The 57,671-nt window shown below is 47.5% G+C and carries 48 protein-coding genes (2 of these 48 only partly in view); 28 read left to right on the top strand and 20 right to left on the bottom strand.

Going from position 1 to position 57,671, the window contains the following annotated elements; translation table 11 throughout:
- The 9 genes from VBY75_RS10690 to VBY75_RS10650 form a co-directional block, all read left to right on the top strand.
- Positions 1–273, top strand: the 3' portion of a protein-coding gene (locus tag VBY75_RS10690; protein WP_199494312.1) for a cytochrome c. The gene continues 195 nt to the left of window position 1, outside the view; the window shows 273 of its 468 coding nt (coding positions 196–468); its start codon lies beyond the left edge, outside the window; it ends in the stop codon at positions 271–273.
- 44 nt (positions 274–317) lie between these two features.
- A complete protein-coding gene (locus VBY75_RS10685; protein WP_416512441.1) occupies positions 318–1,847 on the top strand; it encodes a S10 family peptidase in 1,530 nt (509 codons plus the stop codon).
- A 224-nt stretch (positions 1,848–2,071) separates the two neighbouring features.
- Positions 2,072–2,524 (top strand): hypothetical protein, encoded by a 453-nt coding sequence (locus VBY75_RS10680; protein ID WP_278358428.1) that lies wholly within the window; start codon positions 2,072–2,074, stop codon positions 2,522–2,524.
- An 18-nt stretch (positions 2,525–2,542) separates the two neighbouring features.
- The gene (locus tag VBY75_RS10675; RefSeq protein WP_416512438.1) at positions 2,543–3,826 is read left to right on the top strand and encodes a hypothetical protein; all 1,284 of its coding nucleotides are present in this window, start codon (positions 2,543–2,545) and stop codon (positions 3,824–3,826) included.
- A gap of 21 nt (positions 3,827–3,847) precedes the next feature.
- Positions 3,848–5,275 carry a tetratricopeptide repeat protein gene (locus tag VBY75_RS10670; RefSeq protein ID WP_416512436.1) on the top strand — a complete coding sequence of 476 codons (1,428 nt, stop codon included), beginning with the start codon at positions 3,848–3,850 and terminating at the stop codon, positions 5,273–5,275.
- Positions 5,276–5,316: 41 nt separating this feature from the next.
- The gene (locus VBY75_RS10665) at positions 5,317–7,299 is read left to right on the top strand and encodes an SUMF1/EgtB/PvdO family nonheme iron enzyme (RefSeq protein WP_416512434.1); all 1,983 of its coding nucleotides are present in this window, start codon (positions 5,317–5,319) and stop codon (positions 7,297–7,299) included.
- A 137-nt stretch (positions 7,300–7,436) separates the two neighbouring features.
- Positions 7,437–8,207: a MotA/TolQ/ExbB proton channel family protein gene (locus VBY75_RS10660; RefSeq protein ID WP_054489528.1), complete on the top strand. Its 771-nt coding sequence runs from the start codon at positions 7,437–7,439 to the stop codon at positions 8,205–8,207.
- A gap of 13 nt (positions 8,208–8,220) precedes the next feature.
- Entirely contained in the window at positions 8,221–9,279 is a 1,059-nt protein-coding gene (locus tag VBY75_RS10655) for a VWA domain-containing protein (protein ID WP_273022915.1), read from the top strand.
- On the top strand, positions 9,279–10,229 hold the full coding sequence (locus VBY75_RS10650) for a VWA domain-containing protein (protein ID WP_278354419.1): 951 nt from the start codon (positions 9,279–9,281) through the stop codon (positions 10,227–10,229). The genes VBY75_RS10655 and VBY75_RS10650 overlap by 1 nt, the downstream gene beginning before the upstream one ends.
- An 8-nt stretch (positions 10,230–10,237) precedes the next feature.
- Here the strand turns inward: VBY75_RS10650 and VBY75_RS10645 are convergent, their stop codons facing one another.
- From VBY75_RS10645 to VBY75_RS10630, 4 genes are all read right to left on the bottom strand, one after another.
- Positions 10,238–11,236, bottom strand: coding sequence for a diguanylate cyclase (locus VBY75_RS10645; protein ID WP_416512430.1), 999 nt, complete (start codon positions 11,234–11,236; stop codon positions 10,238–10,240).
- Positions 11,218–11,919 carry a PAS domain-containing protein gene (locus VBY75_RS10640; protein ID WP_416512428.1) on the bottom strand — a complete coding sequence of 234 codons (702 nt, stop codon included), beginning with the start codon at positions 11,917–11,919 and terminating at the stop codon, positions 11,218–11,220. Before VBY75_RS10640 ends, VBY75_RS10645 begins: the two co-directional genes overlap by 19 nt.
- A 103-nt stretch (positions 11,920–12,022) precedes the next feature.
- Positions 12,023–14,197 (bottom strand): OsmC domain/YcaO domain-containing protein, encoded by a 2,175-nt coding sequence (locus tag VBY75_RS10635; protein ID WP_416512426.1) that lies wholly within the window; start codon positions 14,195–14,197, stop codon positions 12,023–12,025.
- A 72-nt stretch (positions 14,198–14,269) separates the two neighbouring features.
- A complete protein-coding gene (locus VBY75_RS10630) occupies positions 14,270–14,809 on the bottom strand; it encodes a DUF3750 domain-containing protein (RefSeq protein WP_199494321.1) in 540 nt (179 codons plus the stop codon).
- 161 nt (positions 14,810–14,970) lie between these two features.
- Between VBY75_RS10630 and VBY75_RS10625 the strand changes: the two genes are divergently transcribed.
- Positions 14,971–16,380 carry a YdgA family protein gene (locus tag VBY75_RS10625; RefSeq protein WP_416512423.1) on the top strand — a complete coding sequence of 470 codons (1,410 nt, stop codon included), beginning with the start codon at positions 14,971–14,973 and terminating at the stop codon, positions 16,378–16,380.
- Positions 16,381–16,437: 57 nt separating this feature from the next.
- Here the strand turns inward: VBY75_RS10625 and kynU are convergent, their stop codons facing one another.
- From kynU to VBY75_RS10605, 4 genes are read right to left on the bottom strand one after another with little or no spacing between them, the layout of a single operon-like run.
- A complete protein-coding gene (gene kynU, locus VBY75_RS10620) occupies positions 16,438–17,685 on the bottom strand; it encodes a kynureninase (RefSeq protein WP_416512421.1) in 1,248 nt (415 codons plus the stop codon).
- Positions 17,682–18,581, bottom strand: a complete 900-nt coding sequence (locus VBY75_RS10615) for an alpha/beta hydrolase (protein WP_416512419.1) — start codon at positions 18,579–18,581, stop codon at positions 17,682–17,684. The genes kynU and VBY75_RS10615 overlap by 4 nt, the downstream gene beginning before the upstream one ends.
- A 43-nt stretch (positions 18,582–18,624) precedes the next feature.
- Positions 18,625–19,893, bottom strand: coding sequence for a mechanosensitive ion channel family protein (locus tag VBY75_RS10610; RefSeq protein WP_278356728.1), 1,269 nt, complete (start codon positions 19,891–19,893; stop codon positions 18,625–18,627).
- The gene (locus VBY75_RS10605; protein ID WP_199494324.1) at positions 19,890–20,378 is read right to left on the bottom strand and encodes a DUF962 domain-containing protein; all 489 of its coding nucleotides are present in this window, start codon (positions 20,376–20,378) and stop codon (positions 19,890–19,892) included. The genes VBY75_RS10610 and VBY75_RS10605 overlap by 4 nt, the downstream gene beginning before the upstream one ends.
- A 166-nt stretch (positions 20,379–20,544) precedes the next feature.
- Between VBY75_RS10605 and VBY75_RS10600 the strand changes: the two genes are divergently transcribed.
- The 3 genes from VBY75_RS10600 to VBY75_RS10590 all read left to right on the top strand — a co-directional run bounded on the left by VBY75_RS10600 (position 20,545) and on the right by VBY75_RS10590 (position 24,742).
- Positions 20,545–22,458: a hypothetical protein gene (locus VBY75_RS10600; RefSeq protein WP_054489501.1), complete on the top strand. Its 1,914-nt coding sequence runs from the start codon at positions 20,545–20,547 to the stop codon at positions 22,456–22,458.
- A gap of 145 nt (positions 22,459–22,603) precedes the next feature.
- Positions 22,604–24,157, top strand: coding sequence for a methyl-accepting chemotaxis protein (locus VBY75_RS10595; RefSeq protein ID WP_199494336.1), 1,554 nt, complete (start codon positions 22,604–22,606; stop codon positions 24,155–24,157).
- 24 nt (positions 24,158–24,181) lie between these two features.
- The gene (locus tag VBY75_RS10590; RefSeq protein WP_054489497.1) at positions 24,182–24,742 is read left to right on the top strand and encodes a gamma-glutamylcyclotransferase; all 561 of its coding nucleotides are present in this window, start codon (positions 24,182–24,184) and stop codon (positions 24,740–24,742) included.
- Between the two features lies 1 nt (position 24,743).
- Here the strand turns inward: VBY75_RS10590 and VBY75_RS10585 are convergent, their stop codons facing one another.
- Both VBY75_RS10585 and VBY75_RS10580 read right to left on the bottom strand, forming a co-directional pair.
- Complete coding sequence (locus tag VBY75_RS10585) at positions 24,744–26,999, bottom strand: EAL domain-containing protein (RefSeq protein ID WP_416512414.1); 2,256 nt, start codon at positions 26,997–26,999, stop codon at positions 24,744–24,746.
- Positions 26,999–28,690 carry an EAL domain-containing protein gene (locus tag VBY75_RS10580; RefSeq protein ID WP_416512412.1) on the bottom strand — a complete coding sequence of 564 codons (1,692 nt, stop codon included), beginning with the start codon at positions 28,688–28,690 and terminating at the stop codon, positions 26,999–27,001. Before VBY75_RS10580 ends, VBY75_RS10585 begins: the two co-directional genes overlap by 1 nt.
- Positions 28,691–28,801: 111 nt before the next feature.
- Here VBY75_RS10580 and VBY75_RS10575 point away from each other — a divergent pair, with 111 nt between their 5' ends.
- Positions 28,802–29,848: an AI-2E family transporter gene (locus VBY75_RS10575; RefSeq protein WP_199494339.1), complete on the top strand. Its 1,047-nt coding sequence runs from the start codon at positions 28,802–28,804 to the stop codon at positions 29,846–29,848.
- Here the strand turns inward: VBY75_RS10575 and cfa are convergent.
- The 3 genes from cfa to VBY75_RS10560 form a co-directional block, all read right to left on the bottom strand.
- Positions 29,845–30,960 (bottom strand): cyclopropane fatty acyl phospholipid synthase, encoded by a 1,116-nt coding sequence (gene cfa / locus VBY75_RS10570; protein ID WP_222235773.1) that lies wholly within the window; start codon positions 30,958–30,960, stop codon positions 29,845–29,847. The two genes, VBY75_RS10575 and cfa, sit on opposite strands and share 4 nt — an antisense overlap.
- An 80-nt stretch (positions 30,961–31,040) precedes the next feature.
- The gene (locus VBY75_RS10565; protein WP_199494341.1) at positions 31,041–32,213 is read right to left on the bottom strand and encodes an ammonium transporter; all 1,173 of its coding nucleotides are present in this window, start codon (positions 32,211–32,213) and stop codon (positions 31,041–31,043) included.
- Positions 32,214–32,223: 10 nt separating this feature from the next.
- Complete coding sequence (locus VBY75_RS10560) at positions 32,224–32,562, bottom strand: P-II family nitrogen regulator (RefSeq protein ID WP_054489485.1); 339 nt, start codon at positions 32,560–32,562, stop codon at positions 32,224–32,226.
- A 219-nt stretch (positions 32,563–32,781) separates the two neighbouring features.
- Here VBY75_RS10560 and VBY75_RS10555 point away from each other — a divergent pair, with 219 nt between their 5' ends.
- Entirely contained in the window at positions 32,782–33,834 is a 1,053-nt protein-coding gene (locus VBY75_RS10555) for a cysteine synthase A (protein ID WP_416512409.1), read from the top strand.
- Entirely contained in the window at positions 33,827–34,846 is a 1,020-nt protein-coding gene (gene glpQ, locus VBY75_RS10550; protein WP_416512407.1) for a glycerophosphodiester phosphodiesterase, read from the top strand. Before VBY75_RS10555 ends, glpQ begins: the two co-directional genes overlap by 8 nt.
- On the opposite strand, the gene VBY75_RS10545 is transcribed toward glpQ, so the two are convergent.
- Together VBY75_RS10545 and VBY75_RS10540 are read right to left on the bottom strand one after the other, a co-directional pair.
- Entirely contained in the window at positions 34,821–35,288 is a 468-nt protein-coding gene (locus tag VBY75_RS10545; protein WP_416512405.1) for a GNAT family N-acetyltransferase, read from the bottom strand. The genes glpQ and VBY75_RS10545 overlap by 26 nt on opposite strands.
- Positions 35,278–36,738: a RimK family protein gene (locus VBY75_RS10540; RefSeq protein WP_222235770.1), complete on the bottom strand. Its 1,461-nt coding sequence runs from the start codon at positions 36,736–36,738 to the stop codon at positions 35,278–35,280. The genes VBY75_RS10545 and VBY75_RS10540 overlap by 11 nt, the downstream gene beginning before the upstream one ends.
- 143 nt (positions 36,739–36,881) lie before the next feature.
- Between VBY75_RS10540 and VBY75_RS10535 the strand changes: the two genes are divergently transcribed.
- Together VBY75_RS10535 and VBY75_RS10530 are read left to right on the top strand one after the other, a co-directional pair.
- Positions 36,882–37,388 (top strand): DUF2062 domain-containing protein, encoded by a 507-nt coding sequence (locus VBY75_RS10535; protein WP_199494344.1) that lies wholly within the window; start codon positions 36,882–36,884, stop codon positions 37,386–37,388.
- A gap of 2 nt (positions 37,389–37,390) precedes the next feature.
- Positions 37,391–39,142: a TIGR03545 family protein gene (locus VBY75_RS10530; protein ID WP_054489475.1), complete on the top strand. Its 1,752-nt coding sequence runs from the start codon at positions 37,391–37,393 to the stop codon at positions 39,140–39,142.
- Positions 39,143–39,153: 11 nt separating this feature from the next.
- On the opposite strand, the gene VBY75_RS10525 is transcribed toward VBY75_RS10530, so the two are convergent.
- The 3 genes from VBY75_RS10525 to VBY75_RS10515 are packed head-to-tail and all read right to left on the bottom strand — an operon-like array spanning position 39,154 to position 43,273.
- Positions 39,154–40,332, bottom strand: coding sequence for an E22 family MetX-like putative esterase (locus VBY75_RS10525; protein WP_416512402.1), 1,179 nt, complete (start codon positions 40,330–40,332; stop codon positions 39,154–39,156).
- Complete coding sequence (locus tag VBY75_RS10520; protein ID WP_416512400.1) at positions 40,329–41,945, bottom strand: long-chain fatty acid--CoA ligase; 1,617 nt, start codon at positions 41,943–41,945, stop codon at positions 40,329–40,331. Before VBY75_RS10520 ends, VBY75_RS10525 begins: the two co-directional genes overlap by 4 nt.
- 35 nt (positions 41,946–41,980) lie before the next feature.
- The gene (locus VBY75_RS10515) at positions 41,981–43,273 is read right to left on the bottom strand and encodes a GntP family permease (RefSeq protein WP_054489469.1); all 1,293 of its coding nucleotides are present in this window, start codon (positions 43,271–43,273) and stop codon (positions 41,981–41,983) included.
- 216 nt (positions 43,274–43,489) lie between these two features.
- Here VBY75_RS10515 and VBY75_RS10510 point away from each other — a divergent pair, with 216 nt between their 5' ends.
- Together VBY75_RS10510 and VBY75_RS10505 are read left to right on the top strand one after the other, a co-directional pair.
- Positions 43,490–45,700 (top strand): TonB-dependent receptor, encoded by a 2,211-nt coding sequence (locus VBY75_RS10510; protein WP_416512397.1) that lies wholly within the window; start codon positions 43,490–43,492, stop codon positions 45,698–45,700.
- Positions 45,701–45,798: 98 nt separating this feature from the next.
- Positions 45,799–46,449, top strand: a complete 651-nt coding sequence (locus VBY75_RS10505) for a response regulator transcription factor (RefSeq protein WP_222235765.1) — start codon at positions 45,799–45,801, stop codon at positions 46,447–46,449.
- On the opposite strand, the gene VBY75_RS10500 is transcribed toward VBY75_RS10505, so the two are convergent.
- On the bottom strand, positions 46,423–49,770 hold the full coding sequence (locus VBY75_RS10500) for a PAS-domain containing protein (protein ID WP_416512395.1): 3,348 nt from the start codon (positions 49,768–49,770) through the stop codon (positions 46,423–46,425). The genes VBY75_RS10505 and VBY75_RS10500 overlap by 27 nt on opposite strands.
- A gap of 2 nt (positions 49,771–49,772) precedes the next feature.
- Positions 49,773–50,390, bottom strand: coding sequence for a trimeric intracellular cation channel family protein (locus tag VBY75_RS10495; protein WP_416512393.1), 618 nt, complete (start codon positions 50,388–50,390; stop codon positions 49,773–49,775).
- Between the two features lie 144 nt (positions 50,391–50,534).
- Between VBY75_RS10495 and VBY75_RS10490 the strand changes: the two genes are divergently transcribed.
- The 8 genes from VBY75_RS10490 to VBY75_RS10455 form a co-directional block, all read left to right on the top strand.
- Positions 50,535–52,049, top strand: coding sequence for a sigma-54-dependent transcriptional regulator (locus VBY75_RS10490; protein ID WP_222235763.1), 1,515 nt, complete (start codon positions 50,535–50,537; stop codon positions 52,047–52,049).
- A gap of 138 nt (positions 52,050–52,187) precedes the next feature.
- A complete protein-coding gene (gene yajC, locus VBY75_RS10485) occupies positions 52,188–52,523 on the top strand; it encodes a preprotein translocase subunit YajC (RefSeq protein WP_054489456.1) in 336 nt (111 codons plus the stop codon).
- 28 nt (positions 52,524–52,551) lie between these two features.
- A complete protein-coding gene (gene secD, locus VBY75_RS10480; RefSeq protein ID WP_054489454.1) occupies positions 52,552–54,396 on the top strand; it encodes a protein translocase subunit SecD in 1,845 nt (614 codons plus the stop codon).
- Between the two features lie 8 nt (positions 54,397–54,404).
- The gene (gene secF, locus VBY75_RS10475) at positions 54,405–55,352 is read left to right on the top strand and encodes a protein translocase subunit SecF (protein WP_278356301.1); all 948 of its coding nucleotides are present in this window, start codon (positions 54,405–54,407) and stop codon (positions 55,350–55,352) included.
- A 40-nt stretch (positions 55,353–55,392) separates the two neighbouring features.
- The gene (gene yaaA, locus VBY75_RS10470) at positions 55,393–56,169 is read left to right on the top strand and encodes a peroxide stress protein YaaA (RefSeq protein WP_222235760.1); all 777 of its coding nucleotides are present in this window, start codon (positions 55,393–55,395) and stop codon (positions 56,167–56,169) included.
- 11 nt (positions 56,170–56,180) lie between these two features.
- A complete protein-coding gene (locus VBY75_RS10465) occupies positions 56,181–57,059 on the top strand; it encodes a DUF3014 domain-containing protein (RefSeq protein WP_416512389.1) in 879 nt (292 codons plus the stop codon).
- Positions 57,060–57,063: 4 nt separating this feature from the next.
- Positions 57,064–57,666 carry a lysophospholipid acyltransferase family protein gene (locus VBY75_RS10460; RefSeq protein WP_278358444.1) on the top strand — a complete coding sequence of 201 codons (603 nt, stop codon included), beginning with the start codon at positions 57,064–57,066 and terminating at the stop codon, positions 57,664–57,666.
- Positions 57,660–57,671, top strand: partial view of a GNAT family N-acetyltransferase gene (locus VBY75_RS10455; protein ID WP_224798084.1) — the 5' end (the start) only. It continues 639 nt past the right edge of the window; the window shows 12 of its 651 coding nt (coding positions 1–12); the start codon lies at positions 57,660–57,662; its stop codon lies off the right edge, out of view. Before VBY75_RS10460 ends, VBY75_RS10455 begins: the two co-directional genes overlap by 7 nt.

The following is a 57,671-nucleotide window of genomic DNA, read 5'->3' as shown; positions in this document are numbered from 1 at the left end:
CGGGTAGAAACCAAGGCGCAGCAAATACACGACAGTTTTATAATGAAGCAGGCTTTGACTGAACAGGACAAAAAAGACTTAATGTCGGCAGTTCCTGAAGGCTTCGTAAAGCTGGATAAAGACTTTCACCGACTCGCAGCAGGGCTGGCTGAGGCGGCGAAAGACAAAGATACCCAAAAGCAATATGAACTTTATAACGAAATGACGGGTAGCTGTATTGCTTGTCATAGCCGGTATGTATCAGATCGTTTTGATGGGTTAGCAGAACAGTAATTTGTGGTAATCTGATGAAATTACCCTGATTAGGAAGTAAAACTGTGAAATTGTTGACCAACTATCTAACTCTTTTATCTTTTCTTCTGTTGGTGTCATTACCCACCAGCGCGCTGGCACAAACCACTGAATCAGAAAGTGAAGAAAAACCTGTACCTGATCCAACCGAGTTTGTTTCCGAGCATACCGGCTCTTTTAACGGAGAACGCATTGATTATCGGGTGACTGCCGGCGAGACCTACCTGCAAAACGCTGAGGGCGAGCCGACGGCTAGCATTTTTTCTTTTGATTATGTTGCCGAGGATGAAGAAAATCGCCCGGTGACGTTTGTCTGGAACGGCGGCCCGGGTTCGTCTTCAAACTGGTTGCATATGGGCGGTTATGGCCCTAAACGTATTGTCGTGCCCAGCGACGCAGAGCATCCGGGTGCTGCGCCTTATACCATTAAAGATGCACCTGAAACCATTCTCGATGTTACCGACATGGTGTTTGTGGATCCGGTTGGCACGGGCTTTTCACGCGCTATTGGCAAGGGTGAAAAAGAAGACTTTTGGGGGCTGACGGAAGACGCAGACTCCATGGCTGCTTTTATTGCCCAGTGGCTAACTGAGAACAATCGCTGGAACTCTCCGGTGTTCTTGTTAGGTGAGAGCTTTGGGACCACCCGGGCCGCTGCCGTTGCTAAGGTACTGCTCGACGACTACGTAATAAACGTTAACGGTATTGTGTTTGTGTCTCAGGCGCTTGATTATCAGGGCTCTACCCCGTATGTCGATGACAATATCATTTCCTACATTACTTATATTCCGACCATGTCTGCCACGGCGTGGTATCACGGCAAAGTAGATAACTCGGGTGACTTTGAGGCTTTTATTCAGCAAAGCCGTGAGTTCGCAACACAAGAGCTACTACCTGCGTTGTTTAAAGGGAATTTGCTAAGCAAAGAGAAAAGAGCAGAGTTAGTCAGCGAACTGCAACGTTTTACCGGTTTGAGCAAAGAGTATATTGAGCGTGTTGACTTGCGCATTAATGCGTTTCGTTTTGCTAAAGAGTTGCGGCGCGACGAGGGTGTAGCCGTAGGCTTGCTCGATAGCCGTTACACCAAAGATGAACGCGACGATGTTGCCGCAAGCCCGCGTGAAGATGCTGCCCGCGCTATCTCGCCAGCCTATAAGGCATCGCTGATGCACTACATGCGCAATGAGTTGGGAATCGATTGGGGTCGCACTTACTTAAATCCGGCTGACCCGGAGCTTTCCGGAAAATGGCGTTGGAACCCTAAGCCTGAAGGCCAAACATGGGAGCCTCATTACGTGAATACGGCTCCTGATTTAGCCGCAGTTTTGCGCAGTAACCCCGCGTTAAAAGTCATGGTGGGTTCTGGTTACTATGATCTGATTACCCCGTTTTTTGATGCTGAGTACACACTGAATCGCCACGGTATTGCGAGCGATGACATTATTTACCGCTACTACCACGGCGGCCACATGATGTATGTGCATGAACCGGCGAGAAAGGCGTTACTGGAAGATACCCGACAGTTTATTCAGAGGCAGGCCGGAACCACCGATTAACGACAGTACGAGCGCGAAGCCTCAAGGCTTCGCGCTTTGCAATATAGAAATTTCGTATTTACAGTTTATTTACACTTCTTTATATAATATCTTAACCTTATATTCTTTTCGGGTTACCCGTCAGGCAAGGTTATAGGCCCACCGTGGATAAAATCAGTTCATCACTTATTAGCTTTACATACGCTTCAGTGTTTTTGCTCTTCGTTTTGGCTCTAACAAGCAGTGTGTCTCAAGCTCAGGAAGCCAGCTATTCCGACTGTTCGTATATTGAGTTTGATGACGTAGACCCCAGCACTCTCACACTGCAAGAGCGCATTGCTCTTGAAGAAGCTGCGCTTTTTGCGTCTTTGGATGAGTCTGCCGAGTGTATGGAAGCGGCAACTGCATCGGCCGCCGACAACCTTGCAGAAGCTGCGGCTGGCAGCTCGGGGGCGGGAGGCGCATCGGGTTCAACCGGCTCGAGCGCAGGTGGTGCAACGGGCAGTGAAACACAACAGCAGTCGAGCTCAGCTGTATCGGAAAGCTCCTCAGTGGATACAAAAGATCATAAGCGTGGCAATAGCGGTAGTGGCAGTTCGGCGGTATGCGACGCGGTGAAAGAAGGTATGGCTTCTGCCACAACAGAAGCCGAAAAAGAGCATTTCAAAGGCCTGATGGCCGAATATGGATGTCAATAATTAATGGAAGACAGAACAATGAATACACTAGCTCAACTAAAAAAAATAAAACGATTTTCAGTCGTTATGACACTCTCCGCACTATTTACATTAGCCGGATGCCAGTCAACCCAAACCAATGTCACCAGTGTAGGCCCAAGTATGAGTGGCCCGGGCAGTTCTAAGGCGCTAGGAAAAGAAGAGCGCAGCTACAGCTATAATTCCAATGTTTATCTTAATGTCGCTATTCCGGTTTTTGACCCGGGTTTGCCAAAAGATGAGTACGGAAATATCGACGATGAAGAGTTGGTTGAGGAAGACATTTGGCCACAGGTACGTCGTTTAGAAGCCAATCGCTTTGCCGTTAATACTCGCGAAGCGCTTTCTGACACTAAAGCTTTTGGTGCGGTTAATGTCACCCCCGATGCCAACGTAAGCGCGGATGTTTATGTGCTGGGAAAAATCAATTATTCAGACACTGAAACGGTTGAAATTGGCGTTCGCGTTATGGATGCCAGTAACCAAATTTGGGGCGAGGAAGAGTTTGAGTTTCGCGTGGGTGAGGGTTTCTACCGCGATGCATTAAGAGAGGGTGAGAACCCGTACGGACCTATTTTTAAAAGCATTGCGGGTTATGTTTATGACTTGCTAATGAAAAAGTCCGATGAGGAAAAGAAAACCATTCAGGCGGTTTCAGATATGCGCTACGCCACTATGTACAGCCCTGAGGCTTTTGGTGGCTATTTGGGTGAGTCCAGTAACTTTTTCTCGAACCGTTCTACTATAACTTTGACCGGCGCTCCGGCTGAGTCTGACCCTATGTACCAGCGGGTTAACGTTATTAAGGCGAAAGACGAGCAGTTTATTGACTCGCTACAGGACAGTTACGACACGTTCTACGCAAGCACACACGATGCATATCGCACGTATCAGCAGGAAACTCTTCCGGTTGCTATTGATATACGCCGGAAAAAAGAAGAGCGAACGCGTGCTCAGGTTGGCGCCGGTATTTTAGCAACAGCGGCAATTTTGCTGGGCAAAAACTCCGGCTCTACAGCTGGCCAGGTAGCAAGTGCGGCAGCAGGTTTAGGTGCGGTATACAGCTTAAGCGAAGCAATAAAGACTAACCGCGAGTTAGGCACACAGCGTGCGTTGCTTGATGAAATGGGTCAAAACCTGGACATTAAAGTAACCCCACAAGTTGTTGAGCTGAATGAGCAAAACATTGAGTTAACTGGTACCGCCGGTGAGCAGTACGCTCAGTTACGCGAAAAGCTGAAAGAAATTTATGACCTTGAATCAACACCATTAACTCAGCTTTAATTCACTCAGGGAAGGGTAACAATGTCGTCTGTCGATGAGCAAATAGCGCAAAGCCGGGCTAAAAAGAAGAGAGTTATTGTAACTGGCGTAATTACCTCCGTTTTTGCCTGTTTGCTGATTGGCGTTGTCGTTACCTTACTCGCCTATTTCCCGGTTTCTGGCGGCGACACGCCGGTAGCCGAGGAGAAAGGTGAGTCGCAGGCTAGTTTAGCTAACCATGCAGTAGACAGGAAAGCGTTGCAAACGGCCTTAAATGAGACTAATCAGCGCGTTTCTGAGCTCGTTGCTACTCCGTATTTATCAAAATGGCAGTCCGCCAAAGCTGAGGGTTTTCAGGCCGACATAGATCAGGCTTTTAATGACTATGGCGCCAGTAATTATAGCCAGGCGCAAACCACTATTGAGCAACTCAATACAGATATTACAAAGTACCAAAGCGCGTTTGAACAGGCTTATAAGCAGGCTTATGAAAATGCAGGACAAGCCTTTGCGGAAGACGATATTGATGAAGCCGCTCAGCTGAATGCTCAGGCTTTAAAGGTAAAAGGCGACTCTAGCGACGCGCTGGCGTTGCAGAAGCGCATAGACACCTACCATGAAGTCGCTGATTTGTATGAACAGGCCAGAGTGGGCGGTGTAGAAGGTAACATAGAGAAGCAGCGTGCTGCTTATCAACAAATTATAAAGCTTGATCCGCAACAGCAGGATGCAAAGGCAGCCTTAGCGAAAGTGGAACAGCAAATTAAACAACAACGTTTTGCTCGTGCTTTGGCAACGGCGGTGAATGCGATTGATCGCAAGGACTTTGATCGCGCCCAGGAAGCATTAGCCAAAGCTTCAGCGATAGACAACAATCGACCGGAACTGGCAACCCTACAGGCGCAAATTGACGCTGAGTTAAAAAACCAGGGTATGGAGTCGCTGGAAAAGCGAATTCAGGTATTTGCAGGGGCTGACGAATGGCAAACCGTGCTGATACTGGCGGAAAAGGGGATGGCTGATTACCCGGACAGCCAGGTTGTTCAGCAGGCTAAACAAAGCGCAGGTGAGATATTAGCAGCCAGTAGCGCGCTGGATGTTTATATTTATAGGCCGGATCGTCTGGCCGATAACAACATTCGTCAAAATGCTGTGAATGCGGTTTCGCGCTACAGCGGGCTTACGCAACTGAGCGCTAAACTGGGTGAAAAAATAAACCAGGTTGAGCAGCTAATTGAGCAGGAAAATCAACCCATAGACGTAACGGTTCGCTCCGACAACCGAACCTATATAAAAGTATTAGGTGTTGGGGTTGTGGGTGAAGTCAGAGAAAAAACCATTCAGTTAAAACCGGGTAAGTATCAATTTGAAGGCAGTCGCGAAGGATACCGCTCAACCATTGTCGATGTTGTGGTGGAGAAATCAGGCACACCTATTGTTATTAACGTTCAATGTAACGAACGCGTTTAGCATCATTTAGCGAAAAATAATAAAAGAACAGGAGAGACTTCGTGAACTCACTTGACGAAGCCATTGAAAAAGGACGACGTAAACGACGGTTAATGGCTATTGGCTTCTCGGTCGGTATTCTTGCACTGCTGGTTATTTATTTTGGCTGGCTGTTTTTAACCAAAGGCTACAGTTTTACAGTAAAACCGGCAGAAGCCGTTCAAACTCAGCGCTTTGCTGTTCATTCTGGTGTTGGCTTTTTCATCGACAACAAATATTACGCGGTAGGCTCTGGTGGCCTTGTAGCCGTATCGGCCGACAAGTACCAAACCAAAGAAGTGCAGGTAAACGACAACAGCCCTTCAACCATTGAAGTTGAGCTGGAGCCTAAACCCGCAAAAGTGACGATAACAACAGAGCCGGGCGCAGACAATATTGTCTGGTCAGTTAACGGTGAGCAGCGCGAAACGGCTTCTACCTTTGAGGGTGAGTTTGCTCCGGGAACTTATACGGTGTCGGCCTCGCATCCTGCTTACGAGCCGGCTTCAGTGGCTATTGAAGCGCTAATAGACGGTAAAGTTGAAGAACAAATTCGGTTAACTCCTATTAGTGGCACTATCTCTATTAATTCCAGCCCGGCTGGCGCTGCGGTTACCCTTGACGGCAAAGAGGTTGGGTCAACGCCGGTAACCGTTGCTAAAGTGGGTGGCGACTACCCTGTAGTGGTGAATTATCCGGGGTATGAGCCGGTCACGGACACCGTGTCTTTAAACGTGCGCAACAAAGAACCGAAGCGTAACTACCGTCTTCAGCCCGTTCAGGCAACGGTCAATGTCTCAGTGAGTCCGAAAGGCGGTGCGTTGCTGGTCAACGGAGCGCCAAAAAAAAATCCAATTAGTGTTGATGCCAATAAAGAGCACGTTATTCGTTACGAAAAGGCTGGCTATATTAAGCAAAGCCAGACCGTTAAATTAGAGCCAGCGGAAAATCAGCAGCTGAGTTTCAGGTTGACGCCAGAAATGGGCGATGTGGCCTTTGCTGCAAACGAGCCAAGTGAAGTATACATTAATGGGCAGAAGCAGGGCGTAACGCCTTTTCGTGCCAGGCTACAGACGTTGCCTTCGCAAGTTGAATTCCGAAAAAACGGGTACCGTACCGTAAAACAGGAATTTCAGCCAAGCAGCGAGCGAACTTTGAACGTAAAAGCCGAGATGCTGCGCGAATTTGATGCCAGAAGAAAAGAAGGCAGACCGTTGTTTGTCAGTACTTTAGGCATTGAAATGAGCCGCCTGTCACCGAAAAAGTTTACTATGGGGTCACCGGTTAATGAACCTAGCCGTGGACGTAATGAACATCAGGTGAAAGTGGACTTTTCGCGGGACGTATGGATATCGCGCCATGAAATTACCGAGGCGCAGTTCGCCGCGTTTAAAGGCTCTGGTGGTAAAACCAAAATGCCGGTTACGAATGTGTCCTGGGACGAAGCGGCGTTATTTACCAACTGGCTGAGTGAACAGGAAGGCCTGCAGCCTTTTTATAACGTTAGTAACGGTAAGGTGGTGGGAACCGATGCGAGCTCGCGAGGTTACCGCTTGCCGACCGAAGCCGAATGGGAATACATTGCCAAAATTAATCGCAGAGCTGACCCTACTACTTACGTGTGGGGCAGCCAGGAACACCTGCGTGACAAGCAGGGCAACTTTGCCGATGAGTCTGCAAAAGGTCAGCAAACTTTCATTTTACGTGGTTACAATGACGGTTTTGCCGGTAAAGCCCCTGTCGGCAGCTTTAAAGCAGAACGTGGCGGCTTTTTTGATTTAGACGGTAACGTCAAAGAGTGGGTGCACGATAGCTACACTTTAAACCCTCCAGACCTTGACCGGGTGTATGCCGACTACCTGGGCGCGTTGCGTGGTAATGGCCATGTGGTAAAAGGCGCGTCATACAAAATCGGGCGGTTGAAAAATATTCGTGCCAGCGTTCGCGACGGTGAAAGTGCTTCGGCCGAGGATATCGGCTTTAGAATAGCCCGGTATCATGAGTGATGAGGAGAAACATCATGAAAAAACGCGTGATTTTGGGCGTCATACTGCTGGCTCTGGCCGGCAGCGCGACTGCTTATTTTGTGTCTTTGGATGCACCACAAGATTTCCCCACCAACATTTAACGCCCGGAATGCATAATGTCTAAAAATAATACGCTTTCAATGAGCCCGAACTTTTTTGTCAGTGGTGGTGTGCTACTGGCCATTTTTACCCTTGTACATTTGCTGTATGCAGGACTTATTCGCCCGGCGGCCGAAGTGGCAATGGCAGAGCAAGGAACCGAAGCTCTAACTGCATTCTCGGTCATCTTCAAAGATGTTGAACAGCAGGTGTGTATTTCGCTCATGTTGTTCTGCTTATTCCTTATGCTGTATAAGCTGTGGCGGTTAATTGACGAAGAAGAAATATATTCGCGCGACTTACTGGAAAGCTACGACAAGTCTGAAGCGCTGGACGTTGATGCAGCCTTAAATGATTTAGAAAGCTCGGCTTATAAAGAAACTCCCGCATACAGCACCTGGATTAACTGTATTCGTCGTTTTAAAAACACCAAAAACGTTCAGCACGCCGCTGACACTATTGAGTCGTCGGTAGACAATATTGCCATTCAGTTAGAAAGCGGCAACAACATGATCCGCTACATTATCTGGGCTATTCCGTCTATTGGCTTCGTGGGTACGGTGCGCGGTATTGGCTCGGCGCTGGCGCAGGCCGACAAAGCACTGGATGGTGACATTGCCGGTATGACTGCATCGCTGGGTGTGGCTTTTAACTCAACGTTGGTGGCGCTGTTCATTTCTTTGATTCTGATGTTGTTTATGCACTTGCTGAACAGCCGTCAGGACAAGATGGTGATCCGCACGCAAGAGTCCTGCGAGAAGCATTTGCTGTCTCATTTACACAGTTAATTGAGCGACTCAGATGCGACGAACACGCCAGGCTGGCGACGGCTTTAATCTATCTTTTCTGGATGTCATGGCATGCGGGCTGGGCGCCGTTATCCTTATTTTCATTCTGGTAGACTTTAAAGCCTTTACGCCCGAGCCCTCGGAAGAAAAGGAAAAGCTCGAACAGGAATTGGCTGCGTCAATGGACGAGCAGCAGCGCCTGAAAAAATCCATTGACGAAATCAATGACAAAATTGCGCTGGAGTCGGCTAAGCAGAAAGACTCTAAAGAAGCGAAAAACGACACCACACAAGATCAAACCAAAGCTTTGCAGGACTTGTCGACTCAGTTGGCTGTTGTTGCCGACCTGGAAAACCAGTTAGCGGCTTTGTCCAAAGAAGTTGAGAAGTCAGCCAACGTTGAGCTTTCGGGTACGGGTGAGCAGAACTTTATTACCGGCATGAAGGTGGAAGGCGAACAAATAGGCATTCTGGTGGATAAGAGCGCCTCCATGATGGGCGACAACTTAATCGACGTGCTGAGCAAGCTGGCTTTAAGCGATGGCGACAAAGTGTCTACCGCTAAGTGGATAAGAACCCGCCGGGTTGCTCAGTGGTTGCTGGCACGTCTACCGCAAACCTCAAAAGTGAGTGTGGTGACGTTTTCCAATACGGCGAACCGTTTAGGGCAACGGAACGTTAGCACTGCCTCAGTCAGCGGCTCTATGAACTCTATTGTGAAGGACTTAGGCGCGGTTGTGCCAGAGGGCGGAACCAACCTTCAGCTGGGTATTCGCACGTTATTTGAGACGAACCCTGATATTACTGACGTATATATTGTAACGGATGGTCTGCCAACATTGGGAGACGGCCTGCCGCTTTCCTGTCGTAATTTTATTTCGACGAAAAAATCTATTTCCTCAGACTGCCGTCAGGCATTGATGGTTGAGACCATAAAACGTGCGCCTAAAGGTATTCGCTACAATATTGTCCTTTTGCCAATAGAAGGCGACCCTTACGCTTCACCGCTTTACTGGAACTGGTCGCGGGTAAGTGGTGGCACCTTCTTATCACCAGCTCCGGAGTGGCCATAATGAGAAAAATTCAGCGTGCGCCAATTGAGGTTTTTAACCTCTCATTCCTGGATATTATTTCTTGCGCTTTTGGTGCAGTTATTATGCTGGTACTGCTGGCGAAAAATGGTACAGAAGACACAGAACGCGGACCGGCTAACCTCAGTACCTTAGTTTCTGAAGTGCTTCAGGCCCAGCAGTCGGTTGAAGAATTAAAAGGTGCTTTGTCGGACAAACAAGACGAACTGTCTGCCGCCGAACAGAAAACGGCTTCAGTGACCGAGCAGGAAAGAAATTTAGAAAGCTCTATTCCGCGGGCGCAGAAAACCTTACAGCAACTGCAGAATAAAGCGTCCTCGTTACGAGCCGAAATACGGCAAGCCACTGCAATGCTAAACACTCCTAACAGCACGGATACGCCGGACGATGACGTCGGTGGTATTCCTACCGATGCGGAGTACGTGGTGTTTGTGATTGATAACTCAGGATCGATGTCCGGAGGCAACGGCTGGAACCGCGTCATTAGTGTGGTCAATGACATTATTGAAAGCCACCCTAAAATGAAAGGGTTCCAAATTATGGCCGCTGATGGCGATTTTATGTTCAGCAGTAAAGCTGGTGACTGGTTGCCAGATACCAAAAGCTTCAGGCAAACGGCTATGCAGCAAATGCCAAACTTCACCGGCGGTAAAAGTGCGCCTGAGCTGGGTATTCTGAAAGCCATTAACCTTTATAAAAAAACCAAGGGCACAACCAGCATTTATGTTTTTGGTGATGATTATCGGGTAAATAATCTGGATGCGATAGTTCGGCAGATCACCAGTCAAAATCAGGGCGCGGACGGCAAGCCTGTAATGCGCATTCATGGTATCGGCTTTAGCCGCGCAAGTGGTAACGCAGAAACCTTCGCTGCCTTTATGCAGGCTGTGGCTAAACGTAACCGTGGTGCTTTCGTCGGGCTGAACTTTTAAGGTTTAAATTAAAGGTCACTCGCCAGAAAAACCTGATCACGGCCCGACTGCTTACCTCTATACAACGCTTTATCGGCGCGGTTGAAGAGCTTGGTCCAGTTATCTCCGGACTGCACTTCTGCCACGCCTAATGTCACTGTCACAAAAATATCGTCGCCATTTTTTGAGAACTTATGCGCCGAAATGGTCGTGCGTAGCTTCTCCGCCACTAGTGCAGCATCCGCCTGGTTTGTTTCAGGAAGTAACGCAGCAAACTCTTCGCCGCCAATACGCGCAGCGGTGTCGTGAGAGCGAACAGTGTTTTTAAGCAACGATGCAATTTTTATGATCACTTCGTCACCAAAAGGGTGTCCGTATGAGTCGTTGCAGTTTTTAAAGTGGTCGATATCAAGAATAATAAGACTTAAAGGGCGACCGTTTCGTTTTGCGCGTGACAGCTCTTTGTCCACTTGCTCTGTAAAATAGCCCCGGTTGTATATTCCGGTCATTCTGTCGGTCGATGACTTTTTCAAAAGCTCCAGCTCTAATGTTTTTTGCTCTGTAATGTCTCTGAAGGTACCAATTAGCGTGTAGCCATCGTCTTGCAGCTCAGCAAATTCCTCAACCCAAATATAATGCCCGTCGGCATGTTGCATACGGTGCTGAATTTGAAGTTTATTGTTGTCAGGGGTGAGTCTTTCAAGCGATTTAACATCTTCCAGGTCGTCCGGGTGAACTAAACTGTTAAAGCGCTCTATCGAGGTGTTGGAATCCGTTTTCTCTAACCCAAGCAATTCCCTAACCATTGTAGAGCGAATTAATTCGCGGGATTTCAAATTCGCCTGCCAATGACCAACACGACCGACTTTCTGAGCACGTTTCAGCTCATCATTTGTCCGCTTTAGCTCAAGTTCCAGAGACTTTTTATCGGTATTATCAATAAAAAGGCCGTTCCAGATAAGGTTATCTTCTACCTGTTTGTCCGGTACGGCTCTGCCTGACACCCAAACTACTTTCTGCTCAACCATAACCCGGAACTCAAACTGCCATGGGGTGAGCTTGTTGCTGGCATCCTCCAGGCTTCAATAAGAGGCTCCCGGTCATCTGGGTGTACTTTGTCAAAAAAGGCCTCGGCAGAGTCGGTTAATTCGCTGGGTGATATATCAAACAGTTTTTTTGAGTGAGCACTAATTAGCGGAAACGAAATGTCAGAGCGACTAACAAACCGTAATTGATACAAGACGCCGGGAAGAATGTAGCTTAATTGACGGAGTTGCTCCCGGGTTTTTACTAAGTCTTCAATAACTGTAATGGTGCCGACGAACTGGTCTGCGTGGTGTGTCGATGAAGAATGCTTTCTGATTAGGTCTTCGACCCAGAGGTAGCCTTCGGTTTTGTGTTTAAACCGATATTGACGTCGTAGTAATCCTTTAAAGTCGGCCTGTTGCCAACGGGAGAACTGGTCATTAGCAATGCTTATATCATCGGGGTGTACATTGCTATACCACCAATCTTCCAGGTTGTTTATAGTCGCCCTGGGATAGCCCAAAGACCGTTCAACGTCGTTAGAAATAAACGCGGTTTCAGGGCCTCCATTGTCTGACGACATGGGGGTTCTAAAAACGATGGACGGGATGTCGTCAACAATAGCCTGAAACTCATCAATGGCATCGAGCGGGTCAGTTCCGGCAATAAGACTGTTTTGAATCAAATGCTTACTCTGCTACTTAAGATCGTTCTGAAAATTGTACAATTTACAAACAACGATCTTATCCCTTGCCGGAACTTTTGTACACTATGCCAGAAGGAGTAGTCTATTTTGCTCTGGCGGTGTGTAGCTTCTTATAGCTCTCTATAAGGCGCAAGTGTCTGTCCAGACCTTCCAGTTGCATATTGGTCGGTTCCAAACCGTGGAAGCGCGCAGTGCCTTTAACAGAGCCTATAACCGCTTCAATGGTTTTTTCGCCGTACATGCGGCCTAAGTTGTAGCGGTAGTCATCCAACTTCAGTTCTTCGTCCAGGGTAATTTCAAGCACCGCTTCAACAGCGCGATAAAACAACGTACGCTCAACGGTGTTGTCGTTGAACTGCAGGAACATTTCCACATATTCGAAAGCGTCGTCATGGCGTTGCAGTGCAAGGTAAATAAGCAGCTTCAATTCAAGAATAGTGAGCTGACCCCAAACCGTGTTTTCATCAAACTCAATACCAATCAGGGTGATAATATCCATGTAGTTATCAAGCTGACTGTCTTCTAAGCGCTCAACTAAGTCTTCTAGCTGATCGTCGGTTAAGCGGTGCAGGTTGAGAATGTCTTCACGGTATTGCAAAGCTATATTGGTGTTGTCCCAAATGAGGTCTTCTACGGGGTAGACTTCCGAATAGCCCGGGACCAGAATACGACACACCGGCGCGCCAAGGTCTTCATGCACGGCTACGTAAGCTTCTTTGCCCATGTCCTGCAAAATGCCAAACAGTGTATCGGCTTCTTCCTGGTTAGAGCCGCTAAAGTCCCATTCAACGAATTCAATGTCAGACTTAGCGCTAAAGAAACGCCAGGACACAACGCCCGACGAATCAATAAAGTGCTCAACAAAGTTGTTTGGTTCGGTCACAGCCAGGGAGTTAAAGGTTGGTGCCGGGAGGTCGTTTAAACCTTCAAAGCTTCGGCCTTGCAATAACTCGGTCAGGCTGCGCTCCAGCGCCACTTCAAAGCTTGGGTGCGCACCAAAAGAAGCAAAAACACCGCCGGTGCGTGGGTTCATTAAGGTAACACAGGCGACCGGGAACTGACCGCCCAACGATGCGTCTTTAACCAACACCGGGTAGCCTTGTTCTTCTAAGGCTTTTATCCCTTCCTGAATATTCGGGTACTTGTTAAGTACCTCTAGCGGTACGTCCGGCAGGGCAATTTCTTCTTCAATAATTTGCTTTTTAACGGCGCGCTCAAAAATTTCTGATAAGCACTGGACCTGTGCTTCGGGCAGAGTGTTACCCGCACTCATACCGTTACTTAAATACAGGTTTTCAATTAAGTTCGACGGAAAATAGACCGTCTCGCCGTCGGAATGACGCACAAACGGCAAGGACACAATACCGCGGTCAGCACGGCCTGAGTTGGTATCAATTAAGTGTGAACCACGCAGCTCGCCTTCCGGGTCATAAAATTCACGACAGTATTCGTCCAGAATTTCGGTGGGAAGCTCGTCGTTCGCGCCGGGTTTAAACCATTTTTCGTTGGGGTAGTGTACGAATTCGGCGTTTGCTATTTCTTCGCCAAAGTATTGGTCGTTATAAAAGAAGTTACAGCTTAAACGCTCAATAAACTCGCCAAGTGCGGAGCATAAAGCGCTTTCTTTGGTAGCGCCTTTTCCGTTGGTAAAGCACATAGGAGAGGCGGCATCGCGAATATGCAGCGACCAGACATGCGGGACAATATTACGCCAGGAAGATATTTCTATCTTCATGCCTAAGTCCGCCAGTATGGCGGTCATATTGGCAATGGTTTGCTCAAGCGGTAAGTCTTTGCCTTCAATAAAGGTTCTGCTGTCGCTGTCAGGGCGTATGGTCAGTAACGCCTGAGCGTCTTGAGTAATGCTTTCAACCGCTTCAACGTCAAATTCCAGATCATTTTCTATAACGCGCTTAACGGCACAACGCTCAGCTGCCCGAATAATGGCTTTGCGGTCTTTCTCGGAAACATCGGCCGGTAATTCAACCTGAATTTTGAACAACTGCTTGTAGCGGTCTTCCGGGTCAACAACGTTGTTTTGTGAAATACGGATATTCTCGGTTGGAATATCGCGCGCGTCGCAATACAGGCGAATGAAGTGTGCCGCGCACATAACGGAAGACGCCAGAAAGTAGTCAAAAGGGCCGGGGGCGGAACCGTCGCCTTTGTATCGAATGGGCTGATCCGAAATAACCGTGAAGTCATCGAATTTTGCCTCAAGGCGCATATTGTCGAGAAAGTTTACATTGATTTCCATTTAGGGGGCACCGCGGTTGAATAAGTTGACTGCTGTCAGCGAGCAATGGGTGCCATTATCCCATTTTTTTACCTATTGATCATTATCCGCGTAGCCGCTGCCAATAGCACTGAAAGGTAATTTTAGGCCAAGCTCAGGAACTTGTATGGCTATCCAGGCCGGAAAGGTATTGCTGTTAGGCCCCGGTAGCACTTCGTATTGGTCCGCCCAGGGGTAACGGGAGGCTGCTTCCTCAATGCGTGAGATCATGCCGGCGGCCTGAACTCCCGATACCGAGAGAATTTTTTCGGGCTCGGCACCATACCAATAACGGTCAGGGGTTGCTGTTTGATAAACGCGCAGTGCCGGGCGTCCATGCTCCACACCCCAGCCCACCACTTCGTATACGGTATACTCACTGGCATTTTCTGGTTTCACTGCCAGCCAGGTATGAACGGCAAACCAGCCACGCCAGCCAAACGCATCGGCGGCATAGGCTTCTATGACGGCTTGTTTTTCAATTTCAGGGTCAGGCGCGATACCCGCGGGCTCTCTGGACGCGTCTCGCCAGTCGCCTGAGGAACACCCAAAAAGAAAGAGGGCAGTCAAAGCTGCCGTTACTATCCTGACCATATTGCTATACCTGCTTAAAAAAGACCTGTTACTTCTACTGGAAAATTAACACAAAGGTTCACACCCGCCTATTGCGGGCATAACTTTTGCCGTCGGTTTTTAATTTATGTATAATTTCAACATAATAATTACAACTCACCTCTATAAATGAAAGGACTACTATGAATAAGAAAGGACTCCTTGGCGGCGTCGGTATTGTCGTTGTCGCTGCTGCTTTAATTGGCCCCCGCTTTGCCGGCTCCCAAGTTGAAGACACATTGAAACAGCACGTCGAGGCATTAAATAATGTGCCTGCCTATACAGCGCAAGTTGTGTCATTTGACAGAGGCTGGTTTGGCTCAACCGCAACTGTTGAGCTGGGCGTTGATTTCAGCGGTGCGTTCCTCGAAGCAGAACAATCTGAAGAGCTTTCTTTTGAGGTGGTTATTGATGTTCAGCATGGCCCTGTGCTTATTCAGTTTTCTCCGGGGCTTGGTCTGGCCTCACTTGAAGCCAGCTCTAAAGATGAAGGCCTACGTGAGTTTCTGGACTGGGAAGATGAAACGCCTTTTTATCATATGGTTGGCTCTGTCGGTTTTTCCGGCACCTTTAGCTACAGCGACTCCATTTCTTCGTTTACCTTAGTACCAAATGACGCCCGCCAGCAGATTTCAGTGTCCCGCTATGAAGGCAGTGGCGAGGTTTCGTCAGACAGCTTCAGCTATGAAGGCGTATTAGACGGTGCTGAAGTGCTTATGGAAGGTCAGGCTGTCAGCGTTGGTGAGATGAAAGTCCGTACGGAAGCTAAAGGCGATTTGCTCAGTATTATGCAGGGTGGGCTTTATGAAAGCGAAATGTCGATGCAGCTTGAAAAGGTTACCGCGCGCTCGCCTGATGATGTCGATTTGTTCAATTTAGAAGAGCTTGATGTCGAGGCTATCAGTGCATTTAGCGATAATCAAAAACACATGAATGTGGATATGAACTATTCGATGAAATCATTTATGTTTGGCGACACTCACCTTGATAATCTTGTTGTAAACATGGCGTTTAATAATCTCGATGCCGAGTTTTTGCGGGCCTACAACCAGACTATGCAAACTATTTATGACCAGGGGCCGGACGAAATGGAGGCAGCAACTGAGAAGTTGGTAAAAGACAGTTTACCGCAACTACTGAAGGCAGAGCCTGAGTTTGTTGTTAGTGAGTTTAGCGGTCAAATGGAACCGGGAAATTTTGAAGGCGACTTATCAGCTAAATTGGTTGGTGTGGCTCAGGTACCTGATAATTTGGATGATATTCGGTTCTGGCTTTCTAGTTTGATTGCCGATGCGTCGCTGACTGTTGATAAACCTCTATTAAAGTGGCTTGCTGAACAACAACTGTTATCAACTATGCGCATGCAGTATCCGGGTGCTGATGAGGCCGAGATGCAGAAAATGGCTGAGCAACAGGCGCCAATGATGATCAACATGTATTTACAGCAGGGCTTACTGACGGAAACTGAAGACGATTATCGTAGTGAGTTCCAAATGGAAGGCGGTGAGGCTATGCTCAATGGTCAGAAAATTCCGTTAGGAAATACGATGTAAACCAAAGCCGTTCTGAAAAAGCCTCAACGCAGTGAGTTTCGTTGAGGCTTTTTGGTTTTAGGTGACGGTATTACGTTGTTGCCAGCGCGGATCCAGATGTTCATTTTCTGCTAACACTTGTCGCAATTGTTCGGCTGCCTGCCAAATGTCCTCGAAGCTGTTATACAGTGGGGTGAACCCAAAACGAATGTAGTTAGGTGCACGGAAGTCAGCAACAACGCCTCGTTGAATTAAAGCCTGACAGAGACCGTAAGCATGCTCGTATTGATAAGACAGTTGGCTGCCTCGTTCGCTTCGTTGCTCTGGAAAAATAGGCTGCAGTACGTCATCAAGGTCATGAATCTTTAATAACTGATGAAACACATCGGACAGTTGTAACGACTTTTCTCTTAGCTTTTCTAAGCTAACGCCTTTAAAAACATCCAGCGCGGCGTCCACGGCTGACATAGCCAGAACCGAAGGCGTTCCGGTAAGCATCTGCTGTATACCCGCAGCTGGTTCGTATTCCGGTGAAAAGTCGAAGGGCCTGGCGTGACCAAACCAGCCGCTTAAGGGTTGGCTCATGTTTTTGTGGTGCCGTTTTGCTGCATAGATAAAAGCGGGGGCACCGGGCCCTCCGTTCAGGTATTTGTAGGTGCAGCCGACCGCAAAATCCACTTGCCAGTCATCCAAATGAACGGGCATAGCACCGGCACTGTGTGCTAAATCGAGAATTACCAGAGCGCCGTTTTCGTGCGCATTGGCGACCAACTGCTTTGCGTTAATACGTCGGCCGGTCCGAAAGTTCACTTCGGTTGCCAGCACCAGAGCGGTTTTGCTATTTATGTGCTGTTCAAGCTCGCTTTCGTCAACGAGCTTCAATTGGCAGCGATGCTGCCCTAAAAACTGAGCAACACCCTGAACCATATATAAGTCGGTAGGGAAGTTGTCTTTTGTCGACAGCACAACTGTGCGCTCCGGGTCCTGCGCCTGAACGATGGTGAGCGCAGCGGTGAGTGCTTTGAATAAATTGACCGATATTGAGTCGCAGCAAATGGTTTGCTCTGGTTCGGCCCCTATTAAATGCGCAATTTTTTCACCGACGGTTTGCGGCAAGTTCACCCAGTTATGGTCGTTCCAGCTATTGATAAGATCTTGTGACCATTGTTGTTTTATAACGTCCTGCAAGCGAGTTTCTGTTGCTTTGGTCATTACTCCTAAAGAATTGCCGTCCAAATAGACTTTATTCTCAGGTAACTGAAATTGTTCGCGGTGCTTTGCGAAAGGGTCAATGATGTCAAGTTCTTGTATGTCGGTAAGGTTCATGGATGAAGCTCGTTGTTCAGGCGTTTAATAATGGCTTTCCATGCGCTTGAGTGTGGGTGTATCAGGTCAAAATGGCCGACACCTTCCAGTATCTCTGTTTCTACGTCAATATTGTGAGTTTGGCTCAGTGGCACAATACGGTCGGCATCTCCCTGAATTAACCAGGTATTATCGTGCAGTTTTTGGGTTTTTGGACTGGCCTTCTGGTAATCACTGGTATTTTCGTAGGCGGTTTTCATTAAGTTTAAAGCCGCGCGGTTACAACTACCATCGGTTTGCGTGTAACTGACCATGTCGGTAATGGCAGCAAGGCCAATCACAACGTTAATGTTAGGCGATGCAGGAGTGTCATTTGCAGTGGCCAGCAATGCAAGGTGCCCGCCTGCAGAGTGCCCCATAACAGCGCTGGGTCGGCCATTAAGCTTGTCGCCAATAAAGTCGATAGCGGCTTCTACGTCGTTTAAGCTCGCTGGCCAGTCACCGCCGTCTTCGCCTAAACGGCGATACTCTATTGACCACACATTAAAGCCTGCGTTTCTTAATGCATTGCTGGCGGGGTTGGTGTGAGTAATGTCGTAGTCTTTTAGCCAGCAGCCACCGTGAATAAAAATAACGTTAGCGGCTGAGTCTGAATGTTCGCGCGTGCTCCAGAACTGGATAAACTGTGAAGTGTGGTCTCCGTAAGAGTAAGTTTTTGTCGGGCCTTCACTGTTAAGGGCGAGCACCTCATTAAAGGTAACTTGTTTAAGGAGCTCTTTGTTGTCTGCGCTGGCATCAGAAACGCCAAAAATGAAGAGCAGCAACAACAAGGTCTTGGGTAACATGAAGAGCACTTTCACAACGATACCACCACTGTATTCTCGGGTTACAAATGAGGTGAAAGACCATACAAGCATTTTTGAACTGACTCAATAAATACTTGATTAATTGCTACAGGTTTCACTCCGGCTTATTTTGAGTTAACCCTAGTTGCTGCACCGCTGTGCGCACATCCTGGCCGGATGTTTCCTGAAATACCTGCAAATCAAATTGCGGCAGTATGGCAAACAAGTGATCAAAAATATCAGACTGTATGCCTTCGTAGGTTTCCCATGCTGTGTCATTGCTAAAGCAATAGATTTCAATAGGTAAGCCCTGAGGGCCAGGGCTCAGCTGCCTTACCATTAATGTCAGCCCTTTATGCACGTCAGGTCTGTTACTAAGGTACTGTTTCACGTAGGCGCGAAAGGTACCAATATTTGTCACCTGTCGGCCATTAATTGGATCAGCTCCGGTTTGCTCAAGGCTAGAGTTCCACTCTGAAATATCTTTTTCTTTTTGCTCCAGATAGTCGTTAAGTAAGGAGAAACGCTTAAGCTTTTTCTTCTGCTCGTCGGACAAAAAATGAATGCTGTTCTGGTCAATATACAAGGCGCGCTTTATACGGCGTCCGCCACTTTCCTGCATACCACGCCAGTTTTTAAAAGACTCAGAGATAAGGCGTTTGGTCGGGATGTTGGTGATGGTTTTATCCCAGTTCTGAACCCGTACGGTATGAAGTGCGATATCAATGACATCGCCATCGGCATTTAGCTGTGGCATTTCTATCCAGTCGCCAACCCGAATCATGTCGTTAGAGGAAAGCTGAATACTGGCAACCAGTGACAGTATCGTGTCCTGAAAGACCAACATAGCAACAGCACCCATAGCACCAATTCCGGAAAGGAGTATAACCGGCGAGCGGTCGAGTAATGACGCTATGATGAGAATGGCGGCAACAACGTAAACCACAATTTTCGCTATTTGCAGATAACCTTTAATGGGCTTTTCATGCGCGTCGGGCTGACGGTTGTATATTTCATTAACGCTGGTCATGGCGGCGCTGAATGAACGCGCCAGAGTCAATATTAAGTAAGCAATACTGATGTTACGTATGACTGTGGTAACGGTTTCAGGTAGGTCGGGTACCAGATAAATGCCGGCGGACAATACCAAAGCAGGAACAACCTGAGCCAGACGGTGCACAATAACCCGAATGCCAACGCCTGGGTCGCTGCCTAACTCTGTTTGTGACAGTAGTCGCGAAACACCACGTAATAAAACTTGCTGAGTGATGAGCTGGGATATCCAAACGGCAACTGCCAGAATAACACAGGCACTAATGGTATAAGCCCAGGGTTGGGAGGCCGCCCAGTCATGAAACCACTGAGGGTAATCCAGTTCCATCATAGTTTTTGTTCCACCGCTGCTTTTAAGTCCTTTCTAAAGCCTAAAATGAATACAACTTCTGCCACCACAAATAAGGGACCAATTGCTAAACCCATAATGTCATCAACAAAAGCGGGCTTTCTGCCCTCAAAATAATGGCCAATGAATTGGAAGATCCAGCCGACTACGAATAGGCCAATGCCCCAACTAAGCCAAAACATTGTTGGTAAAGCTGCAATGTCCCGGCCAATGGCTAAAGACAGCCATAGCAGCACGGTCATGAGTAGCCCAAGCTTAATATCAAGCCGAATATAAAAAATAACAGCGGCTAAAACAACCAGACTGGCCGGGGTGATCAACAGATAATCCAAAGGTAGTGCAGGTCGAGACAAGAGACTAATGATACCAACGACAATCATAGGAATGCCGACAATGTGGGTCGCCACATTCTTACGATTACGATGATAAGCCGCATACTGCGCTAAGTGATCAACGATGTTTTTCATAGGTTTTGCCAGTTGGTGCCTAAATAGAAGGTTAGATTGCTACGCGTGGGGCTTGATGTCAATGAAGTAAGCGCCTTTGCCATACCTAACTTTCTATTGCTCAGCCGTTAACTTACCGCTAACCTAAAGCCTTTATTTTTATTAGGTATTAAATAGGGGAAGTTCGGTGGCGTTTGATTACGGTTCGATTGATCTGGGGTTAAAGAACCCGTTTAAAACCGAAGGATTGGTGACGAGTGTTCGCGGTGTGGTGCAATCGTTGTTTGGCATTTATTTACTGGTAGCAGGTGCCGGGGCCGTTAAGCCCGATGCAATTACAGGCTGGGTATTAGCTATCTTCGGGCTGTTATTGCTGGCTGGCGGTATTAAAGTGCTGAGTGGCGGTATTATGGCTATGCTGCGCTACTTTGTTGGTCGTAACCATCCAACATCACTGGCACGCAATTTTAGTAAGTCTGAGCGCAGCACAGCGCAGGAAGAGTCGCGTTACGTTGCTTATAACGATCAGGCATTGGAAGAAATGCTGATGGGTCGTAAGAACAGTACCTTTATAGAGCCAAAAGGCTTGTTGGCGCGCATTGCTCACACGGTATTTCCCAAGTTGCTGTTTATGCCTTACCCCATTCGAAACATGGCGCAGCGTTTGTTAGGTGCGTGGGTGCGTACTCTGACTGCAATGGTTGCCTTTGGTTTTGCTGCCTTTGTTTCTCTGGCTGGGTTTGCCGGTGACGCTGGTGTACTTGCGTTCCCGGTTTATACCGTATTGTTAACGCTGTATATCATGCATGTATGGAAGTCTGCAGGCCAGGCTATATCGCGCGGAGCAGAGCAGTCTATTGATTCAATGGGCAGTGGCGACTTGGTTAAAACTATAGCCTTTGCGCTGCTTCTACCGGTTGTTGTCGGTCTGGTTGTTGGGTGGTGGATGAACGCCGCAAATTTAACCGCGGCTGCAATTGAGCAACAGTTTGCGGCGTTACCAAACTTTCATGCTGGTTGGTATCTATTGAGCATTTTTGTCGGTGCTATTGTTTGTACGTTAGTAACCGTGGTGCTGTTGAAAAAACGTTTAGCCGATGCGAACCCGGTTTCCGAAGTTTCAGAGCTACGCGAAAACTGGCAGGAGTCAGTACACCCTAAAGAAATTTTTATTAATTTGGATAATTTGGTAATGGCGAACCGCCGTTACCGCGAAGTACCTAACCGAGTCTACCGTGAGCTTGATCCTAACTTGCAGGAACAAGTAGACGGTAAAGGCGCGTTCAGCGGTGAGATGATTCAGGAAGTGCAGCCACGAGTTAAACCTATGGGGTTGGGCGCTTTATTTGAAAAATCCCGCTTGGTGAGTTTGTTGTTGGGTAACAGCCTGTTTATTGTTGGTGTGCTTTTCACTTTCTTTTTAGCTTATGCCACGGTGGATGTGGTGAAACTGCTGGATAGCATGAACTACCGGTTATCAGAGAACACGCCTTACGCTGACTTAATGGCTCTGGCTGGTGTTGCCATGACGGCTATTCATTTCTTGCTTATCGGTTATGTGTTACGTGCCTTTGCGCGGTTAGCGGCAAATATTGCGCATCTGTTCTATGCTGAAATTCAGTTTGAATCAATGCTTATCTACTTTAAGTGCGAAGGTACTTTCACCGAATCTAAAATATCAACTGGTGCGGGTATTCACGACAGTACCCGTTCCGAAAACACCTTAGTACGCAGCAGTATCACTCCCTGGGTTATTGTCTCTCGTATTGTGTCGACAACTTTTGCGGCCACAGGAATGAAAAACCTCGAACACCCTCGACACATTCTGGAAATGCATAAATCGGACGATGAAATGGCCTCGATTCGCAACGATGTCATCGACTTCCTTAAAGATCGTGAGTCTATTGCTTCTATTACCAGCAACAGAGACTTAGGTAATGCCTCCCAGATACATCAGCTAAATGAGCAGACACGCGCAATTCCTGCAAGTCAGGAAAAGTTGCAGCAAAACAAACCGCAGGCTTCGGACGAAGAAGCGGCGGGTTATTTGCGACAGCAAGAAGAACTTGACTCAAACGACGAAACTGAAAAGGAGCGTTGATTCTAATCAATTAAATGGTCAGGCGAGTTAGCGCTCGCCTGGCTTTGCTACCAAGGTCGTAGTGCACCGCCATAAAGTTTCATAGAAACTGTTCGATAAATATACATGGTTTGTTGCGTTGTTTACGCCTTATGGAAGCGAAAAAATGTCCACAGTTGATGTGAAACCACCTTTACTAATAACGGTTTTAGCGATAGTTGCCAGTTTAATCGTTACCTCGTTTGTCCCCTGGCTTTGGCTTCAACTCTGCCTGCAGTCTTTATTGTTCATTGGTTTAAGCGTTTTTTATATTAGCTACTTGCGGCGAGCCCAGGCTCCTTTTGATGAGCCTGAAGATACCGACGACAGCACCGACCACCTTGCTGAAAACTCCGGAAAGAATGCTATTGCAACGGCCGAACTCAGCTTTGCTATTACCCGTTTTAAGACTGTACTGGCCGATATTGTAGAGCGCCTGGAAGAGAGCGTCGATAACTCGTCCCGGGTGAGTGAGAGGGCTCAGGGAATAGAGACTTTCTCGTCGGAAGTTGCGGTTGCTGCTGAGCAAACTAAGCAGATAAGTCATGAAGGCAGAGAACGAATAAAGCAGCTGACCCACGAAATTGATCTCGTTGTATCAGACAGCCGGGGAAGTGCCGAAGCAGTTAAGGGCCTGCAGGAGAAGGCCAGTGACATTCGCAAAGTGACTCAGGTTATTGACAGCATTGCCGAACAAACCAACTTGCTGGCGCTTAATGCGTCAATAGAGTCGGCTCGTGCAGGCGAGCATGGCAGAGGCTTTGCGGTCGTTGCTGATGAAGTGCGAACGCTGGCGGGAAGAACCTCGGATGCTACCGTAGAAGTCAGTAATCTGGTAGAGGCGATTCATACCGAAACGACTGCTGCTGTCAAAAATATCGAGCATTTATCAAAGCACATTGAGCAGCAGTCTGAGACAACTGCAGGCATTGTTGAGCAGCTGGCTAGCATTGTTGAGCAAGCAGAAACCGTCGAGCAACAACTGCAGAAAATAACGGCATTAATGGGAGAAAACGCTCAGGATCTTTCCCGAAACGGCGAGCTGCTGCATTCGGTTAATTCGGACCTGTCGGAACAGTATCAGCAACTTGATGATGTCAGTGGTCAGGCAGAGCAACTGGAAATGCAGTCGGAACAGTTATTTGCGCACTTGGTTGAGAACGACGCCGACGCAGAGCATAGAGTTATTTACAAAGCCGCGACGGATGCGGCACAGCAAATTGAACAGCGTTTAGAGCAGGCGCTCGAGCAGGGTGAACTGACATCCTCTGAGTTGTTCTCAAAAAACTATGAACCCGTGCCGGGGACAGATCCGGTAAAATACAGAACCGCTTACACAGAGTTTTTCGACAGTGTATTGCCCGCTATTCAAGAATCGGTTCTGAAGCGTCACGAACATATTGTCTACGCTATCGCGACTGATCCGAATGGGTATGTCGCCCGACATAATGACGCCTTTAATAAACCATTAACCGGGGATCCAAACAAAGACTTGGTCGGTAACCGTTCTCGTCGATTGTTTAATGATAAAACCGGTGCGCGTTGCGGAGCCCATACACAGGCGTTATTGTTACAGACGTACAAGCGCGACACGGGCGAGGTTATGCACGATTTATCGGTACCTGTCTATGTGAATGGAAAGCATTGGGGAGGTTTCCGTATCGGCTACAAACCTTTGTAACTGAAAAATAGGCAAGAGAGTTGTATGTCACACGATACCATTGCAATAAATAGAGAACGTCAGGATTTAAGTGGGCTGGAAGCTGTTTGGCTATTTGGTTATGGGTCACTCATTTACAAAGTTGACTTTCCTTATCTGGAAAGGGCGCCGGCCTCTATTGAAGGATGGTCGCGCCGCTTCTGGCAAGGCTCGCATGACCATCGTGGTACGCCGGAAGCTCCGGGTAGGGTGCTCACCTTAATTGAAACGCCGGGTGAAGTCTGTACTGGTATGGCCTATAAAGTATCGCCGGATGTGTTTGAGCATTTGGATCACAGGGAGAAAAATGGTTACCTGCGTTTTACCACGGCAATGACGTTTCGCGATGGCTCTCAGAACGAAGGTCTGGTTTACATTGCAACAGAAGAAAATGAAGCGTTTCTTGGTGCTGCCCCTGAATCTGAAATAGCTCAGCATATTGCCCGTGCATCGGGACCCAGTGGCCCCAATGCCGAGTACCTGGTAAAGCTGCAACTGGCGCTACAGCAACTGGGTGTGAATGACCCACATATTACTCAGATTTATGAGGCCTTAGTAGAAGACTAAATCAGTCACTGCTAAAAACATCATCAGCGGCCTGAGGTAGCTTATAAAGCTGCCCTTGCCAGTAATGGCAGCCAAACTCTTTGAGTTTATCAAGTTGGGCCTGATTCTCTACGCCAACTGCCTGTACTTCTAAGCCTAACTCGGTGGTCATGCGTATAACTGCTTTGACCAGGTTTCGTGAGCGTTCGTTGGTATCAAGGTCGCGGATAAACTCACGTTCAATTTTAATTTTGCTGACCGCCATAGTTTTCAAATGCAGCATACTGCCTATGCCCTTACCAAAACGGTCGATAACCAGCGTAATACCTAATTCGTGCAGTTGTTCAATAATATCGAGCGTGTTCGGCAGAGGTTCGCTTAAGCTACTCTCGCTTAAATCGAATTCAATTTTAGCTAAAAGCTTAGGGTTTTCTTTATTTAACCTGTTCAGGGCCTGGTAGAGCCGCTGTGATATTTGCTCAGTGGCCAAATTAATGGCTATTTTACCTGGCGTAATATTCTGCTGTTGCCACCTTTCAACCTGGGCTACAACGTTTTCGATGACCCAAATACCCAAAGTGTCTAACATGCCGTTAGCGTCAAACTGGGGAAGGAATTTTTCAGGGTGTAAGGTACCAAGTTCTGGGTGTTCCCAACGCAGCAAAGCCTCAACACCGACGACCTGCTTATCCATATTGAGCACTGGCTGATAGACCAGTTGCATTTGCTCACTCTGAAGAACGCTATGTACATCTTCCTCTAGCTGAATTTCATCGTAAGAGCGGTTCTCAAGTTCTTGTTTGAAGTAAGCCTGGTTTTCATTCTGCTGGTCTTTAGCTGAGTTCATTGCCAAATTAGCCTGAGCTAAGAGCTTTCCGCTATCGTGCCCGTCTAAGGGGTAAACGCTGGCACCAATACTGGCTGTTAGTTGAACTTGCTGATCATCACTGGTCAGCCCAAAAGGGCGCTCGTAGGCTTTTTGAATTTGTAAGATAATATTCTGAATATCGATGTATTCGACAATGTGATTCAGCACAATAGCGAACTCGTCACCACCCAGATTGTATAGTTTAGTGCCAAAAGGAGTGACTTCTTTTAGCCTTTGGGTCAGGCGCTGTAAAATTTTGTCGCCAATGTGATGACCGTATTTGTCGTTTACCTGATGAAAATGGTCGACATTCATGACTAGCACTGCAGCGAGTCGATCGCTGGGCAACTCATCCAGCAGTCTGGACAAATCCAATGCCAATGAATTGCCGTTAGGTAAGCCGGTTAAGTCGTCAAAAAATGCTAACTTCTGTAACTGCCGCTGTTGCTGTTTCATTCGGGTTACATCGCTTAATGTAGCGATATAAGCCGCCTCTTCAGAAAAGCCTGAAACGGCCTCTCTAATAATCAGAACAGCGGAGTAACGCTTTTTCTCTGCGTTACGGCCAACAATTAAAATGCTTTGGTTAAAAGGGAAGTTACTGTCAAGGTCGTCGATATCTGTAGCGGTGAACAGCTCTTCCAGCTTTGAGTTAACACACTGAGCTTCGGTTAATCCGGAAATTTCGGTAAATGGAGCATCAACGCTAATGACTTTACGGTGCTTATTGAGCAAGGCAATACCGGATAAGACCCCATGTTCTGAGACATCGCCAGCTTTCCCGTTTGAGTTATCAACATAATCCGCCGATATATTGGTCCATGAACCCTGAAAGCTTAGAGGGCGTCTGTTGGTACGACGTAATTCGTCCCGCACCCACACGTAGTGGCCCTGTTTATGACGAAAGCGATACTCGTAAACAAACTGGTCTTCTTCAAGGCTTCGCAAAATGGTTTTCTTAGCTAATTGTGTATCGTTAGGGTGGATATTGCGTAACCACCAGCCTGGTGCTTTCACTTCCTCCGGCGAGTAGCCCATAATGCGTTCACAATTTGGGCTGACCCAGTCAATGCGGATTCCTGAGTCCAGTGAACGCAGTTCGTAATGAATGGTGGGGCTGTTCCCAAGATAGTTATAAAGAAGTTCGCGGGACTTATTCAGTCTTAAAATCCAGATACGAGTGAAGAAAAACAGAAAAACCACAGATAGAACGACAAAGCCCCAGGGTTTGCCCTGGTTCATTAGGTTTTTGGTATCGGTTTCTAACGTTAAATTCTGAATTAGGGCGCTGGATCCAAGCTCCCAAACTATAGCTGCAACTATGTAGGCTATTACCAGAATAACTTCCGGGCGCTTATAAAACGGTCGGCGCCATTTATGCTGAGTTGTTAACGTCATTTTGTCTTTCATTATCTTATCCGGGCCCAGGGTATATCAGCCTTTTTCAGCGACTTACTTAGAATCGATCCTTGTAGTTCCTCACATCCTATTTGTTTTAACAGAAGGAGTTTAGCGCGATCATTAATGCCTGTGGCTATGGTGGTTAAACCGCGAGCTCTCGCCATTTTGACCATAGACGCTAACTCTCGTTTTTTGTCACTGTGCGACGTTGCTTTTTGTACCAACTCTTCAGAGAGTTTTACGGCATCTACGGGTAGTACAAAAAGTGACTGAATGGTCGAACGACCCTCTCCAAAATGTGAAGCTATGACGTTACAACCAACGCTTCTTAAACGCTCCAGATACCGTTTCGACTTATCAGACAGTGACATTAGAGCACGTTCGCTCACTTCAATATAAACTTGCCGCGCAGGAAACTTGGAGTCCTGTAGCTCGTGTGCCAGAACGTTTAGCACAATAGGGTCGACAATATCATTAATAGTGATATTAATAGAAACTCGCACTATGACTTTTTGTTTTAGCCAAGTTCTCAGGTCTTTAAAGGTGCGTTGAATCATCCAGGATGTGAACTGCTGGGTTAACGAAGCTTCCTCTATCATGGGCTTGAACTCTTCTAAATTCATGCCGCCACGTTTTGGGTGCACCCATTTTGCCGATATTTCCAGAACGGAAAAGTAACCCGTATTGGTGTTAAGGCGGGGCTGGAAGTAAAGCTGAATGTCATTATTCTTCATGGCCTCGCTAAACTGACGAGAGAACGTCACCTCTTCAATTTGGTCTATCGCGTTATCATTTTGTTCCAAAAATGAAAACTGCTGTTTTTTCTGAAACGCATTAAATGCATGTGCCTGAGCTTCATCGAACACTTTTTGATGGTCTTCTTTAAGCTGGTCTTTTTTGACCCGGAGTACACCTGCTGCACTATCCATTTGGTACGAAACGCCGTCAACCACTATCGGCTTTTCTAAAAAGCTTTCAATTTTACTCTGCAGCTCTTTGGTATTCTCTTCTGCCTCTGCGCTAACGCCAACGAGTTCATTTTTCGACGTCTGCCCAACGTGAACCTGGTCGCCAAGTAGCTTTTTCAATTGTATTGCCATTTGTTTGACGAGTTCATTGGCTTTTTCAGTGCCTACTTGCTGCTGAATTTTCTCCATATTCTGCAAGCGAAAGTTGAAAATATCGATAAGGTCGTCCGGAGCTCCGTCCTTACTGTGACCAATAGTTTCTAGCTGTTCCAGTAAGGCATTAATGTTAGGCAAGTCTGTGCCCTGATATTTGAACTTCGCACTTTTTTCCGCGCCATTAAGCTCTTTTACGACTCTTGCAATAATGCCGGCGATAGTCGCAATGAAAGTGAAAGCCAGTAAGCGAAGGATCCAGCCGCCGGCAATTTCGTTACTGCTTATTAATGAATCAGAAAAAGAAAATGGGCTCAGTAAAACACCGCACATGAACCCGGCCAGTGCGCCAATACGGGGGCCAAGTAGAAGTCCTGTTAATACTAAAGGAAAGTAAAGTAAATGCTCGTACAGGCTTGGAAGCCCACCGGTCATTTCAATAACCCGGATAAAAGCTGCAATAAATATCGCCAATACAAAGCCAATAAACACCTGTTTTTCGGCGTTCATCTTTGTAAAGTTAATCAAACTTTCTTTGCACCAAGTGGCAAAGCTGTATGGATCTTCCGATTTCGACATTTATTCTTATCAGTTGTGATAAATTAAGCAGTTAGCTATGTTGAGGTTGTTATCTAACGGGAAGTCTGTCAAGTCTTTACGCAAAGAATTACTAATGCCAAGGAAGCAAGTATGCGGGAATCATTAGAAAGACGTTCATTTTTACTGACACTGGCACTTGTCAGCGTTGCTTTTGCCTGGGTACTTATACCTTTTTGGGCTGCTATTTTTTGGGCCTGTGTCGTTACGGTAATTTTCTCGCCGTTGCAGCAACGGTTGAAGAACAAGTTTGGAGACAAGCCTAACCGGGCAGCGCTTGTTACGCTGCTAATTGCACTTGTTATTGTTGTTATACCGGTACTGGGAATTTCGTATTCATTCGTGCAAGAGGGCGTTAGTTTTTACCAGCGACTGGATGAAGGCAAAATTAATCCAGGAAAACTTTTTGATGAAATTCAGACCGCCTTTCCGGTCATTAATGACCTACTTGCTCAGTTTGATATTAAAGCCAGCGATGTGCGAGATAAAATATCCTCGACAGCCGTCAGTGGTAGCAAGTTCTTAGCGGAAGAAGCACTGAGCATTGGTCAAAACACGTTTTCTTTTCTGATTAGCCTGGCTTTAATGATTTACCTGACTTTTTTCCTGCTAAGGGACGGACACCGTTTAATTAACTTGATGGTTAAGGCATTACCTCTGGGAGATGAACGGGAGCGTAAGCTATTTACTAAGTTTGCGGAAGTAACACGCGCAACGGTCAAAGGGAACTTGGTGGTTGCGATAGTTCAGGGGGCGTTAGGCGGTATTATCTTTGCGTTGCTTGGCATTCCGGGCGCTTTACTTTGGGGTGTTGTGATGGCGTTCTTGTCACTCATTCCTGCAGTGGGTGCCAGCCTGGTCTGGCTACCTGTGTCTATTTATCTATACGCGACAGGAAGCTGGATAGCCGCGACCATACTCGTTGCTTACGGTGCAATTGTTATTGGTCTGGCCGATAACGTATTACGCCCAATTTTGGTTGGCCGCGATACAAAACTGCCGGACTACTTAGTGTTGTTTTCCACTCTGGGTGGTTTGTCTCTATTCGGAATTACCGGTTTTGTATTAGGGCCGCTTGTTGCAGCCCTGTTCCTGGTCTTCTGGGATATCTTTATGACGGAATTTAACGCGGACTCTTAAAGCTGAGGCCGTGAATACCCGCCAACGCGCCCTTTAGGTGATAATACCCACTGCCAGAGCTGGATATCACGGGCGCGGAAGGCTCCGGCGCAAGATAGTAAGTAGTATTTCCACATACGGTAAAACTCATCATCAAATTGCGATTTAAGCTCCGGCCAGGCCTTATCAAAATTCTCAAACCAGGCCATTAGGGTTTTATCGTAATCAGCCCCAAAGTTGTGAAAGTCTTCGCAGACAAACTTTTCTTCCAGCGCGGTGCCAATTTGTGAAATAGAAGGCACTTCGCCATTAGGGAAAATGTATTTACTGATCCATGGGTCAGCTGCTGTGTCGCTGACATTTTTGCCTATCGTGTGAAGTAAAAACAGACCGTCTTCTTTAGTGCAGCGCAGGGCTACATCCATATAGTCGTCATAGTTTTTCTGGCCTACGTGCTCGAACATGCCCAGGCTAATCACCCGATCAAACTGTTCATCAAGCTCACGGTAGTCTTGTAATCGAAACTCGACAGGCAGGCCTTTACAGCGCTCTTCACCCAATGCAACTTGCTCTTTAGATATAGTAACGCCAACGCATTCAACGCCGTAATTTTCAGCAGCGTATTGCATAAAACTGCCCCAACCGCAGCCTATATCAAGCACTCGCATACCGGGTTTCAGGCCTAACTTTTTACAGCAAAGCTCAAGTTTGTGCCGTTGCGCTTCATCGACATCTTTCGCTTTTTCCCAATAAGCACAGGTATAAACCATGCGTTCGTCAAGCATAGCTGAGTACAAGTCGTTGCCCATATCGTAATGGTGCTGTCCAACTTCCCAGGCTTTCGACTGACTTTGTAGATTGAAAATGCGGCTTTTCAGAGAGTGAAAGATAAGGCGTGCGGGGTTTACTTTGTCTTGAATGCCCGACCGCAAAAGCTTGAAAAAAAACTGATCAAGAGACTCGGCATCCCATAAGCGTGCCATATAGGATTCGCCAAGACCCAGGTTGCCACGCGACAAAGCCTGATCAAAAACGGTTTCATCGTGTATTTGCATGTCCCAGGCCCGATTGCCGTTAATGCGAATATCTGCCTGAGCTAAAAGTTCTTCAACATACTCTCGTGATGTCGACATAATTGTCCGCCCATTCATGAAATTGATGGCATAAAACCGTATCAAGAACGGGCGGGCCTGGCAATATGACGTCGGTATTGCTACTTCTGCGAAGTAAACTCCGGATAAGCCTCAACGCCACAGTCAACCTGATCTAAGCCTACGTATTCCTGTTCTTTCGTCACGCGAATACCTACGGTCAGCTTGAGTATAGTCCAGATGATAAAGCTACAGGCAAAGACCCAACCGAAAATTGTGGCAACGCCGGCGAACTGAATCATAAAGCTGGCGCTGGAGTCAGTTATGGGCACTAGCAGGGTACCGAATATACCCACGACACCATGTACCGAAATGGCCCCAACCGGGTCGTCAATGTGCAGCTTATCCAGAGCAATAATTGACAACACAACAATGAGTCCGGCGACAAAGCCAAAAACACTTGCCTGCCAGGGTTCGGGAGTAACGGGTTGTGCAGTTATGGCGACTAAACCGGCTAAAGCACCGTTTAGTATCATAGTCAGGTCGGCTTTTTTCCAGAGTAACTTGGTAAACAGCAGTGCCGCTATTGTTCCTGCTGCTGCCGAGGTGTTGGTATTGACCATAGCGCGTGCAATGGCGTTGGCGTCATCAACTGAGCCCAGAGCCAGCTGGGAACCGCCGTTAAAACCGAACCATCCGAACCAGAGAATAAAAGTACCCAGTGCGGCGAGAGGCATGTTTGAACCCGGTAAGGCATTAATACTGCCGTCACTCAGGTATTTGCCAGAGCGGGGACCCAGCAATATGACCGCCGCCAGTGCTGCTGATGCCCCGGTTAAGTGAACAATACTAGAGCCGGCAAAATCGACAAACCCCCAGTTTGCTATCATGCCGCCGCCCCAGGTCCACAAGCCCTGAACCGGGTAAATAAATGCGCTGAGTACGACACAAAAAACTAAAAAGCTCATGAGCTTCATTCGCTCTGCTACGGCGCCGGAAACAATGGACATAGCGGTGGCAACAAACACAACCTGAAAGAAGAAGTTTGCATCGGCGGCGTAAGCAGGGGAAGGATCCGGGTACATGACTTTATAACCAATGGCTAAATAAGTAATACAGGCAATGGAGTAGAGAGCAATGTTTTTGGTCAGAATTTCGGTGGTGTTTTTGGCTCTTACCAGGCCGGCTTCTAACATTGAAAACCCGGCCGCCATCCACATGACCAGCGCGCCGCAAACAAGCAGATAAAAAGTATCGAGGGCAAAAGTGAGTTGCTGTAAATCTTGTGCTTCCATGGGGGACTCCTTAAAGAGCGTCTTTGTCAGTTTCACCGGTACGTATGCGAACGCAGTGCTCAAGTGGCAGAACAAATATCTTTCCGTCTCCGATATTGCCGGTATGAGCCGCTGCGCTAACAACTTCCAGCGCCCGTTCAAGGGTTTCATCGGGAAGAGCCAGTTCTATTTTCATTTTGGGAAGAAAGTCGACCTGGTACTCGGCTCCTCGATACAGCTCGGTATGGCCTTTTTGCCGGCCAACACCACGAACTTCGGTTACAGTTAAGCCGGAGCAGCCAATTTCAAACAAAGCCTGCTTTACATCCTCCAGCTTGAAAGGTTTGATTAACGCAACGAGCATTTTCATGAGGCTTCCTTATTAAAAGATTGTTAAGCAACCTTCTAATTCAGGAAATGTGCCAAAGATTAATTTGTTGATATTTATGGATAAATAGAATTTCGATGAGAGCTCTGCACAAAAAACGTGCGCAACCTCTGTGCACTGCACCAAAAGTGCTATTGAACCCAGACCTTACAGGGGAGATACTATTTACCTACAGTAATGCAGGATGAAAGGTGCAGTAGCATGAAACTTGGAGCACGGCAGAGCGACCTTATTGGTGAGACAGATCTGTTACGGATACCATCGCTGTCTGATTTAACCGGGTGCGATATCTTTATTAAGTGCGAGTTTCAGAACCCGGGAGGCTCAATAAAAGATCGTGCTGCTAAACAGCTCATTGACGACGCTATGCAGCGCGGCGAACTTAAGCCGGGTATGACCGTAGTGGAAGGTACTGCCGGCAATACTGGCATTGGCCTCGCGGTTGTTGCTAAGTCCTATGGGCTGAACATGCTGGCGGTTATGCCTAATGATCAGACACCAGAAAAAGAACGGATGATACGCCTGCATGGCGGTGAGCTAATGGCCGTTGACCCGGTTCCTTTTAAAAACGAAAACCACTTTTATCACACAGCGCGTCGCTTAGCTGAAGAGCGTGACGACTGTTGGTGGGCCAATCAGTTTGAAAATACCAGCAACGCCCGCGCGCATTACCTTCATACGGGCCCGGAAATTTGGGAACAAACCGGTGGTAAAGTTGATGTTCTGGTTTCTGTAGCAGGTACTGGTGGCACCATTGGTGGTAACTCGCGCTTTTTGAAAGAGAAAAATCCGGATATTGATGTTTGGGTTGTGGACCCGGATGGCTCGGGAATTTATGAGTTCCTTCGCAGTGGTGAGTATGTTTCGACGGGCGGTTCCATGACAGAAGGCATTGGTATTATGCGGTTAGTGGATAACTTTCGTCAGGCACGGATTGATCATGCCGTTAACTTGCCCGATCAGGATTTAGTCACGCTGTCGCGTTATGTCAGAGACAAGGACGGTATTGTGCTGGGTAGCAGCTCCGCGCTTAATGTTGCCGGCGCTTTGGCTGCTGCTTTGCGAAAGGGGCCGGGGCAACGTATCGTGACGTTTTCCTGTGATTTAGGTGAGCGTTCGGTCAGTAAATTGTATAACCCGGAGTATTTACGAGGGCGTGAATTAAACCCTGAGCCCGAGTCCATTGAGGTGCTGATAAAACGTTACCGCGAGCTCGGCGATAAAGTGCTAGAGGTTAACTGGAATAATGAATAGATTCATCATTTGCACTTTTTTATCAGGCTTGGCAGTTGCTGCACCAAAAGCACAGGAGACTCTGCCGGACGCGCCGTTTCATGATTTAAAAGTACCTGAGTTTCTGGATATTGCGCATCGTGGTGCGTCGGGTTATCTACCGGAACATACTCAGGCCAGTACGGTTATGGCCCATGCATTAGGTGCGGACTTCATTGAACAGGACATACAGCTAACTCGTGACGGTGTGCCGGTGGTTTTGCACGACGAAAAACTGGACCATGTTACCAACGTGTCTGAAGTATTCCCGGAGAAGCACCGGCCCGATGGTAAATATTATGTGGTCGACTTTTCCCTGGATGAATTAAAGCGCTTAACGGTTGTTGCCCGCCATAAAGACTATGAGCTGGTCTATCCTAAACGCTTCGCTCAACCGGATGTGCGCTTCCCTATTCAAACCCTGGATGAACACATTAAGTTGATTCATGAACTGAACCGGGTGCGTGAGATGTCCACCGGTATTTATGTGGAGCTGAAATCTTCACGTTGGTATCAGCAACAAGGGTACGACATTACTTCAGCTGTTATGTCGGTACTTGCACGAAATGGCTATTCTGACAAACGGCCTACCCCTATTTATTTGCAGTCTTTTGATCCGGAAGTCTTGCGGCGCTTAAAACGAGAGTTTAACTGGGACGCGCCCCTCATTCAGCTGGTTGGCGATAACGAGTGGGGCGCGACAGATATTGACTACAGCGCTATGCGATCCAGTGCTGGTTTAGAGTCGGTTAAGAGCTACGCAGAAGGGGTCGGGCTGTGGTTAAATCATGTATTAGAAGGTGTCTCTGAAAACGGCGAGCCGCAATGGAGCGATGTTTTAGACTCTGCGGAAGAAAAGGGACTGAATGTTCATGTTTATACCTTGCGAGCTGACGACCTGCCCGACGGCGTTAAGTCTCATGGTCAGCTACGACAGTGGTTGAAGCAGGCCGGTGTTGAGGGTGTATTCACAGACTTTCCGGATAAAAAGTAAACCGCATTTTAAAACCGTCACTGCCGTCATCATAATAGTTTGGCAGAATATCGATAGTTTCGAAGCCACAGTTTTGATACCAATGAATGGCGGTTTTATTATCACTTTTTACTTCCAGAGACATAGCTTCAGCGCCCTGCCTTTTGGCGGTGTCCAGTACGTGATTAATGAGTAAATTGCCGACACCAAAACCACGAAAGTTTAGTGATACAGCAATAGAGTACAGGCGCCATACTTTACTGTTGCGCCGGATGAACGCAATGGCATACCCGGCTAGCTGGTTTTCTGAACGCGCCACCCAGCAATAATTATGATCAGACTGAATAACCTGCCGGAAGCTGCGGCGACTAATACAACTGTAATTAAATGTCGCCCGCTCCAGTGTAACTAATTGATCAAGGTCGGTGAGCTTTGCAGGCTCAACCCTAAACTCAGTATTCATCCAGACGTCGTCCAAAGTCAGCCATTATCAGCCGATAGAGTTCATATCCTAAATGTTTATCTTCAACACCTGACTCAATTGACGGGTTATCGTTAATTTCAATAACCACCGGGCCTTTAGGTGTTTGCTTGATATCAACACCGTACAGGCCGTCGCCAATTAAGCGAGTTGCCTGTAGTGCCAGTCTGACCACGTCTTTCGGGGCCTGATGTACGCCTAAAGTTGCAAAAGACCCACTCTTACCCCGCGAAGACGACTCGCTATGATTATAAATTTGCCAATGGTTACGGGCCATAAAATACTGACAGGCGTATATGGGGCGGTTATTCAGCACACCGATACGCCAGTCGTATTCGGTTTTCATAAACTCTTGTGCCAGCAAAATAGTGGATTGTTTGAAAAGCTCCGCTGCCACTTGTTTAAATTGCTCAAGGCTTTCTGCTTTTTCCACACCGATAGAAAATGAACCGTCAGGGATTTTCAGCACGACCGGATAACCCAGGCGCTCGCCTATGGCTTGGTAATCAATTTCTGACTGGCTCAGCAGCAGTTCTGTTTTCGGCGTTGCAACTTTATGCTTATCCAACAGTTCAGTTAAGAACACCTTATTGGCACACTTAACAATAGAGTCGGGGTGGTCAATAACCACCATGCCGTTAGCCTCCGCTTTTTTAGCAAAGTGGTAGGTGTAGTGGTTAATACGGGTCGTTTCCCGTATGAAAAGCGCATCAAACTCCAGTAAACGGTTAAAGTCGTTCGCCGTAATCAGCTCAGCTTCAATATCCGCTTCTTTTGCGGCCTTAATAAACTGTGCCAGTGCCTTTTTGTCGCTGGTCGGAATGGCCTCGTCCGGGTTATAAAGAATGGCTAAATCAAAACGGTACTCTTTACGTGTACGTGCCTTTCGCCACACTCGTTTACTGAAATGGTCCAGTGAGTTACCAAAAAAACTTTGTTGCTCGTCACTCAGCTCATTAAGCGCGCCGGAGGTGAGCTTGTTGATGTGCCAACGGCCGCTAAATTCCAGCTCAACTTTTAAAATAGGACACGGATAGCGCTCAAAAATTTGCCGTGCAAAAGACGCCAGTTCTGGCTGTTCGCACAAGCCAAAGCAAATTAATAGGGATAGCGACTTCTGATCATAGTTCTGCAAATACTTTGTGAGTGATCGGTCAGCGGTATTAATCAGTAACTGATAATGAGAGAAGTTAGTCAGGTCGTTAATGGTGGCGACAGAAGGCATGACTCTTTGCCCTCGGGCTTCTGCGAGCAGGCTGACGTAATAGCCGGTGGATAAGTAAGATAGGTCATTGCACAAATTTAAGACGTGATAACGACTTTGCAAATGCGCTGATTGTAAGTATTCACTTGCGGTGAGTAAGCTTTGACTTGGGTAATAAGGCTGCCAGTCGGCGGCATTATCTATGATAAGGTGAACGTGTTGCTGCATGTCGTAAAGTACTCGAAAGTCGCTAAAAGAGGTGTAAGTTATTTGCTTATTATTTGCGTAATAAATGCAACTCACACTATATTAGAAAGACAACGGATAACAAGCAGATTTGCTGTTTTATCTTTTTCAAAGGAGTCAGGTGAATGCTGACAATTCTGGCAAAGTTGTTAAAGGCTTTGAATTCTGAAACTAGCGCGTGGGCCCTGGCCTTAGCTGTCGTACTAGGAATGTTCATCGGAATAACGCCGCTATGGCGGATCCATAACTTAATTATAATTCTGGCGGCCTTGATCTTCCGCGTTAACCTCAGTTTATTTATCGTATCTTTTGGTGTGTTCTCGGGTATCGCCTACCTGCTTGACCCCTGGTTTCACAGCTTAGGGCTGAGCTTGTTAGAAGCTTCAAGTTGGCAGGGAATTTACGAAGCTATGTACGCTACTGCGTTAGGTCGTCTCTCCATGTTTAACCACACTATTACCATGGGTAGCTTTGTTATCGCTCTTATCGCTGCGCCAATAGTGGCAGCCATAAGCTACTGGGTTATTGCCAATTACCGCAAGCGCATTCAGGCGAAAATAATGAAACTTCGTGTTGTACAGGTCATTCGTGGCAGCCGTTTCTGGCAAATTTATACGGACTTAAGGGGGTGAGCATGAAACGTAGCATCATTCGCTGGCCGGGACTGGCCGTATTTGCCGGATTTGTGCTGTTGTTAGTCGCTATTTCCTGGCTCTTTCTGGACACCATTATAAAAGTGACCCTGGAACATACTATGGGTCGGTTAAACGGTGCTGAAGTGAATATTGAGCGAGTAGAGCATCGCTGGGTTCCGTTGTCTTTAACGGTAGCCGGAGTTCAGGTGACTGACCCTAACGCCCCTCAGAATAACCGGGTACAAATTGGTGAAGCCTCTGCTGACATCAGTCCAACCGAGCTGGTACTTGGCAGAACCTTAATTGAACAGCTTACTATGACAGGTATACGTGTCAATCAACCCAGAGAGAGCGAAGGTGAGGTTTACGTATTACCGGACAAAGAAGATATGCAGGGGTGGGCGAACCAATCCTGGGATAAGCTGACCATGTCGCTGCCTTCTGTGGATGAGATTGTTAGTCAGGTTGATTTGCGTACCGAAAAAGTCATTGAAGAAGCCAAAACGGCTTATGAACAACAAGAACAGGAAGTAAAAGCTGCGCAGGAAGCACTGCCCAGTGAGGAAAAAATAAAGGAATATGAGCAAAAAATTAAGCAAATAACCGAAGGTAAAGTAGAAGGTCTGGGTGATATTGCCGCCAGGAAAAAGGCTTTAGACGAGTTGAAAGAGTCGATAAGAGCCGATAAAGAAGCGGTGAGTAACTTTCGTGATGAAGTCAAACAAGCGAAAGACGTGGTGCAGCAGCAAATTAGTGAGTTAAAAAATGCGCCCGGTAATGATATTGACCGCATTAAATCCTTTTTCAGTATGGACGGCAGTGGCTTACAGAACGTGACTGGCTTGCTTTTGGGAGATAAGGCCCGCGAGTGGAGTAAGTATGTACTTCTGGCGTATGAGCAGCTGGGCCCTATGCTGGCGCGCTCCGATAACTCAGCGACAGTAGAGCCGGTTCGCGGTGAAGGCCAGAGAATCTCCTTCGCTGATGACAACGCTCCGCCTGAGTTCTTAATTAAAAAGGCTCGTACGGAATTTATGGTGGGCGGTACCGTTATTGATGTCGACTGGCAGAACATAACGCATCAGCACAATTTACTGGGACAACCCACAACCTACCAGGCCAGAGCAGACAATAGCGATTTGTGGAGCGCATTTAACCTTAATGGTGAGATGTCGTTGACCGACTTGGGCATAGACGCAAGGCAGCAATGGCAGTTGAAAGGCGCTCAATTACAAAACCTGGGCCTTAGTGACAGCAGTGAGCTGAGTGCTCGTGTTTTGTCTTCGTTGCTGGACAGCGACGGAACGGTACTGGTTCGTGAGAATAAGCTTGATGGCAAAGCCATGGTCCGGATGTTGAACCTTGACCTGGAAGCCGAGGGCAGTAGCAAACTGACATCAGCTATTGCCGGTGCTTTGAAACAGCTGCAACGGCTGGATATCACCACCAATATTGGCGGTGACATTCAAAGCCCTTCGCTGAGTTTTGAGTCGGACCTGGATAACCAGTTAGGTGACTTACTGACACAAAGTGCAATGGGTGAGGCCGATGAGAAACTGGCGGAAATTAAGGCCGATTTGACCGCAAAAGTCTCTGACCAATTGGGCGGTCAGCAAGGTTTGCTGGAAAACCTGACTCAGTGGGATAACGAATCAGGCGATAAGAGTGAGCAGCTCGAAGAGTTACTTAAGGCAAAAATTGAAGACAGTCTTAAAGATAAGCTTAAGGGCCGCATTTTCGGCGACTCTTAAGCTAAGCAGAGTTACTCAGTGGTTAAAAACTCGCTGAGTAACTCGGCTTTTTGTTGAATAGAAAACAGTCCGTTTAAGTGTCCCCAGGGACCATTAATTTCTTCGTACTGAACCTCTTTACCCATTTCTCTAAGTTGCTCAGCCGTGTTTTCTGCCATGTACGGCATTAACAGCAGGTCGTTACTGGATGGCAAAAACAAGGTTTTTGCGGAAATGTTTTTTAATCCATCTTTTAAAGTATCCTGATGACCGGCAACAAACAGCTGGTTTGCACGCACCAGGTAAAGAATATGGTTCGCATCTGCCAGTGGTGCACGCGCACGGCTGGCACCGTATAACCATTCTACGGCCGGCAGTTCATTAGTCACGGACTCAAGGCCCTTTTCTGGCAGGGTCTCCTGCTGAGGTACCGCCTGGTTAATGTATTCCGGATGCATCGCACCATGTGTGATCATGGCTTGTGCCATAGTGACGCCATCTAAAGGCGCGTCGCCGTCGTAGTAGTCACCGCCGTTCCAGTTAGGGTCCAGCTTAATGGCTTGTGCCCACTGCTCCAGACCCATTATGGTCCAGGCGTCTAACGAGCCGGCACCAATAACAGAGACCATACGCTCAACCCAGTCCGGGTAAGCCGCTGCCCATTCAATGGCCTGCAATGAACCCATAGAAGCGCCAACCACTGCGTGCAGTTTTTTAACGCCTAATTCTTCCAGTAGGGCTTTTTGCACATTCACAAAGTCGCGTATGGTCACCACCGGAAAGTCTAAACCATAGGGTTTTCCGGTATCTGGGTTAATGCTGGCAGGACCGGTAGTAATGACATTAGGCAGGTTAGGGTAAGCGTTGACTAACGAGTCAACGCTAATAACATAGTACTTATCGGTATCAATGGCTTTGCCGGGACCAATAATCGAATCCCAGTAGCCGGCCTGTTGGTCATCCTCACTGTACTTACCAGCGGCGTGACTGTTGCCGGAGAAAAAGTGAGTAATAAGCACGACGTTATCCTTTGCTTCATTAAGTGTCCCGTAGGACTCCCAGCCCACTTTGACGTCTTTAATGGTTTCACCGCCGTGAGTGGTATAACTGTCCATGCTAAAGGTCTTTTTCTCAACCCATTGTTCGGCTGCTATCGGTAAGCTGATCAGCAATACCGCAACGCTGATAACCGTTGTCCATAATCGTGTCATGACACATTCTCCTGTAAGTAATTTTGGTACTGCTCGCGCAATTTATTTTTAACCAGCTTACCGGTGCCGGTATGGGGCAATTCATCAACAAAGACCACGTCGTCAGGCATCCACCAACGGGCAATTTTGCCGGTTAAAAAGTCTTTAATGTCTTGTTTTGACAGCTGGTGACTTTTATTCAGTACCACCAGCAATAGCGGGCGCTCGTCCCATTTCGGATGTTTAACACCAATGACACAGGACTCGTTAACCGCCTCGTGCTGGCTGACAATGTTTTCTATATCCAGAGAGCTTATCCATTCGCCACCGCTTTTAATCACATCTTTCTTGCGGTCAACCACTTTCATAAAGCCTTCCGGGTCAATAACCGCGATGTCGCCCGTAGCCAGCCATCCATCAGGGAAGCTACTTAAGTCGTCATTTCGAAAATACTGCGAAGCAATCCAGTGTCCGCGAACCTGCAATTCGCCCCGGGTTTCGCCATCGTTAGGCAGAGGATTATCGTCAGCGTCAACAATGCGGTGTTCTATGCCAAAAACCGGGCGGCCAGCCGTTGTCTGCAGTTGGTATTGCTCGTCTTTAGGCCGGCTAATAATGTCTGCCTGTGGCGGTACCGAATGAACCAGCGGACCGGTTTCTGTCATACCCCAAATAGGCTGCCAGTAAACGTCGTACTCTTGGTCGTAAGTTTTAACCAGCCCCATAGGAGAAGCAGCTCCTCCTACGCAAACGCGTTGCAGCGATGGGATGTCCAGCTTATTTTCATTCAAATAATTGTGCAAGGTGAGCCAAATGGTGGGTACGCCTAAGCCAACAGTGACGTGTTCGTTGCGAATCATGTCCGCCATTGCCTCGCCCGATGTTCCATCGCCAGTGAACACCAACTTACAACCGGACAAAGGACCGGCGTAGGGCGCGCCCCAGGCGGCTACGTGATACATAGTGACCATAGGCATGAGTACGGTATCACTGCGTAAATCCAACATGTCGGCACTGACGGTTGCCTGGGCGTGTAGCACCATAGCGCGGTGTGAGGCCAGTACGCCTTTGGGGTTGCCTGTCGTGCCCGAGGTATAACAAAGCAGCGCCGCGCTGTTTTCATCAACGTCTGGCCAGTCATAGTCTTTAGGTTCTGATTCCAGAAGTTCTTCATAACAAAGCACATTCTTAAGCGTGGTATTCGGCATGTGGTTTTGGTCGGTCATCACCACAAAGCCTTTTACCCCGGGCAGTTCGTCTTCAATGGACTCCAGTAGCTCGACAAAACTTAGGTCGACAAAGACCCATCCGCTTTCAGCATGGTTTAGGATCCAGGCTATCTGTTCGCCAAACAGGCGGGGGTTTACGGTATGCATAACAGCACCGCTGCCGCTTACCGCATAGTAAAGCTCCATATGCCGGTAAGTATTCCAGGCCAGACTGGCTACGCGATCGCCGGGTTGTACCCCCAGCTTTTTTAATGCGTGGGCTAATTGTCCGCTTCGTTGCCAGCATTCGGCATAGCAATACCGGTGAATGTCACCCTCCAGCCGTCGGGTGACAATCTCCTGTCGAGGGTGGCGACTCGCTGCAAATTTCAGTAAATCGATAATTTGCAGTGGCCGTTTCATCATATTTCCTAACATGGTCAAATCCCCTTACTGCTGGGTTACAACATGAATAAGCCAATGGCCACGGCTAAGCCCATTAACGGCACAACAACGGTCACGGCAGCAACAGCCCAGTAAGCGGCACTGTGCTTCTCGTTACAAATAGCGCGAATAGTGGTAACCACATAGCCATTGTGCGGCAGGGAATCCAGTGCACCGGAGGAGATTGAGACAATACGGTGCAATTGCTCCGGGTTAACGCCGGCAGCCATATAGTGCGGTCCTACTTCAGGTAAGGCGATTGCCTGACCACCAGAAGCCGAACCGGTTAAACCCGCGATAACGCTTACAGCAACGGCCGCGCCGACTAATTCATTACCCGGCAAACTGGTCATAGCATTTACCGCTGTATCAAAGGCTGGAGTAATCTTGGCGATGCTGCCAAATCCAACCACTGCCGCGGTGTTGCCTATAGCCACCAAAGCACCGGTTGTGGCTTCATGAATGGCGGTTTGTGGCTTATGAAAATGTTTGAAGTTAATGACCGCAATGGCAATAACACCGCCCAGCAAAGCAACAATTAAAGCGTTTTGCTGCAAGGTATCGTGAAAGGTAAAGGACAGTCCAAGCACAACCAGTAGTGGAATTAATCCACTTATAGGAGACGGTAGTTCTCGCTCTAAAAGTATTGGGTCGCCTTCACGTGCTTCAAATTGCTCGCCGTTTGCGACGGCACGGTTAATGATTTTTTTGAGCCACCAGTAACCGAAGGTTGCCATTAACACGGCAACGACCAGGCTCACTTCCCAGGCGGCATAGGGCGAAGTACCTAAGTATTTAACCGGTATCCAGTTTTGAATTTCCGGTGAACCTGCCGAGGTCATGGTAAAAGTCACAGAGCCAAAGGCTAACGCAGCAGGAATAAAGCGACGAGGTAAGTTCGCGTCTTTAAACAAACTGAGCGCCATTGGGTAAACCGAGAACGCCACAACGAAGACGCTGACGCCGCCGTAGGTCAGAATTGCGCAGGCCAGGACAACAGCGAGAACTGCCTGTTTTCGGCCTAACTTGTTGATTATCCAGCGCGCAACACTGTCAGCAGCACCGGTGTCTTCCATAAACTTACCGAACATAGAGCCCAGTAAGAACATAAAAAACCAGGCCGCCACAAAGCTGGCAAAGCCGTCCATATAGGCACTGACAAAGTTCACGTCACCCGTGAGTAATGGCACGCCGCTACATAAAGCCACGACAACGGCGCAAAGAGGGGCACTGATAAACAGGTTCATCCCTCTTAAAGTGAGTATGATGAGCAACACAAGGCCGCCGATCAGACCAATCATACTTAACATGAGTTACCTCGCAACGAAAAAGAAAACGGACCATGCTCTGAATCGCTGCATGGATGTATTGTGCGTGATAAAGGGATTTGCCCCTATAGTACTATGGTACAGATCACAATCTTAACAATTTGCGCTAGTTTAGTAAGCAACCATGACTCTGAACCGTTAAATAGCTGTAAACGGAAATAACAATTACAAACGACATTATCTGTCAGGGGAACAACAATGAAACAACCCAAATTTCAGAAATCACTGATTGCAGCAGCGGTAACCACTCTGCTTAGCAGTCCTATGGCTTTGGCTCAGCAAAATGAGAATACCGAGGCTGAAGACGGCAAGCTTGAACGAATTGAAGTGACCGCGCGCCGGACAAACGAGAGTTTACAAGAAGTACCCGTTGCAGTTTCGGCTTTCGGTGAAGGTGAATTGGAACGAGATGGTATCGAGGACATCACCGAGTTGCAGTACAAAATGCCGAATACAACCTTCCAGGTCAGCCGCGGTACTAACTCAACATTAACGGCCTACATTCGGGGCGTTGGTCAGCAGGATCCGCTATGGGGCTTTGAGCCAGGCGTTGGTATCTATATTGACGACGTTTACGTTGCAAGACCTCAAGGGGCGGTTTTAGAAGTATTAGATGTTCAGCGTGTCGAAGTCCTTCGTGGTCCTCAGGGAACGTTATATGGTAAGAACACCATTGGCGGCGCGATGAAATATGTGACTCGCGAACTAACAGGTTATGACGAATTTGAAGTTAAAGGCACTGTTGGAACTTATAACCAGCGAGACTTAAAAGTATCGGGACAGACCGCTTTAGCCGACAATTTCTATGTTGGGGGAGCCTTTGCGACATTAAACCGGGATGGCTTCGGTGAGTTCGTTAACACGGGCGATGAAAACTATAACAAAGAATTAATGACGGGGCGCTTTAACGCCAAATGGCTCGTCAATAAAGACCTCAACGTTAAATTTGCGGCTGACTGGACAAAAGACGACTCAAACGCACGTGGTGGTCACCGGGAACAAGAGTCTCTGTTGAGTGATGAACCTCGTTTAACCGATGTTTACGATGCTTATACAGCCATGCCTACCTGGAACGAAGTTGAGAACGAAGGTTACTCAATGACGGTTGACTGGGCAATTAATAACGACTGGATGTTTAAGTCGATTACCGCATACCGGGAAGGTTCCACAAATACGAATATCGACTTTGATTCCACAGTAAACCCTGTATTACTGGTGCCTGCGGTCTATGAAGATGAACAGACGACGCAAGAATTTCAGTTCATGTATCGTGATGACCGTTTAGATTTCGTGGGTGGTTTGTACTTTTATGAAGGTGAAGCCTGTGGTGAGTTCGGGACTGTCTTAGGTTTACTGGGGCTTTCTATCGATACCGGCGGTTGTGTTGATACGTCAAGCGAGGCGTTGTTTGGTCAGGCAACTTATCAGTTGGATGATCAGTGGTCAGTGACTTTAGGCGGGCGTTATACACGTGATGATAAGAGTGCCGATGTATTTCGATACACTTATGCTGGCATCAAATTCCTGGACCGCGGCGATTACTCGGCGGACCCTATTGTAATTAATTCAGACTTTACGACTCAGGCTGACTGGAGCAAGTTCAGTCCTCACGCAAGTGTCAGTTATCAAGTCGACCCCGCGGTTATGCTTTATGCAAGCTATAGCAATGGTTTCAAGTCGGGCGGTGTCGATATGCGAGCGGACGTGTCGTTGAACCCTGACGCTTCAAACCCTTATGACCCAGAAACTGTTGATACCGTTGAATTTGGTGTGAAGAGCGAAATGCTTGACGGACGTATGCGTTTAAATGCTGCCGCTTTCTTCTCTGATTATCAGGATATGCAGGTTACTGTGCAACGGGCTATCGAAGGCGGAGGTGTTGCCTCTCAAGTTCTGAACGCAGCCGATTCAACCGTTCAAGGGTTTGAGGTTGAGTCCACTTTTGCGGCTACTCCAACATTAAACTTCAACGGCTCACTCGGGTATATCGATGCGGAATTCGATTCAGTAGCGTTCTTTAATCCGGAAACGCAACAAGTTGAAGACGTGTCTGATTTGTGGTCTTTCCAGAATACCCCGAAAGTGACTGCCAACCTTGGTTTCACAAAAGAGTTTGCACTTGAAAGTGGCTCTTTGGTTTGGTCAACGAATGTCTCTTATCGCGATGACACACAGATTTTTGAAGTCCCATCACCATTAGATGAAGAGGCTTATAGTCTGACTAATACCAGTGTTGTTTGGTACTCAAACTCAAGTCAGTGGACGGTCGGTTTGCATGCCAAGAACGTATTTGATGAGGAATATCGCGTGTCGGGCTACAACTTTGGCTCAACCTTTGGCGAAAACATTGTGACTGGCTACTACGGTGATCCGCGGACCGTATCTTTGTCTGTCGGTTATCGTTTTTAACCCCCCGGCCGGCGTTGCTGCATAAAGCGGTAACGCTGGCTTTTTTCTTTTAAGTCGCTAGCATGGTCATTAACTCACAGTTGAATTCAGCAGGAACTATGGCCAGAGCAATTATTGCTGATGATCATCCGCTTTTTCGGGCGGCAATGAAGCAGGCATTAAGTGATAGTTTAGATAGCGACATTATTGAAGCTTCAAGTTTTTCTCAGTTAGAACAGCAGTTAAAGCAGTTTCCTCAAATTGAACTGGTGTTTCTTGATCTCTCAATGCCGGGTAATCGGGGCTTAACCGGACTGTCTGTTTTACGCAGCCAATTTCCGGATATTCTGGTCGTTATTGTTTCTGCAAATGAAGACACTCGTGTTATACGCCAGGCAATGGCGCTGGGTGCTAGTGGCTATATTCCAAAATCTGTTCCTTTACCCGAATGGCAGACGGCTGTAACAACAGTGTTGTCGGGCGATAACTGGCTACCGGAGTCGATGTTAAGCATGAATTTAGCAGAGCCTGACGAAGAGATGAGTGAATTTGCTAATAAGCTTGAGCAGCTAACACCGCAGCAATTTAAGGTTTTACAGTGCATTGCCGACGGTTTACTGAACAAGCAAATAGCCTATGAACTGGGCGTGCAGGAAACCACGATTAAACAACACGCTTCCGCAATTTTGCGCAAATTAAACTGTGTAAACCGCACCCAGGCCGGCATTATGTTCCGAGAAATGCTAGACACGTCGGATACGCTTGAGTAAACGCTTTAAAGCCCCACTTTTTAGAGGTTTTGGAATAAAGTAAGCGTTGGCTTCTAACGCTTGCTCTCTGAGTTGTTCATCGGGGTCAGCTGAATTGATAATAGCCGGGGTATCAGCACTCCAGGCTTTTCGCATAGCCCAAACAAGTTCAATTCCGGTATGACCGTCGTCGAGATGATAATCGGCCAGAATCAGTTCACAAGGTGGTTGCATTTTAGCTTGTTTGATATCGGCCGCCGTGAAAGTTTGTGCGCCCCAGTCAGTTAGAAGGCCCGCGGTAGCAACCAGAACCTGTGGGTCATTATCAATAACCAGTACCTTCATACCCTGTAATAACTTCTCATCAACAGAATAGTTTTGAATAACCATAGGTTGAGCTTCTTTCTCCCATCCTACAACAGGCAGGGTTAGGCTAAAAGCTGTGCCTTGACCGGGCGTTGAAGACAGGCTTAACTCAATTTTCAACAGCCGGCACATACGTTCAACAATCGAAAGCCCAAGCCCAAGTCCCGGGTTGTCGCCACTGGATTGCAGCTGATGAAACTCGCGGAATATCTCTTGTTGTTTATGCTCAGGAATGCCCGCTCCTGTATCAACAATGCAAATGGTGAGTTTATCTTTGCGACGGCGAAAGCCCAACACAATACGGCCTTGCTCGGTATAACGTAAGGCGTTAGACAGCAGGTTCTGCACAATGCGGGTCAGTAGTTTTCTATCCGTTTTTACCAAGCCAGAGCTTTTGTGGTAGTTCAGTTGCAGTTGCTTTTCTTTCGCCATCATTTGATAACGTTCAACGAGAGGTTGTAGCGCCTGATCAATAGAAAAGCACTGGTAGTCGGGTTGCAGGTTTCCTGCATCCAGTTTGGTCATATCAAGCAGCATGGTAAGCAACTCTTCGGCGTGTTCTAAAGACCGTTGTATATTTGAGGCTAGTGGCAGGTAGTCGTGTGGTAGTCGCGACTGCAGCATTTCACAAAACAAGCTGGCGGCATTAAAAGGCTGCATTAAGTCGTGGCTTACCGCTGCAAAAAATCGGGACTTACTTTCATGAGCTCTTTCTTCCGCCTGTTTGGCGGATAATAACTGCTGTGTTCGCTCGTCAACGCGTTGCTCCAGCTCCTGATTAACTTTTTGTAGCTGTTTTTGGGCTTCGATACGCTCAGTAATATCACTGTAGGTTGTAACAAAGCCTCCGCCCGGCATTGGGTTTCCCTGAAGCTCTATTGTTAATGAGCCCTGCTGGCGCTGGTAACGATAGGCACTACCAGCACGTAAGTAACTCAGACGTTTTTGAATTTCACTTTCGACGTCTCCGTTTTCAGAGGTACTTAGCAGACCGCGACTGGCGTTGTAACGCAGCAGTTCTTCAACAGGCATTCCTGAGCGGACTAATCCGTCCGGGTAAGCAAATATCTCCAGATAACGACGGTTCCAGGCTACCAGTCTCAGTTTTTGGTCGACCACACTAATGCCCTGCGGAATATTTTCGACGGAAGCCTGTAAAAGCTCCCGGTTAAACTGATAAAGGCGTGACGCTTCGGTCGCCCAGTCAACTACCCGGGAAACCGGGAATTCCTGCTGCTCCGAAACGGTATCCAGCAGAAGCCGGCTGGCTGAAGTGCCTATTACCGCTGACAACTCGCGCTCGATACGAACCAGCATAGGAGCCGGAACCATTGCCTGGCCTTCCGGGGTTAACAGATCCATCCTCAGCCGCTGTTGAATAGCCGCTAATTGCTGGTCATCGTAAAACCGCGATAAGAGTGAACGCAGCCGGGCCCAGGTGAGACTTGGCTGTTGTGTATAACTGTCACTGTTATCAATATGGGGCAGTTCCGTCTGAACATTTCTGCTAATTACCGAGAATAACCAAAAGCAGGCCAGGTTGGCTCCCAGGCTAATGAGTACGCCATTGGCGATATCAATATCGGTAACCAGAGGTTGACGGCCGATGGAAGGAATGAGTAAAAGTACCAGCCAGAGAATCGTACCGACAGCGAGTCCGGCCAGTACGCCGGTTTGAGTCGCATTTCGCCACACAACCGTCGCTAAAATAGCGGGAGCCAACTGAGCCAGTAAGGCCAGTGAGAGTAACCCGGAGTTTACCAATGGCATCGACTCAATGGTGGCTTGATAGTACAGGTAGGCCATAAACATGACCACGACCATTGTCATGCGCCGAATGGACAAAATTCGCTTGGGCGTAAAGCTAAACTGCCTGAGTTTTTGCCGGGTCATGCGCAACCAGACGGGCATAACCACGTCGTTTGAGACCATGATGCTCAACGCCAGTAACGCAATAATGACCATACTGGTCGCTGCTGACAAACCGCCAATAAAGGCAATAAGGGTAATATCCGGCCTGTCCATCATAAGCGGAATGGCAAGCAGAAAGGTATCCTGCCCCGCTTGTTCCGGTGCTAGGTGTAATGCGCTTAATGCCAGCGGCAGTATGAAAAAATTAATAGCGAACAGGTATAGCGGAAAAGCCCAGCGTGCCGTTTTCAATTCATCGGGATGGGTGTTTTCCACATAGCCCACATGAAACTGCCGTGGCAGACAAAACATGGATAGCCCGCCTAACAGCATATGTACCGCAAACACATAGCCGCCATGCTCACGCCCGGCCAGAACCTCCTGAGTATGCGCTGACTGAAAACTGGTATGAAAAAGGTCGGCTAAACCGTCGAACACGGTATAACTGGCAAATAGCCCCACAATGATAAAAGCACCAAGCTTTACTAAAGACTCGAAAGCAATGGCATCCATTAAACCGGAATGCTGTTCGGCCAAACTAAGGCGGCGTGTACCAAAAAGGAAACCGAACCCAATCATGGTTAAAGCTACTAGGAAGGAAAGGTCGAATAGCCACGACGGGTTATTATCAAACCCGGTGACAGCCGCAAAACTTGATGTGACCGCACGTAATTGCAGTGATATGTATGGCACGACGGCGATAAAAGCGGTAATGGCGACAATTCCGGCTAATAAGGGCGACTTGCCGTAGCGTGTGCCGATGAGATCAGCAATGGACGTAATATTCTGGTGTTTACAATAATTGAGTAGCTTAAGTTGTAAGCCATGAAGCACGATAAAAACAACAATTGCACCGGCGTAAGTTGGCGCAAAGGCCCAGCCATAGTAGGCAGACTGAGTAATGGTTCCGAAAAACGCCCATGACGTGCAGTGCACACCCTGAGCCAGGGAGTAGCGATAAGGCTTTACCCGGTTGGACGCTGCCCGGTCACCGCGATAAGCAATGCTGAATAGAATGGTTAAGTAAGCAATTGCTGCAAAAACGGTGACTTCGATGCTTAGCATGGCTAATGGTGATCCTGCTGATCACGGAAAACAGTCAGCGACCAGTTAAACTTAATTGCCCCTAAGCGAATCAGCAGCGTTGATGCCATACCAGCAGCTAATGCTATCAAAGGTTGGTAAGGAACCAGCAGAACATAAACCGTAGCCCCTGCGATGCAAGTCGTTGCGTACAACTCACTTTTTAAAACCATGGGAATATCACGGGCAAGAACGTCACGGAGCATGCCACCAAAACAGGCCGATATGGTTCCCATAATAATAGCGATAAAAGGTGAAAAGCCCGCTGATAAGGTTTTTTCCGCGCCCATTGTTGCAAAAAAGGCAAGTCCAATGGCATCGGCGACCATTAATGTTGTCATGGGAATATAGGCTTTAAAGCGCAGCCAGACTATAGTGAGTAACGCCGCAATAATAATGGTGTAAAGGTAGTTGGGATCGTAAGTCCAGAAAACCGGTAAACCCAGTATAAGATCGCGAGTCGTTCCGCCGCCAATAGCCGTTGCTGATGCTAAAACCAGTACGCCAAAACCATCCATTTTCTTACGAAACGCTAATAACGTACCAGCTATCGCAAAAACCGCGACACCAGCATGATCTGTCCAGTAAAATATCAATTCCATGAGTAATCAGAAAGTAGCAATGGTATAACTTAGTTTGTCATTAACCTTTATTGATTCCCAGCACAAATTGAGTGGCTATTTGCTATTCATAATTTTATCATGGCACCAACGTCAGAAAGGCTGTTGGGCTAAGGATTAGCGAGAATGAGTGCAACTCAGTACACGACAAAACACGCGGTTGACGAACTCGTTGACAGTTATCAACGAGTTCCCATGTTAGTTATTGCAACGCACCCGGATAGATCACGGATAGGCGAACGTGCCGCATTAATTGATTTGCACAATGAGGGCAATGATTATTTAAGCCGGGTAAAACCCGAATTCGCTAAAAATGGCAATGCCGGTAGAGCCTTGCTTGATGAATTTATTAGTCGTTCACCCATTATTTTTCAAAGTGAACCCGATGGGCGCATAAAGCTTCGGGCACATAGCACTAAAACGACGGTAACCGTTGTTGGCCGAGGCGTTCAGGACGAGTATGTGCTGCACGAAAGAGAGCTGGATAATGGCGTGGTTATTGGTTTAAACCATAGAATCGTCTTATTGTTGAAGCTTCTGCCGCTGCATGACTCTGCGGTTGATGATAACGATGTACTTTTTGGTATCAGTTCCGATATTCGGGCTATCAGACAACGTGTAGAGCAACTGGCCAGTATGAGTCTGCCGGTTATGATTAGAGGTGCGGCCGGAGTAGGAAAACAGCAGGCGGCTTATGCCATTCATCAGGCCAGTGAAAGGCGTGACAAGCCGTTCATCAGCGTGAACCTCGCTGCAATTCATGACGCAGTCGCCGAAGCTGAACTGTTTGGGAGCGAACGCGACGGAAACCGTCAGCTTGGCTATTTTGAGCAAGCAAACGGTGGAACTATTGTACTTGAAGATATCGAAGACGCTTCGGTGAATGTGCATCGCTTATTGCACACTGTTCTGCAAAGTGGCTCAGTTGTCCCTGTCGGCACCGAGGATACGCAGCCTATCAACTGTCGTATTATGCTTACCAGCCATAAAGACCCCGGCGACATTGAAGAAAACTCGACGTTATCGATGCTCATTGAAAAGCTGTCCGCCTATCAGTTGTTTATTCCGCCTTTAACGGAAAGGCGTGAAGACATAGGCTTGTTGTTCGATTATTTTGTTCGGGAACAATGGCAAAAGCTTTATGGTAACCGCGCGTACGATGCGAAAATTTCCGGTGAACTAATGAGCCAGCTAATGACATTTCATTGGCCTGGCAATGTGCGGCAGTTGCGAAATGTTGCTCGACAGGTGGTTATTGATAGCCGCGATCAGGAGCAATTGCATTTGGATCCGCAACTACTCTCTATGCTTAGGCCCACCTCGGTAAATGGTCATTGGGAAGAAGAAACACATGTTCAGCGGCGACCAAACAGTGTGAGCCGCAACGAGTTATTAGAAACGCTGGAAAGTTGTCGCTTTGAGCTGCAGGCTACAGCGAAAAAACTCGGTATTTCCCGAGCGTCTGTTTATCAGTTAATTCAACGTTTTGAAGGTGTGCGAACCGCACAGGACTTATCCGAAGAAGAGATTAAGCAAAGCTACGAGAAAAACCGTTCTGACACCGAAAAAATGATGTGGGATTTACAAGTATCACAAATTGGTTTGAGGCGCAGGCTGAAAAGTTTGGGATATGATATTTGATAATACTGAGCGGCGTTAAACTTTCTGATAGTATAACGGGTTTAGATAAATTGAATTGTATTTTGCAATAGCTGTCCCCATATCGTGAGATGGTTGTTCAAAAATTAATAATAAATTTAAATTAACTGAGGGAATTTTATGGACTTTTTTATTAGCTCAGCTTACGCGCAAGACGCAGGTGGTCAAAGTGGCGGTGGCATGGAATTAATTTTCATGCTGGTAATGTTTGCTTTGATTTTCTACTTCATGATTTACCGTCCGCAAGCTAAGCGTGTTAAGCAGCATAAAGAATTGATGGGTGCATTGAGCAAGGGTGATGAAGTACTTACTCAAGGCGGTTTAGTCGGTAAAATTACCAAAGTAAGCGACGATAAAGACTTTCTTGTTATTGCTTTGACTGACGAGCTAGAAGTAACCATCCAGAAAGGTTCTGTGACTTCCGTTCTTCCTAAAGGAACAATGAAGTCTCTCTAATCTCTGACATTAGAAACAGGGGCACGACGTGTTAAATAAATACCCGTTGTGGAAAAACCTGCTGGTTATTTTTATCGTTTTAGTGGCAGCGCTTTATGCGCTGCCAAATATTTACGGTGAAGACCCGGCAGTTCAAGTTTCCGCAAACCGAAATGCGACCATTGATACCAGCACTATGGATCGCGTAAAAAGCAGTCTGGAAAACGTTGGCATACAAGCAAAAAGTATCGCACTGGAAGAAGAGCAGCTACTGGTCCGCTTAAACTCGGACGATGAGCAGCTAAAAGCCCGGGAAACTATCCTGGACAGCTTAGGTGATAATTACATTGTTGCTTTGAACTTAGCGCCCGCAACACCTGAGTGGCTGAAAAGTGTTGGTGCTCAGCCAATGAAGCTTGGGCTTGATTTGCGCGGCGGTGTGCACTTCTTAATGGAAATCGACATGGACGAAGCTGTCCGCAAAATTGTCGATGGTATGAAAGACACAATCCGCACAGAGTTGCGTGAAGAGCGTATTCGTTACAGTGCCGTTAGAGTTGACGACACTACTGTAGAAGTTGAGCTGCGTACTGACGAAGCCTATGCCGAGGCCGCAAGCTACTTAGACGGCAGGTATCAGGGCTATAACCTGGTAGAAGACGAAGAAAACCGGCTGCTGCAGTTGCAGATGAGTGATCAGAAGCTTGCGGAAACTCGAGATTACGCGGTGTCGCAAAACATCACCATTATGCGTAACCGGGTGAATGAGCTGGGTGTTGCAGAGCCAGTTATTCAACGTCAGGGCTCTAACCGCATTGTTGTTGAGCTTCCTGGGGTGCAGGATACCGCCCGGGCGAAAGAGATTTTAGGGGCTACAGCAACGCTGGAGTTCCGTATGGTTGACTCCGAAAACGACGTACGCGACGCCGTCAACGGCCGAGTGCCTTTTGGTAGTGAGTTAATGCCAATGCGTGATGGTCCACAGCAGCTACTGAAAGAAGACGTTATTCTGACTGGTGACCATATTGTTAACGCAGGCGTTGGTTACGATGAGTACAACCGTCCTCAGGTTAATATTACGCTGGATGGTGCTGGCGGCAATAAAATGTCTATGGCAACCAAAGACCATGTTGGTCAGCCTATGGCAACGGTTTTTATCGAATATAAAGCCACCGATGAGCGTGATGAAGAAGGTAACCTGCAATTCACCAAAAACGCAGAAGTTATTAACGTAGCCACTATTCAGTCTCGTTTAGGCAGTAGCTTCCGTATTACGGGTGTTGGCGCTAACGAAGCACAGAATCTGGCGCTGCTATTACGCGCAGGTGCGTTGATAGCCCCCATACAGATTGTTGAAGAACGCACCGTAGGACCAAGCCTGGGACAGCAAAACATTGATTCAGGTACACAGGCTATTTTCTGGGGCTTTGTTTTAGTACTGGCCTTTATGGTTGTGTACTACAAGAAGTTTGGTTTGGTGGCAAACACAGCTTTGGCAGCTAACCTGATTCTTATTATCGGTGTTATGTCGATGATACCCGGCGCAACACTGACCTTGCCAGGTATGGCCGGTATTGTATTGACCGTCGGTATGGCCGTTGACGCCAATGTGCTTATTTTTGAGCGTATACGCGAAGAAATTAAAGCTAAGCGGAGTCCGCAACAGGCCATTCATCATGGTTACGACAGCGCTTTGTCGACCATTGCCGATGCTAACGTCACAACGTTAATTGCGGCGCTTATATTGTTCGCTATTGGTAACGGTCCTATTAAAGGCTTTGCCATCACTCTTGCTATCGGGATTATCACATCCATGTTTACTGCGATAGTCGGAACCCGAGCCATTGTTAACTCAGTTTGGGGCGGCAAAAAGCTGTCTAAACTGCCTATCTAGGGGGAGCCATGCAAGAGATTATAAAGACAAATGAACGACTTCCCTTCATGCGGTTCCGCGGAATTATGGGCATTATCAGTATTATACTGGTGGTGGCTTCCATAGCTTCTTTATCGGTTAATAAGCTCAATTTTGGGCTTGATTTTACCGGCGGAACATTACTTGAGGTGGGGTTTGAAAAACCAGCAGATTTAAGCCGGGTGAGAAGTGCGTTAGACAATAAGGGCTTCGGTGATGCCGTGGTGCAGAACTACGGCACCCAGGAAGATATCCTTATTCGTCTGGAGCCGCGTGAAGGCGTGAAAGCCGAGCAGCTCGGCACCGATATTCTTGACTCTTTGCGCGGTGAATTTGAGCAAACCGTTGAGATGCGCCGCATAGAGTTTGTGGGCCCCAATGTTGGTGATGAGTTCATCGAACAGGGTGGCCTGGCCATGTTAACCGCTCTTATTTGTATTTTGCTTTACATTGCGATGCGGTTTGAATGGCGTCTGGCAGTAGGTGCTGTCGCAGCATTGGCGCATGACGTTATTCTGACACTGGGCTTGTTTTCAATACTGGGGCTTGAGTTTGATCTGACGGTATTGGCGGCATTACTTGCGGTTATCGGTTACTCCATTAACGATACCGTTGTTGTCTGTGACCGAATTCGGGAGACTTTCCGTAAATACGCTAAACTGACTCCTATACAGACGGTCAACCGCGCACTAACGGATACACTGAGCCGGACATTGGTTACCTCGTTAACAACCATATTGGTGTTATTAACCTTGTTCTTCCTTGGGGGACCGTTAATTCACGGGTTTGCTACGGCTTTATTATTTGGTGTGGTTATTGGTACTTATTCATCCATTTATATCGCCAGTACAGTGGCTCTGGCCTTTGGCGTAAGCCGTGAAGACTTAATGCCGACGGAAGTGGAAAAAGAAGGCGCGGATCAGGATCCTTTGCCTTAATATAGGTATAACTGTTTAACTTGAACGGAGTGCATTTGACATGTTGGCTGTAGTTTCACCTGCAAAAAACCTGGATTATGAAAGCAACTTGCCGAGCCTCGATGTAACTCAGCCACGATTGCTGGATAACGCCGAAGAGTTGGTGAAGGTGTGCCGGCAGTTGAGCCCTCAGCAATTGGGTTCGTTAATGAAAATTAGCGACAAGCTGGCCGGGCTTAATGCCGCGCGGTTTGAGCAATGGCAACGGCCTTTTAATGAAGAAAATGCACGTCCGGCAATGTTCGCGTTTAACGGTGATGTCTATACTGGATTAGATGCTGCCAGTTTGAATTCGGAAGCCATTAATACGGCACAGCAACAGCTGCGAATTCTTTCTGGCCTTTATGGTGTCTTGCGTCCGTTGGACCTTATGCAGCCTTATCGGCTGGAGATGGGAACTAAATTGGACAATCCAAAGGGTAAAAACCTATATGAATACTGGGGCGATACCATTACTGAGCTGCTGAATGACGACTTGGCCAGGCTGGGGAGCTCGACGTTGGTGAACCTGGCGTCAAATGAGTACTTTTCTGCCGTTAAGCCAAAAGCGCTTAATGCGGATATTATCACGCCGGTATTTAAAGACGAGAAAAACGGCCAGTATAAAGTTATCAGCTTTTATGCGAAGAAGGCGCGGGGGCTTATGGCGCGATTCATCGTGAACCAAAAGCCAAAATCTGTGTCTGATCTTAAAGAGTTTGATGCAAGTGGTTATCGCTTTAATGAAGCAATGTCGAGCGATAAGCAATTGGTTTTTTGTCGTGCTGAGCAAAAATAAAGGAGCGCACAATGAGTGACGATCAGGTTGAAACATCACCGGCAACTGAAGAAGCCAGTCGCAAAACGACTTGGGTTGTCGTTAGCTTAATTGTGTTGGCAGTTATCGCCGCTATTGTATGGTGGTGGTTACCCGCTTCTGAGGACAAAAAACCACAAACTGAGACGGTCGAGGTGGATCAGCAGCAGTCTAGTGAAGTCGAAGTTGAAAGCTATGACGAAGAAACTGCAGAGCCGGAACCAGAGTTGGAGTTAGAGCCAATTCCAGCTGAGCCGGAACCGGCTCCTGAACCTCAGGAACCGGAGCCTGAACCCATAGCTTTGCCTGAACTTGATGAAAGCACACCAACTGTGTTGCAAAACCTTGATTCAGCGGAAATCAATATTCGTCCATTAAAAAGCTCGCAGCTTATCCGCGATGCTGTTGTGCTAATGGATAACATCAGTAACGGCAGTATTGTTCGCGAGCGTACTATTGTACAACGTCCAGATGGGCGCTTTAAGGTATTGGAAGTTGATGGCGAGCTTTATATCGATGAAAGCAGTTATCACCGCTACGATGCCTTAGTTGACTGGTTTGTTAGCCTGGAAGCGGATGTCTTAGTTGAAAACTACGAGCTATTTAAACCCTTAGTGCAGGAAGCTTACGCAGAAATAGGGTATCCGGAATCTGACTTCGACAGTACTTTACTGGAAGCTATCGAAGTTGCTCTTGATACACCGGTACCGGATGGACTGGTTCAAGTAGAAGACGATAGCGTAATGTATACCTTTGCGGACGATAGCTATGAGTCATTACCTGCGGCGCAAAAGCAGTTATTACGTATGGGGCCGGATAACATTCAGCGTGTAAAAGATAAATTACGCGAAATAAGAAGAGCGTTGCAGTAAATTTATGACTGATAAAAATACCATTCCGGAATTCGTTAAAGGCGAGTTCCCTGTTACCCATAATCGATTTCTGCGCTGGGTTGGCCGACTCGGCATGAGGGTTCTCGGTGGCTGGAAAATTAATGGTGAAATGCCGAGTGTGAAAAAAGCTATTCTTCCTGTGGCACCACATACCTCAAACTGGGATTTTCCAGTCGGTGCATGCGTTATGTTAGCTATGGGTTTGAAACTGAATTACCTTGCCAAGCATAGCTTGTTCCGTTTTCCGCTCAAAGGACTGCTGACAAAACTGGGTGGCATTCCGATAGACAGAAGTAGCGCCAATGGTGTGGTCGGCAACATGGTAAAGCAGTTCAGAGAAAAAGATGAACTGATTCTGGTGATAACGCCGGAAGGCACCCGGAAACGCGTGCATGAATGGAAAAAAGGGTTCTTACACATGGCACAGCAAGCAAAAGTGCCTGTTGTCCCCATAGCGTTTGACTATGCACGTAAAGCGATTGATATTGGCCCGGCACTAATGGTTAGTGACGAAATTGAGAAAGAACTGGAGCGAGTGAAGTCCTATTTCGAACATGCTCAAGGTAAGCGGGGAGAGGCGTGTTGAAGCTT

Origin of the sequence: Idiomarina sp. HB, from assembly GCF_048059115.1 — a bacterium.
Taxonomy (GTDB): Bacteria; Pseudomonadota; Gammaproteobacteria; order Enterobacterales; family Alteromonadaceae; genus Idiomarina; species Idiomarina abyssalis.
Note: the sequence above shows the minus strand (reverse complement) of the source record. Positions and strands in the feature narration are given on the sequence as shown.

Excerpts from the sequence above, each read along its gene's own strand:
- VBY75_RS10630 (WP_199494321.1), bottom strand. The coding sequence starts at position 14,809 with ATGGTCAGGATAGTAACGGCAGCTTTGACTGCCCTCTTTCTTTTTGGG.
- VBY75_RS10495 (WP_416512393.1), bottom strand. The coding sequence starts at position 50,390 with ATGGAATTGATATTTTACTGGACAGATCATGCTGGTGTCGCGGTTTTT.
- VBY75_RS10610 (WP_278356728.1), bottom strand. The coding sequence starts at position 19,893 with ATGATGGAACTGGATTACCCTCAGTGGTTTCATGACTGGGCGGCCTCC.
- VBY75_RS10625 (WP_416512423.1), top strand. The coding sequence starts at position 14,971 with ATGAATAAGAAAGGACTCCTTGGCGGCGTCGGTATTGTCGTTGTCGCT.
- VBY75_RS10580 (WP_416512412.1), bottom strand. The coding sequence starts at position 28,690 with ATGTCGAAATCGGAAGATCCATACAGCTTTGCCACTTGGTGCAAAGAA.
- yaaA (WP_222235760.1), top strand. The coding sequence starts at position 55,393 with ATGTTGGCTGTAGTTTCACCTGCAAAAAACCTGGATTATGAAAGCAAC.
- kynU (WP_416512421.1), bottom strand. The coding sequence starts at position 17,685 with ATGAACCTTACCGACATACAAGAACTTGACATCATTGACCCTTTCGCA.
- VBY75_RS10490 (WP_222235763.1), top strand. The coding sequence starts at position 50,535 with ATGAGTGCAACTCAGTACACGACAAAACACGCGGTTGACGAACTCGTT.
- VBY75_RS10655 (WP_273022915.1), top strand. The coding sequence starts at position 8,221 with ATGCGACGAACACGCCAGGCTGGCGACGGCTTTAATCTATCTTTTCTG.
- VBY75_RS10555 (WP_416512409.1), top strand. The coding sequence starts at position 32,782 with ATGAAACTTGGAGCACGGCAGAGCGACCTTATTGGTGAGACAGATCTG.
- VBY75_RS10590 (WP_054489497.1), top strand. The coding sequence starts at position 24,182 with ATGTCACACGATACCATTGCAATAAATAGAGAACGTCAGGATTTAAGT.
- VBY75_RS10515 (WP_054489469.1), bottom strand. The coding sequence starts at position 43,273 with ATGTTAAGTATGATTGGTCTGATCGGCGGCCTTGTGTTGCTCATCATA.
- VBY75_RS10520 (WP_416512400.1), bottom strand. The coding sequence starts at position 41,945 with ATGATGAAACGGCCACTGCAAATTATCGATTTACTGAAATTTGCAGCG.
- VBY75_RS10595 (WP_199494336.1), top strand. The coding sequence starts at position 22,604 with ATGTCCACAGTTGATGTGAAACCACCTTTACTAATAACGGTTTTAGCG.
- VBY75_RS10650 (WP_278354419.1), top strand. The coding sequence starts at position 9,279 with ATGAGAAAAATTCAGCGTGCGCCAATTGAGGTTTTTAACCTCTCATTC.
- cfa (WP_222235773.1), bottom strand. The coding sequence starts at position 30,960 with ATGTCGACATCACGAGAGTATGTTGAAGAACTTTTAGCTCAGGCAGAT.
- VBY75_RS10605 (WP_199494324.1), bottom strand. The coding sequence starts at position 20,378 with ATGAAAAACATCGTTGATCACTTAGCGCAGTATGCGGCTTATCATCGT.
- VBY75_RS10670 (WP_416512436.1), top strand. The coding sequence starts at position 3,848 with ATGTCGTCTGTCGATGAGCAAATAGCGCAAAGCCGGGCTAAAAAGAAG.
- glpQ (WP_416512407.1), top strand. The coding sequence starts at position 33,827 with ATGAATAGATTCATCATTTGCACTTTTTTATCAGGCTTGGCAGTTGCT.
- VBY75_RS10660 (WP_054489528.1), top strand. The coding sequence starts at position 7,437 with ATGTCTAAAAATAATACGCTTTCAATGAGCCCGAACTTTTTTGTCAGT.
- VBY75_RS10675 (WP_416512438.1), top strand. The coding sequence starts at position 2,543 with ATGAATACACTAGCTCAACTAAAAAAAATAAAACGATTTTCAGTCGTT.
- VBY75_RS10460 (WP_278358444.1), top strand. The coding sequence starts at position 57,064 with ATGACTGATAAAAATACCATTCCGGAATTCGTTAAAGGCGAGTTCCCT.
- VBY75_RS10585 (WP_416512414.1), bottom strand. The coding sequence starts at position 26,999 with ATGAAAGACAAAATGACGTTAACAACTCAGCATAAATGGCGCCGACCG.
- VBY75_RS10530 (WP_054489475.1), top strand. The coding sequence starts at position 37,391 with ATGAAACGTAGCATCATTCGCTGGCCGGGACTGGCCGTATTTGCCGGA.
- VBY75_RS10510 (WP_416512397.1), top strand. The coding sequence starts at position 43,490 with ATGAAACAACCCAAATTTCAGAAATCACTGATTGCAGCAGCGGTAACC.
- VBY75_RS10535 (WP_199494344.1), top strand. The coding sequence starts at position 36,882 with ATGCTGACAATTCTGGCAAAGTTGTTAAAGGCTTTGAATTCTGAAACT.
- VBY75_RS10635 (WP_416512426.1), bottom strand. The coding sequence starts at position 14,197 with ATGGAAATCAATGTAAACTTTCTCGACAATATGCGCCTTGAGGCAAAA.
- VBY75_RS10645 (WP_416512430.1), bottom strand. The coding sequence starts at position 11,236 with ATGGTTGAGCAGAAAGTAGTTTGGGTGTCAGGCAGAGCCGTACCGGAC.
- VBY75_RS10575 (WP_199494339.1), top strand. The coding sequence starts at position 28,802 with ATGCGGGAATCATTAGAAAGACGTTCATTTTTACTGACACTGGCACTT.
- VBY75_RS10615 (WP_416512419.1), bottom strand. The coding sequence starts at position 18,581 with ATGCTTGTATGGTCTTTCACCTCATTTGTAACCCGAGAATACAGTGGT.
- VBY75_RS10465 (WP_416512389.1), top strand. The coding sequence starts at position 56,181 with ATGAGTGACGATCAGGTTGAAACATCACCGGCAACTGAAGAAGCCAGT.
- VBY75_RS10560 (WP_054489485.1), bottom strand. The coding sequence starts at position 32,562 with ATGAAAATGCTCGTTGCGTTAATCAAACCTTTCAAGCTGGAGGATGTA.
- VBY75_RS10505 (WP_222235765.1), top strand. The coding sequence starts at position 45,799 with ATGGCCAGAGCAATTATTGCTGATGATCATCCGCTTTTTCGGGCGGCA.
- secF (WP_278356301.1), top strand. The coding sequence starts at position 54,405 with ATGCAAGAGATTATAAAGACAAATGAACGACTTCCCTTCATGCGGTTC.
- VBY75_RS10565 (WP_199494341.1), bottom strand. The coding sequence starts at position 32,213 with ATGGAAGCACAAGATTTACAGCAACTCACTTTTGCCCTCGATACTTTT.
- yajC (WP_054489456.1), top strand. The coding sequence starts at position 52,188 with ATGGACTTTTTTATTAGCTCAGCTTACGCGCAAGACGCAGGTGGTCAA.
- VBY75_RS10525 (WP_416512402.1), bottom strand. The coding sequence starts at position 40,332 with ATGACACGATTATGGACAACGGTTATCAGCGTTGCGGTATTGCTGATC.
- VBY75_RS10500 (WP_416512395.1), bottom strand. The coding sequence starts at position 49,770 with ATGCTAAGCATCGAAGTCACCGTTTTTGCAGCAATTGCTTACTTAACC.
- VBY75_RS10545 (WP_416512405.1), bottom strand. The coding sequence starts at position 35,288 with ATGAATACTGAGTTTAGGGTTGAGCCTGCAAAGCTCACCGACCTTGAT.
- VBY75_RS10540 (WP_222235770.1), bottom strand. The coding sequence starts at position 36,738 with ATGCAGCAACACGTTCACCTTATCATAGATAATGCCGCCGACTGGCAG.